This window comes from Paenibacillus sp. Y916, from assembly GCF_056786435.1.
This window is the reverse complement of sequence record NZ_JBXCJA010000008.1, coordinates 57,672-115,342: the sequence shown is the minus strand read 5'-3', so window position 1 is coordinate 115,342 and position 57,671 is coordinate 57,672. Positions and strand designations below refer to the sequence as shown.

Sequence of the window (57,671 nt, the reverse complement as noted above, 5' to 3'; positions counted from 1 at the left end):
CTTTCTTATTCTCATAAACATTTCCTTCAACAATATGCTGGATTCTAGCAAATGCAGATGCATATCTATTCAATTCAACAATGGCTACGTTATTAAAATTTCTAGCTAAGTAATGAACGATGCTGATCGCTGTATGCGTAGTCCCTGCACCGCCACTCGCTCCCATTACAGCGATAACATAAGTTCCTTTATGTTCAGATTCAAGTCTCTGCTCTTGAACTCGTGATGCTCCTCCTACCATCAAAGCCTTTCTAACCTCACTTACCGATGGATAACGATCTTCAGGATATGTTTGCAACAATTTACGTAATACCGGGATCTTATCTCTAGGAAAGTCAGAGCGTATACAAGACTCTACCCCCTCACTCCATTCACTTCGGACCCCTTCTGTGGCGAGGTATAGGAGCAATGCCCCTAACCCATATAGATCAGATCTAGCATCACTTTGACCACTACCATACTGTTCAGGAGCTGCAAAACCAACAGTTCCAAGCTTCACAGTATCCTGGTCTTGTTCTTGTTTATAATTTCTAGCAATTCCAAAGTCAATAAGACGTAACTCCAATTGCGATGTCAGCATAATATTGGACGGTTTGAGATCACGGAATACAATAGGTGGTTTATGGTTATGTAGATATTCAAGTACATCAAGAGTTTGATCAGCTAATTGTAGAATGAAGTCACTCTTCAATTTTCTATTAAGACTATTGAAATACTTCTCTAATGTCACTCCATGAATATAATCCATAACCAAATAGGAATTTCCTTGCTCATTAGGTGGAAAAAAATCTACAATCCGCGGGAGTCGAGGATGACCCAAAGTCGTTAGTAACTCTGCTTCATCCCCAATATTGCTATACTGTTGTGGTGATGAGAAACACTCTTTCACCGCCCATTGCTTACCTGATAATTTCAGATCATCAGCTAAGTAAACATGACTCATCCCTCCCGATCCAATTATTTGCTGAATTAAATACCTTCCACCAACGATATGACCCTGACGCAGTAAAGATCGTTCGTTCATCATTTCACCTCCATTTCGCAACAAAAAAAGGAAAGCATCTAGAAAAGGAAAGATACGGTGATAACCGATTATCTTTGAACTCTTCGGGATACTTTCCCTATTCATATTGCTTGGTTAAATTTGGAACTAGCATAATACAAACATGTAGACTTGTAAAGTGATATTTTCACAATCTATAATTAATAACGTTTTACAACATTAATATTTAATCATGTGAAGTGTTATTTCGTCCCGATTATGGAACAGTTGCTTAGCATATTGTAATTGCATCTGGTTTTCTTCAAGCGAAGCTATCACTTCCTTGATTAAGGCCATCGGCTTTTTATGCATTAGCTTTACCGTCACTATGGCCGTCCCACCTGGGGATAGACAATACAGCAGGTCTTTCACAAGCTTAACCATTTGTTTAGGGCTCCAGCTCATATCACATACTAGTAGGTCGAATTGGTTATCACGAAAACGTACTTCTGAAGCATTCTTACGCATGATCTTAAGTTGCGGATGACCGACTAATGATTCGTGCATCTTGGCAGGATCTACAGCCGTCACATGAATGCCACGCTCAAGTAAGAACGAGGTCCAACCTCCAGGTGCAGCCCCGATGTCAAGTGCATGGCGAAAAGCAGTGAAATCAATTCCGAAGGACTTCTCTGCCTCCAACAATTTAAATTTAGCACGTGAAATCTGCCCTTCTTCCCGCTGAAAGCGAACCGCTCCACCGTTCCAATCGGAAAGATTATCCTGCGGAAGAGACACTCCTGCATAGATATGATCTGACGATACGAATACCGAAAGAATCCAATCTGCATCCTGAACAATGAACTCCGCATGAAGGTCTTGTAAATCCTCTAAGATTTGTTCTCGTAGCGCACCTGCACTTACTTCACTTAGGCTATGTTCAGATTTACGAACTTGCAGTGAAACCGTTGCACCCTGGAGCTCTTTCTTGTCCAATACATAGACCTTCAACTCTTTCAGTCCACTACCCAATTCTTCAGCAGATATCTCAATATCTACTGGCTGTATATGACGCACGAAGATTGGAGCTTGTTTGGCAATCATCGCTGCAACTTCATTCCATGTATAAGCCACGCTAACTAGAAATACCTCACCCGATACGAGGACGGTACTCTTAACACTGCCGAATAAACGCCGTAATTCTTCCTGAGCAAATGGAGCAAATCCATGATTGGCCGTACAAATAAACCGTGTTTGTTGTTCTTGTATTTCCTCTTCACTTACATTTACATTAAATTCATCCAAGTTGGATTAACCTCCAGAAGTTACCTTGATCCAGGGACGTCCACCGTCCCATTCCAGTTCAACTGGAATTTCATAGGTACGCATAATCATTTCTTTATTTAGAACTTGTTCTTTAGGTCCTGCTCCAACCAACTTACCATCTTTTATGAGCGCAACATGGGTGAACAGTGGGACAATCTCTTCCACATGATGAGTGACGTACACAACCGTAATATCACGTTTCCGTAATCGGTCTACTTCCACTAGCATCTTTTCCCGCTCATATAGATCTAGACCTGCACATGGCTCGTCCATAATGAGTAGCTTTGGATCTCCCATTAAACAACGGGCCAGCAACACCTTTTTACGTTCACCTTGAGACAAGGTTCCCAGTGTATGCTCTGCTAATCGAGCAATATTCATCTCTTCTAATAGACGATACGACTGCTCTTTTACCGCTTGAGGTATCGCTTCATAGAAGCGCAAGTAAGCATAGGCACCCGTTGCCACAATCTCCCACACCGGATCTGTCAGAGACATTCTTTCCAACAATGACGGACTTATGTAGCCAATACTTTTGCGTATTTCACGAATGTCACACTGTCCGTATACATTTCCCATCACTTCGACTCGACCTTGGCTAGGAAAGAGATAACCCGTCATCATCTCAAGTAATGTAGTCTTTCCAGAGCCGTTGCGACCTAAGATGACCCAGTTCTCACCACTTTTTATATCGAGAGATACATCATTCAGTATGGTATCATTCTCTCTTCGTAGCGAAATATGTTGCATAGATATCATTCCATCACACTCCTTATAGCTACTAACAATTCTTCTACTGAACCCATACGGTAAAGAAGATTGGGTGGATCATTCCGATCTTCATCCATCAGTAGCATTGCAGGTACACTCCTAATTTTATATTCCTGAGCCAATAAGGGCATCATATTCACATTCGCCGCTGATATCGTACCCTCAGGAAGTAAATGTTCAGCAACCGTAAGCATTCTTTTGACTGCATTACAGGTTCCGCATAAAGGTGTGTATAGGAATACAACGACAGGCTTACCTCTACTGTCCATTTGTGAGCGTACTTCTAGTTCATTAAGTTCTCTCATATTCGGTCAGCACCCATTGCTATATCATGTAATGTCTCTTCACTCATAGGTCCATTATGAAGGATCATTTCAGCCGGTTTATGTTCATATAATAACTGATACATCTCACGTTTCCCAATGAAACTGGATGTATGTAAATAAACTTCCCGCGGGAACAATCCTTCACGAATGATAGCCATAACCACATCTTTACCGCACATTTCACTATGGAATCCCAGTTCATAATCAAGTGATAGAATATTCACTTTGCATTCACGAAGCATCACCAAACAATCTTCACCCGTACGAGCCAATGAGAATCCTTTGGGACAACGACGAATATCATCTAAGAACAAGTGAATTTCAACATCATTGTTCATGCTGACAAGTCGGACAAAAGAAAGTTTTTCGCCCATTCAACTCCACTTTATCTATGACTCCATCACATTGACTGCATCGTTCACCCTCACGGTTATATACTTGCAGTTTGTAACTTCCCGTGTGTACATCTTCATTCGCAAATGGTTTATTAATAGAACCACCAGACTCCACAGCATGATTCAATATTAATTTCATACTATGGTACAATCTCTCGATTGCCGATGTCTCAAGATCTTGAACTTTAGTTGATGGTAATAATTTGGCTTCAAAAGAAATTTCATCGGCATAACGATTGCCGATTCCTGCAATCACACTTTGATTTACCAATAATGTTTTCAATGCTCCACGGCGAACTTTCACCATGTTAACAAAGCGATCCATTCCCATCCTACGATCACTTAGTTCTGGACCAAGTTGACTCAATACTTCACCAACTTCCTTCGCAGATAACAAATGAATATAACCTGAACGAGGCAACATGAAATACAGTGTAAATTCGCCAAATCCAATTTCTACCTCCGCATTGCGATCTGACGATTCCCCTTGCTTACCATATTGTATATACCCACCTACCATAAGATTCACTAACAATCTCCGACCATTATCTAAATGAAAGTTCAGAAATTTCCCACGTCGTTCTACAAAAATAACCTTGGTACTTTCCAGTTCCGAAACAAGAGTATCTACATCCAAATTAACAGTATTCTTCTTATTCACTGTTACGTTAATAATAGGAGCATCCAATATTTTCTCGGAAATCAACTTCCGATAATTTTCTAATTCAGGCATTTCAGGCATCTGTCATTCGCCTCTTTCTAATGAGAGTTGTGTAAACCACATAATTGATGAAGAAGTTCATGAAGATCATTACAAATCATATTAGGTTCAATTCCGGCCATACGAATATCCGCCTGTAGACTCGCTTCTGTTGTAATCCCCGTTAGAACAAGTATCGTTTCACAACCAGCCGCTGCTCCAGCGGAAATATCAGTCCGCATATTGTCACCAATCACGGTAACTTCAGAAGGTTCCATACCTAGTACATCCATCGCATAGTTCATCAAATGGCTAGCTGGCTTACCAATAACGAGTGGCTTCACACCCGTTCCCGCTTCAATAGCTGCGGCAATTGTTCCCGCACCTGGAATAACTCCTACATCGGAAGGTAGACGTAGATCGGGGTTCGTAACAATAAACTGGGCTCCCTCACTAATCCATTGAACTGCCGATGTTAACGTGTCATATGAGAATGTTCTATCAAGTCCTTGCACGACATATTCTGGATTCTGATCAACTTCTAGTAATCCCGCCCGCATGATTGCCTGACGTAATCCATTTTCACCTATTATGGCAACGCGGGCACCTGGAGATCGTTCAGCTATATACTTAGCGGTAGCTTGTGATGACGTACACACTTCGTTAGGTTCAGCTTGAATACCCATGCCATTTAATAAGACCGCTACATCCTCTGGTGTACGTGTCGAATTATTCGTTACAAACAAATAGGGAATATGATTAGCTTTTAATTGACTGATTAGAACGTCAGCACCCGAGATCATATGTTGTCCATGATACAACGTCCCATCTAAATCTATTAATAGACCTTTGCAGATTGTCATTGCCCATGCACTTCCTTTCAAAATAGAGAGTACAATCACTTTATATCATATAATAGTTTGTCAAGCTCTGTCGTTCTTCACTTGAAAAACCGTCATTTGTAATCATTTCCGCTCGTCATTCGTCACATTTAATCGAAGAGACGATCGATATTGTACCGTTATTATAGAATCCTATGTCATTTCCTGCGCTTTCCCGGAAAATAATTCATTTCTAATCGTTGATTTCCCACCACAATTATTGATTATGCTGAATAGGAATAATGGTAAATTCCTCTGCCAATAACGTATTTGGAAAAATAGACTGGGCCTCTTTTAGCAACTGACCCAACTGCTCCATGTCTTTATAACGGGAGCTGAAATGGGTTAGGACCATCTGCTTCGCTACCGCTTGCTGTGCAGCTTCAGCAGCTTGAACTGCAGTGCTATGGTAATAATCATGAGCAGTATCTGCCATCTCATGAAGGTATGTGGATTCATGGACCAACATATCCGCATCCTTAGCAAGTGTAACAACAGCAGGACAAGGTCTCGTGTCCCCTAGTATAGTTACAATCTTGCCCTTTTTAGGAAGTCCCAACACATCTTCTGATCTTATAACTTGACCGTTCTCAAGTTCAATACTCTCTCCACGTTTAATCTTACCATATATAGGCCCTGGTTTGACTCCGTATGATTTCAATAAGGCCAGATTAAGTGTACCTGTTCGGTCCTTCTCAATCACTCTGTACCCATAGCTATCGATCCGATGCTCTAGTAGTTCAGAATGAACAGCGAATGTCTTATCTTCAAAGATCAACCCACCGTCATGCTCCACGACTTCTAATATATAATCCATCCGAGATTGACTCAGCTTCATCGAGGTTTCTATAAACTCCTTTATTCCATGAGGTCCATACACCGTTAATGGGGATACTCCACCTTGATTACTTCGGCTTGCGAGCAGTCCAAGCAGACCGAATATATGATCACCATGTAAATGAGTAATAAAAATTTTCTCAAGCTTACTGAGCTTTAACGATGACCTGAGAATCTGATGCTGGGTAGCCTCACCACAATCAAATAGCCAGAAGCAACCTCTCTCCTCGAATAGACGTAGAGCAATCGAAGTCACATTCCGTTGTAGCGTTGGTACACCCGCATTCGTACCTAGAAATAATAATTCCATCTTGCCCACGTTCTCCTTCCAATAACTCAGCATAAGATCCCTCGTATTATCGAAGGATCTTATGACTAGTATGAGCTAGCGTAACTAATCCAACTCTAAGAGGTTGTTCAAAAAGCTCACTTTTTGAATTCACACTCTAAGCTTTTTCAACATTGAAGTATTGGGCTTGAGGATGACTAAATACCATCGCTGATACAGATGCTTCTGGTTCCATCATAAATCCTTCAGTTAACTCAATTCCAACATCCCCAGGTTGTAATAGTTCAAATAATGGTCCTTGTAACTCTAGATCAGGACAAGCTGGATAACCAAAGGATACTCTAATCCCTTGATACCGGGCACCATGTCGCTTCTTCATTGTCATATCTTCTGGATCAGGGAACCCCCATGAATCACGCATCATATGGTGAATACGTTCAGCCAATCCTTCAGCTGTCTCAAGGGCAACCGACTGCAACACGTGAGATCTTAGATAGTCCCCATTATCCTTCCATTGTCCAGATAACTCCGACACGCCATGCCCCGCAGTTACAATCAAGAATCCTACATAATCCATAACCCCGCTATCCACTGATTTCAGGAAATCCGAAAGACATAGATATGGCTCCACTCTCTGACGAGGGAATGAAAATCTTTGTAGCACCTTTGTGTGATCCTCTGGATCATAGACCAAAATATCATTTCCTTGAGATTGTGCTGGGAAGAAACGATATATTGCATGTGCCTGAATAATAGCGTCTTGCACCGCTTCATTCATAATTGCGTCTACTGTTTCTTTTAACGCAACTGCCTTCTCATTGCCCTCCGCAAGCAATTGCTCCACTGATCCGCGTAATCCTAGATGGTGGCCCATCAACATCTGCATATTCACATAAGGCATGATATGGGAGATTGGATAGTTACGTAGAACGTGGCGATCGGTATCAGGCGGAATTAACACTGGGTTATCGGTCGCAATGTTCGACTTCATAGCTCGTGTCAACACCGGTAGTGCTTTCTCTTCAAGTTTTGATTCGAGAAAAGCCTCAAGCTCTTCTTGCATCTTCACTCGCATTTCTTCACGTTGTATTGGATCCATGAGCCTATTCGCTATATCAAGTCCATCCATCGCATCCTTAGCATACACAACCATACCGTCATACTCTGGTTTGATTCGGGTCTTCGTAAACTTACGAGTTAGTGCTGCTCCTCCAACCATGATTGGAACATCAATTCCTGATGTTCTCAAATCCTGAGCAGTGATGACCATTTGCTGTGCGGATTTCACGAGAAGTCCTGATAATCCAATGATGTCTGCTTTCTCTTCACGATATACTTCAATTATTTTTTCCGGCGGTACTTTTATACCTAGGTTAATAATATGGTACCCGTTATTAGACAGTATAATCTCGACTAAGTTCTTACCGATGTCATGTACATCACCTTTTACGGTTGCTAACATGATTTTCCCTTTTATACTACTCTCGTTCTTCTCCATGAAACCTTCAAGATAGGTGACTGAGGCTTTCATAACTTCAGCGCTCTGCAATACTTCAGCTACGATGAGCTCATTATTATTAAAGAGTCTACCGACCTCAGCCATACCTACCATTAGCGGACCATTGATGACCTCAAGCGCAGAATATTTTTTCAACGCCTCAACCAAATCAGGAATTAGTCCTTCTTTCGTACCTTCAACTACATAAGAAGAGAGACGTTCTTCTAGCGATAGACTAGATATCTTCTCTTTCTTCTCCACTTTCTTCTCACGAAACGCCGCTACAAATTCAGCCAACGTCTCATCATTCGTATTAAATATAAGGGCTTCCGCGAGACGACGCTCTTCCGCTGGGATCGAAGCATATCTCTCTAGCTTTTCCGTATTCACGATGGCGTAATCAAGTCCTGCTTTCGTACATTCGTACAAATACACAGAATTAAGCACTTCTCGACCTGACTCTGGCAATCCGAAGGATATATTACTTAGTCCCAGAATCGTTTTCACCTTAGGGAACTTTTCCTTAATCAATCTGATCCCTTCAATCGTCTCCACAGCTGAACCAATATACTGAGGGTCACCTGAACCAACTGGGAACATGTTAGGATCGAATATAATATCTTCTGGATTCAACCCATATTTATTTACAAGAAGATCATACGAACGGCTAGCCACTCCAAGCTTGGCTTCACGAGTGACCGCTTGTCCAGTCTCATCAATTAGGATACACACCACAGCGGCACCATAACGATGTATAAGTGGCACAACGTTCTCGAATTTTGATTCACCATCTTCAAGGTTAATGGAGTTAATTATCGCTTTACCTTGGGAATACTGAAGTCCTAACTCAATAATATGATCATACGTTGAGTCAATCATTAGAGGGACTTTTACTTTCTTAGCAACCAAAGGCAAGAAGTTATGCACCGCATACTCTTCATCGATATCCGTATCTTGGAGGTTAATGTCAATAATCTGAGCTGCTCCTTTAACTTGAGAACGAGCAATTTCAGATGCTTCATCAAACTTTCCTTCTTTAATCAAACGTTTAAATTTACGCGATCCTGAAATATTCGTACGCTCTCCAATCATAATCGGACGATTATCTGGTTCTACAAATACAGCATCTACCCCAGATATTGCAGGTGGGTGATCTCCATATTCACGACGAGGCTCATATTTCGAAAGTGCCTCGGCCATAGCACGAATGTGATCTGGTGTCGTACCACAGCATCCGCCCGCGATATTTAACCATCCTTGTTCAGCGAAAGCGACCATTTTCTTAGAAAGTGATTCTGGTGATTCATGGTAATTCCCATCTTCATCTGGTAACCCAGCATTTGGATAACAGCTAACAGCTGACTTGGAGATTGCAGCTAATGAGCGAATATGATCTCTCATAAATTCTGGTCCAGTCGCGCAGTTGAGTCCAACTGATATCGGATTTAAATGCTCAAGTGATATGTAGAATGACTCAATATTCTGTCCAGCTAATGTCGTTCCCATCGGTTCAATCGTACCCGAAATCATGATCGGAAGCGTCACACCACTTTGTTCAAAAGCTTGACGAATACCAATACTACCTGCCTTCACATTCAATGTGTCTTGACTCGTCTCCAATAGAAGCAAGTCAACGCCACCTTCGATCAAAGCAAGTGCTTGTTCCTCATACGTTGCTACCAATTCCTTAAATGTAACTCCACCTGTGACAGACAACGTCTTCGTTGTAGGGCCCATAGCCCCGATGACATAGCGTGGTTTAAGATCTGTACTATATTTATCAGCTGCTACACGAGCTAGCTCAGCTGCCTTTAAATTGATTTCACGGGACTTCTCAGGTATATCATAATCAGCAAGTACAACGGATGTTGCACCAAATGTATTGGTCGAGATCATATCTGCACCAGCATCTAAATATGATTCATGGATTTCTTGAATCGCATCCGGTCTTGTAAGAACTAGCATCTCGTTACAACCATCTAACTCTTCTCCACCGAAATCCTCTGGTGAAAGATCAAGCTGCTGAATCATGGTCCCCATTGCACCATCCATAATGAATATCCGTTCTTTTAATGATTCTTCTAAGTTCTTTATACTCAACTCGAATCCCTCCCACTGAAACATTAATTATTAGTTTAACAGAATAGCTCTCATTATAAAAGGAAAACACGGAGTTTTGTTAACATCCATATGCAACATCATCATTTATCTAAACACGAATGAATACATCATAATTACGAGAATCGTCCGTGTTTCCATATAGTTTCAATCTACTTTAGCTTAACCATAATAATCATTATAATTTGCGCAAAACCCCATTCTCCAATAATGGAAAACAGGGTTATTCAATCTCAGTTAAAATATTTCGACCTTATTCAGTAACCACTAATTCTTTCTTAGGCATCGAATGCATAGCCCCAACCGTGACATGAGAGATGACGTTATATGTATCTGCTTGATCCAAGCTTGTCTCCAATACATATTTGCCTTCACCTGCATGTGTAGCTTCAAGTTCAGTATGTATACCACCTTCAGTTGAAGGAACGAATTCTATTAATACTTTATCTGCATCCGTTACATTTTTATCATTTTGCGTCACTAGAACCTCAATCATAACCTTGTCATTCACTTTAACCTGTTCAGCTTGAATGCTTAATTCAACTAGAATAGGCATAAATGAATCATCGTTCCCCATATTCATTCCCTTGCGATTACTTCCTTCACTATTGCAGCCTATGATGACTATGAAAGACATAATAATAACTACCAAGCTGATTCGATTGCTTAATCTCACATGCTCCCAACCTTTCAAAATATAATTAAATAAGCTCATTTCACTACATTTCAAGATGTTGTGACATTAATCATATTAACATAAAAAAGCCTCTTCGTCTGCTGTTGAAGCAGGGAAAAGGCTTTTTGTGTCGATTTATGAGAGTCTCTCAATAATCTTATGCAACTCTGACAAATGCTCTATCTCAAAGTCTGGTGTAATCTCAGGATCTGTCGGTCGGTCTGTACGATTGATCCATACTGTTTGGATGCCAGCTGCAAGGCCGCCACGGATATCTGTCGTTAATTTATCGCCTACCATGAGCGCTTCGTCATTGTTCACTTCAAGTATAGATAACGCGTGATTAAATATAGACACATCGGGCTTACCTATACCAAAGCTTCCAGAAATCACAATTCCATCAAAATAAGGAGCCAACTCCGGAACCCCATCCAGCTTCTCTTGTTGCAATGCCGGACAACCATTCGTTAGTAGAAGCAATTTCACTTGTCCGCGCAATTCCTTAAGCACATGAAATGTTTCGTCATACACATGCGGACGAGAACGTCTTTCTGCAGCGAATTGGTCAGAAAGTTCAAGAGCTAAATTGTCATCATCTATACCCATTTTCAAAAGACCACGTTGCCATGCATCTTTACGGTACACCTTAACTATTTGTTCTAACTGTCGAAATTCAGATTGTTCCCCTGCAGTAAAATTCGCCCACAGCCCTTCAAAAGGATTGATACCGATCTTAGTAGTGAAAGGAAATGTATCATACGATTCATATAATGCCCTCGCTTCACTTCGAACGGCTTCTTCAAGCGCAACATGATCGATGCCTGAAACCTCAGCAGCCCTCTTACATGTAGCTTCAAAAGACTCCAACACACTGCGTTCATCCCACAACAGAGTATCATCCAAGTCAAAAATAACAGCTTTTATCGACATATCTCTAACTCTCTCCCTCACCCATTACTTTTCAATAGGAATATTGTTATCCTTCGCAAATCGTTCCAAACCTTCACCCATCGCCTTAGTATCGTACCGATTAATTAGACGAGTGAACACCCAATTAGCTCCCTTAGCTTTCGGCTCAATGACAACCGATCCCCTATTAACTTTAATTTTAGCTATACTGGATGCAGTTAATGTACGAACTCGACTTAGCTTTGTCGTTTGTAAATTATCTTTATTTACTTGTAAGTAAGGACGTCTCAAGTAAAGTATGACCGCCAATGCGATATAAGCGATCGTGACAACCCATGTCATTACAGGACTAGTAGTTGCTGTTTGTTCTTGTTCGGGCAATGTACTCGATGCCCATCCAAGAAGTGCATATAATATAGCTAACATGATCAGAACAATAGGAAACACATATTTACGCCCTTTATATGTATCGCCGTTCACGATGACACCATGCTTAATCATACCTGATTGACCTTGTTTCTTGCGTTGCTTATTAAGCTCTGTTCGATTTTTTTGAACCATTCTCTCCCAAGAACGTGACATACTTTAGCCTCCTAATGATGTGGATTATTGTAATCTATCCTTTACCGATTCCGTGTCTTCCTCTACGAATTCAATGGAATCCAATTGATCTCGAACATTTCTACGAATGTTCTGAAGGTACATCTCACGAAGAGCAACCCGTTCTTGCAATTCATCCTCCGTTAGACCCTCAGTTTTCTTCTTACGGGCAAGTTCGTTAATCCGTTCTATCACGTTGTCAATATCCATAAAACTGTCCTCCATTCATAAATATCAGTATTAACTTTGACATGATAAAAAGAGCTTGTCAAGGAGTTCACCCCACCAAGCTCTATAGATGTAATAATATTTAATATACGGGCAGCTTCAGTACCTCTCCAGCCATGATATTACCACTCGTTAATCCATTTAATTGTTTCAGTTTTTTAATATAAACCCGTGTATCCATATTCGTTGGTTTCTCTTGAACAGCAACACTCCAAAGTGTATCTCCATACAGTACGATAACATTCTTCTCGACTCGCTCTTCCTCAGCAGAATTAGCAAAGGCCTGAATCATTCCAGAGGAACCTACAGCTACTATTAGTAACAGCCAAATTGATATCTTAACAAATGAACGTGGTACTATCGATTTCACCCGATCTCTCCATAAATATGTATGTGTGTTTCTTTCATTCGTAGTTTTGTAAATACTCTCATAAGTACTGTATCTCAACATAATAAACTCATCTCCCAAACGTTTGTTCTTGTTATTAAAATTACTATAACACGAACACTTGTTTTGTTCAACACTTTTTAGAACAAATGTTCTGAAAAGTTTAGAACCTACGTTTGTGCGAACGGTAGTTCTATGTTATAATTTCACAAAGTAACTTTAATGAGGTGGAACAATATGTCTAAGGTATCTAGCCGACAACAAGCAATAATAGAATTCATACGTAGCGAAGTACGCACTAAGGGATATCCACCATCTGTGCGGGAGATCGGAGAAGCGGTTGGATTAGCTTCTAGTTCAACTGTTCATGGACACTTGGACCGTCTAGAGAAGAAAGGTCTTATTCGGAGGGATCCAACTAAACCGCGCGCAATTGAAATATTAGGTCAGGATGATTCCGAGAACCAACATCAGTTTAGTCATACTGTAGCTCGTGTTCCCGTTGTTGGGAAGGTGACTGCGGGTGTTCCCATTACGGCAACAGAGAATATAGAAGATTATTTCCCTCTACCACAACATTTTGTAGGTGATGAGAAGGTATTCATGCTCAACGTAATGGGTGATAGTATGATTGAAGTCGGAATACATGATGGGGATATGGTCATTGTTCGCCAACAGCAAACGGCTAATAATGGTGATATCGTCGTTGCCATGACTGAAGAAGATGAAGCCACGGTCAAGACTTTTTACAAAGAGAAAGACCATATTAGGCTTCAACCGGAGAATCCAACATATCCACCTTTACGTTTGAATCATGTTACGATCCTTGGTAAAGTTGTTGGTCTCTTCCGTGACATTCACTGAACTCGTACATTGCCATTATTAATCATGATAACTATTAGAAAAGGATACGGTTGCTTATCATGCGCTGTATCCTTTTCTTTGTATAAGGAGAATTTAACATATGAGTAAGAAGAAAACTTTAAAAATTGAATTACCTAAAATATCTCAAGCAATGACGGACCTCCCCTCTCTATCATTAGATATACAATCCGAGGATTGTATCGAACGAGGTGTGTTCCAGGATTGCTCTTTAGATAGTAAAACGCTTCAGCGAGTGACATTCGATGAGGTTATTTTTAGAAATGTAGACTTTTCTCAATCATCATTCATGTACCTCGAACTGACCGACGTCATCTTTGATAACTGTGATCTTTCTAATACAGATTTCAGCAATGCAAGCATACACAGAACAGAATTCAGAAATTGTAAACTCATTGGATTAGATTTATCAGAAACTACACTTCGAAACGTTCTATTTCAACACTGCTTAGGGGATTTTGCAAATTTCCGTTTTTCCAATATGAAATCGGTTAACATGGAAGACTGCTCCCTTTCTAGCTCAGATTATTGTTATTCTACTTTAGAACATGTGAATTTTCACAGATCTAATCTTGATCAATCTCAATTCTCTGGCTCAAAGCATAAAGGAATAGACTTCAGCACCTGTGAGTTTTCTTCCTTAAGTATCAACCTAGAGGATTTAAAGAATTGCATTATTTCTAAAGAACAAGCTTATGTATTTGCAGGCTTATTAGGTCTGGTGATTAACGAGTAGGATTAGGCGGGTTAGATCAGATATGCACCTTTTCTTTTTCCTTAATAAGTCTCCTTCAGTCAAATTCGCAAATTGCTCACACCCACACTGTTCCTTTATTAACTTTATAAGCATGAGCTAGCAAATACCCTAGCTGATGGGGATCACTTATTTCAGGAGATACACAATGAGCGATCAAATATTAAGTCAAGTATTAGAAGAACTGAAACAAATGAATTCTCGGATAGGTAGTTCAACATAATATTAATCACGTTCAAATATAATCTCGCCCTTATGGGCTTTTCTTTTTACCAGAAAACAGAACATACGTTTCATCTCCAGAGTTTCTACATAGAAAATGGCTCAACACTACAATCATCACTTGACTACTTACTATCGCGCTATAGAACAACACTAACTGACGTGTGGTATAAAGCCTGCGCTTTCGCAGGAATATGACAACCACCTCAACAAGTAGGTAGGAAGAATGTCTCCTGCTGATTCCGCGGTCTTAAGTTCCTAATAAGTGGGATTGGGTCGGGTGAAGTGGAGAAGTACGAAGCAGCAAAGATGACGGAATTGTCCTGAAGAAGCGATAGCGTTCGCCAACAAGCTTTCCGTTGGAAAGCTACTTCGGAAGCCTATGCTTTGCCCTCTGATTTCAACCGCTATAGCGGTATATAATCAAGAAATCAGAGGGCAACAGCGATCGTAAGGACAATCCCCACCATATGCCCCCAAAATAAAAACCCCCGAAGCTTAGAGCCTCAAGGGTTTCACGGATTAGTACATCGTCATATATTGATCAAGTTCCCATTGATGAACTCGTGTGCGGTACATATCCCACTCAATTTCTTTCAACTCATAGAAGTAAGCAAGGGCGTGATCTCCGAGCGCCGAGGTAATCACTTCACTGCGGATCATCTCATTCAAAGCTTCCTTCAAATCTGCTGGTAGGCTTGGAATACCCTCTTCAATCCGCTCTTCTTCTGACATGACATATATATTACGGTCAACTGGAGCAGGCAATTCAAGCTCATTCTTGATTCCGTCCAGTCCAGCTTTCAACATAACAGCAAGAGCTAGATATGGATTAGCTGCTGGATCCGGGTTACGTACTTCCACACGTGTACTAAGACCACGTGAAGCAGGAATACGAATCATTGGGCTACGGTTGCTACCAGACCAAGCTACATAACACGGAGCTTCGTATCCAGGTACAAGACGTTTATATGAATTCACAGTTGAGTTGGTGATGGCTGCAAAAGCACGTGCATGCTTTAGAATACCTGCCATATAATAACGTGCTGTACTGCTCAACCCTAATTCATCTGTCTCATCGTAGAATGCATTCTCTTTGCCATTGAATAGAGATTGGTGACAGTGCATACCCGATCCACTCACTCCATAAAGCGGCTTAGGCATAAAGGTTGCATGAAGCCCATGTTCGCGCGCGATCGTCTTGACGACCAGTTTAAACGTCTGAATCTGATCAGCGGCTTTAACAGCATCTTCGTATTTGAAGTCAATCTCATGTTGTCCAGGCGCAACTTCATGATGTGATGCTTCAACTTCGAAGCCCATTTCTTCAAGAGTTAGAACGATCTCACGTCGACAGTTCTCACCAAGATCCAAAGGTGCAAGATCGAAATATCCAGCTTTATCATTTAGCTCCATCGTTGGATTACCTTGTGCATCTGTTTTGAATAAGAAAAATTCAGGTTCTGGACCCACTTTCATGGACGAATAACCCATTTCTTCCGCTTCTCTCAAACAACGTTTCAAGATACCACGTGGGTCCCCAGCAAATGGAGTTCCGTCAGGCATATAGATGTCACAAATTAAACGAGCAACACGCTCTTCCGCTACCCATGGGAATACCACCCAAGTATCAAGATCGGGATATAAATACATATCTGATTCTTCAATCCGCGCGTAACCTTCAATCGAGGATCCGTCGAACATCATTAAGTTATCTACAGCTTTCTTGAGCTGACTTACAGGAATCTCCACATTCTTGATTGATCCTAGCAAATCAGTAAATTGTAAACGAATAAATCTTACGTTCTGTTCCTTAGCCATTTTAAGGATTGCTTCTTTGGTATAACCCACAGTACCCTCGCCCTTCGCAAATAGAATATTATACATTATTTATCAAAAAATCGGGATAATTCTCCTTTAATTAAGGAGCCTCGACCCGGTCTCCTATTTTCTGAAAGTTCTTGCTTAAGATCACGATGAAGTTGTGAATCATATAATCCTCCACGTTTAATTCCAGTATCGAGTGTAATGACTGTAGCCTCATCAGATTCCTTCGTAAAGGGCTTCATGACTTGCTTCATGCCCGCGATATTAACACCTTTCTCAATAAGCGCCTTAATCTCAAGCAATCTTCCCACGTCATTAAAAGAAAACAACCGTTGATTACCAGCTGTGCGAGCTGGAACGATCAATTCATGTTCTTCATAGTAACGAATCTGTCGTGCAGATAAATCAGTCAGTTTCATTACGATACCAATTGGGAATAATGCCATATTCCTACGAATATCATCACCCATGATTCATCAACCTTCCAGTGATCTAATATCTATCATTCTACATACCGCATTTTCTAGTGTCAATAGAATGTCAGGTAAGCTCACACAAGTTTTTTATCGATCATCATTTGTAGTGCCTTAAGCACCCCGTACTTCACATGAGCGTAGGTCAATCCACCCTGCATATAAGCAATATAAGGTTCTCTAATAGGTGCATCTGCTGATAATTCCAAGCTTCCACCTTGAATAAATGTACCGGCAGCCATAATAACAGGATGTTCATACCCAGGCATCTCCCATGGCTCAGGAACGACATAACTATCTACCGCTGCAGCACGCTGAATACCTTGAACAAATGCGATTAAATGCTCTGGTCCTGTAAAAGAAATCGCCTGAATGAGATCCGTTCGCTTCTCGTTCCAAGCTGGTTTCGTAACAAACCCAAATTTCTCAAACATAGCCGCAGCAAATACACTACCTTTAATAGCCTGTCCTACAATAGTAGGGGCCAAGAATAGGCCTTGATAAATCCCTCGTGTCGTTCCCATCATCGCTCCTACCTCACTACCAATTCCCGGTGCGGTCAGACGATAAGATGCTTGATCTACATATTCTCTCTTGCCACAAATATATCCACCCGTCTCCGCTATGCCACCACCAGGGTTCTTGATTAAAGATCCTGCTATTAGGTCGGCACCCACATCTGTTGGTTCATATTCTTCTGTAAATTCTCCATAGCAGTTATCAACAAATACAATGAGTTCTGGATTAATCGCCTTGACACGTCGAACCATTTCCCCAATTTGCTCCACCGAGAATGAGGCACGCCAATCATATCCCCTAGAACGTTGGATTCCAATCACTTTGGTTGATGCTGTTATCCCTTTCTCAACAGCATCCCAATCCACACTCTCATCCTCTAACAATGCGGCTTCTCTATATGTAATCCCGAAATCTAATAAGGAACCCAAACCATCGCCCGCTGCACCTATAACCTTATGAAGCGTATCATAAGGCCGTCCTGTAATATAAAATAATTCATCACCTGGGCGCAACACACCAAATAAAGCTGTCGAAATAGTATGAGTACCCGATGCAAAATGAGGCCGAACAAGTGCTGCTTCAGCCCCAAATACATCTGCATATACTAAATCTAAAACTTCGCGACCACGATCATTATAGGCATAACCTGTAGAGCCAGCGAAATGATAATCGCTGACTTTATGGGTTTGGAATGCATCAATCACTTTCCACTGATTCAAATCCACTATGCGATCAACTGCTTGCACCTGATCTTTAATCTGTTCTTCCACCGAAATCATATACTGTTCCAATTCTTCCGTAAATCTTGCCATTTCTTTTCAATTCTCCCTTGCTGTCTTCATTCTCTTCTAGTTACTTCACTTTAATGTCTCAATATATTCTTGTAGCAAATAGCCTTCTCTCTCATAATCGGCCTTATGAAGCAGAACCGTATAGAGTGAATCACTACCATCGAACTCCTGATCAGTGACCTCACCAACACGATACAAGAGTGACACTATATCTCCACGATTTGCAGGAATACGAAAAGTTAAAGTATCCCCCTTCAGAGTCGTCTGAATCGCATCACGTATCGCTAATAAATCCGTTTCATCGAACGCACTAATCTTTAAATACCCTTCACCCGAATTCAGCATTTGCAGTTGTTCCGGTGTACAAGCATCCTTCTTATTATAGAGAACGATTTGTGGTTTGTTCGATGCCCCTAAATCTTCAAGGATAGATTGAACGACAGCCATCTGATCTTCTCTCATATCGGATGACGCATCCACCACATGAAGGATCAATGTTGCCTCATTCACTTCCTCCAACGTAGAACGAAACGCTGCAATCAGGTCATGGGGTAAATTCTGAATGAATCCTACAGTATCCGTAAGTACGACTTCCTTACCAGTAGGTAATTCTAACACACGTGAGGTAGGATCTAAAGTAGCGAACAATTGATCTTGAATATATACGTCAGCATCCGTTAATTGTTTGAGCAAGGTAGATTTACCCGCATTCGTATAACCAACAAGTGCGACTTGAACCACTTCACTTTTCTTTCTACGTTCGCGATACAGCTTGCGATGACGGGTAATCTCATCTAATTGATGCTTCAAATCATCTACACGACCTCGTATATGGCGTCTGTCCGTTTCTAGTTTACTTTCTCCCGGCCCTCTAGTCCCAATACCGCCACCTAGACGTGAAAGATTCTGACCCTGCCCGGATAGACGTGGCAGTAGATAAGTTAACTGTGCCAGTTCAACCTGAATAATACCCTCACGCGTATTCGCTCTTTGGGCAAAAATATCAAGGATCAACTGCGTCCTGTCGATAATTTTAGCATCTAACATTTCTTCTAAATGCCGAACCTGTGCTCCGGATAGCTCATGGTCAAATATAGCTGTATTGGCGTCATTCTCCTCCATAATCATCCGAAGTTCATCTACTTTACCTTTACCAATGAAAAATTTAGGATCCTTTTTGGCAAGATTCTGACTTAGGGAATCCACCACTTCTACACCTGCTGTTTCGGCTAATTGAATTAATTCATGTAAAGAATGCTCTGGGTCGATTCCTTTTCTTTTTACCTCATCTGTCACTAGACTTACTAGGACTGCACGTGCTTGTATTTCCGCTTCTGTATCAAACGTGATGGTGTTTGCCATAAATTTAATTGCCCCTTTATCTGCTAAATCATAGATTGAACCTGAAATCTTCCGTACGTAAAGTCATCAACTCTTGCTTGCCTGGGTTACTGTTCTCATATTGATTCAAAAGCCTTACAGCATGATTGCGAATCGACTTCTCAATCATATTACGAACATATCTTGCATTACTAAACGCATGTAAACCTTCCGTCTTCTCTAGTACAATATGTTGCCTTAATTTTAGTATCGCCTGTGGCATTAGAATATAATCTCTATCTTTTGCCATAAGTTCTGAGATTTGAATGAGTTGATCCACCGTATAATCAGAGAAATCGACCTGTATTGGGAATCTCGAAGGAAGCCCAGGATTGGTCTGCAAAAAGGTATCCATCTCATCGCAATATCCAGCAAGGATAAGAATAAATTGGTTCTTTTGGTCTTCCATTGATTTTACTAATGTATCGATCGCCTCTTTACCGAAGTCCTTTTCCCCGCCACGAGCCAAGCTATACGCCTCATCAATAAAAAGAATGCCACCTAAAGCCTTTTTCACGAGATCTCTCGTCTTCTGAGCCGTATGACCAATGTATTCACCAACTAAATCCGCACGCTCAACTTCAATTAAATGCCCTTTAGTTAGCACACCCATCTTCTGAAATAGTTTAGCTATAATTCTCGCAACGGTTGTCTTTCCTGTTCCGGGGTTCCCTTTAAAAATCATATGATAGACTTGAGAACCACTTGCCAATCCCGCATCTGCACGCATAACCGCCACCTGAAGCAACGCAAAAATTTCAAAAACCAACTCTTTGATGTTATCCAAACCCACAAGTTGTTCCAGATCTCGCTGAATTTCTTGGTATAACCCTTGTTCAGGGGTTACTTTTGGAACCTTGGGGTTCTCGCGATCAGACACCACTTTAGTCAGCACAGGTGCATCCTGGCTACGTAAAACAACATTGATTTGTCTAGATGGTCTGCCATCAGCCTTGCCGTTTGATGCGACGACACGCCCGCTCATGCATCCATCACCTCATTATCTACTGGGATGATATCTCTATTCAATGTATTCTACTTTACTTGGGGTTATTAACAGATTTCAACGATTTAAACCCAAGCTTTAACAAACATTCATCTAGCTTCCACTTTGAATATGCCAGAATCTCTCTGCTCTTATGATAAGACATCGAAAGAACCTTCGAATCCGTCGTTGACAGTAAAGGATGAGCGTAATCCAAATGTTCTGCTATTTCGAATGCACGCATCCCATGGTATGTATGTGTAATAATGATTGCTGAGGACCATCCATGCTGATTCATAATTAGTTGGCTAAATTTCAAATTCTCCAATGTACTCGTTGCCTCATTCTCCATCATAATGACTTCATCGGATACACCATGATCTAGTAAATATTGGCGCATACCTTCAGCTTCAGTGAAATTGAATTCAGGCTGGTCCAGTCCCCCACTTACGATAAACCAATCAAACTTACCTTCATTATACTGCTTTAGTCCATGATCCAGTCTTTCCTTAAGACTAGGGCTCGGCACATCGCCCCACATAGAAGAACCAAGGATGATACCAACTTCCGCAGATTGACTCGCATCAGATGATTGCACAGAATTAATCTTCCATAATGCATAGCCTGACCACATTAGAATCAAGAAGAAGATTACGGCAATCGTGATAACAATCCTCTTGAACCCATTCATATTTCTACTATGATTCCGAATCATGAATTCCTCCTGAACTCATCGTTCTCAAACAATTGTTTACGATGTTCTAATGACATCAAGAAGTAAGGGAATTTCTGATTATCAATCTCATCCAATAGGTTCTTTGCTGTTGATACAGCTAATCGATAATCCTCTTCTGTAATATCTTTTCGTCGCAATGCATCATCCAACTCGTCTTCATCTAGAAGGAATACTTCACCATTTCGAAGCACGACAACATCTAAATACAAATCATCAAACCAAGGTACGCCTTGATCGGTAACTCCTTGTATTTTGCATGTATCAATATACCATTGAATAATTTCTTCTCGCTCATCAAACATAGCAGTGACAATATAATGACTGTTCTTTGGATAATATTGTAGCCAAGAATATCCCTTATCAGCAATCCGACACGTGTGTTTGCCATACGTTTTCCATAGCGGTTCCTTCAGATTATAAATGGTATACAACGTAATATAGCCTGTAAACCTGTCGGATTCTACATACCGGCAGGTAAAGCGGCGGCGTGAGATTCTTCGCCAGTTCGCACGATCTCCAAATTTACGTTTCATGGAAATTTCCCTCTCCAACTATGTTAGCTACAGCTTATCACATATGTGATTCACACTCAAAAAAGAGCCATACTATTCAAACCGCCTCTTTTAGAGGTTGTTCAAAAAGTCATCTTTTATAGCTTAATTATACAGCATACCACCATATGTCCTACTCTGAAAAGAAAAAATCCTGACGGAAATCTTACCGTCAGGATCATGTGTCACTATTTGCATATCATATTACTGATAGTGCGAGTTAAAAAGATAACTTATTAAACTTCCTCTTATGGAGATGTCGTCTCTGGAATTACGTAATCACCTATAGTAGTATCACGGCCTCGATCTTGAGATGTCGTTTCCCCAACACCTCCTCCTTCCGGATCAACAGGAGTTACCTCCTCAGCGGGTGGAATGATTTCACCCTCATTCACAGGTGGCGTTTCGACGCCAGGACCACCATTCCCATTGCCGTGTCCATTGCCGTGTCCATTGCCGTGTCCATTACCGTTGCCGTTGCCGTTGCCGTTCCCGTTTCCATTACCATTACCGTTGCCGTTCTCATTTCCATTACCGTGTCCGTTCCCATTGCCATTCTCGTTTCCGTTACCGTTATCTGGTTGTTGATCAAAGTCTGGGAGCTCGGGAAGCTCCTCGATAGGTTCTTCAGGCGCGGTCACGATCTGAACAATATTAGATTTCTCTGATTCCACGTTATCATCTGCGAGAAATGCTGTAACGTAATATTCGTAAGAAAGTCCTTCGATCGTGTCGAAATCCTCTACACCACTTGATGATGTAGCTTCCACAACTATTCTAAAATCTGCCTCGGAAGATTCTTTACGGTACAGACGATACTGAACATTACTATCTTCTATACCATTCCAATTCAGCGACACAATTTGTGTATTCGGATCATATGAGCCATTTAATCCTGTAACTACCGGAGCCATCTCTGGTTCTGGTTCGGGTATTGGCTCTTTCGCCTTTTCAGGAGCCGGGAAACTTAACGGATCGAACCCTTGCACCGCCTGTTCCATCACTTTTCCCCAAAAGGTTGAAGCTACAGAACTGCCCTTCTTGAGCATGTGTGTTGCATCAGGTTGGTCATATCCCATCCACACTGCTGCAGTGAGTTCAGGTGTGTAACCTACAAACCACACATCACGGTTACCACTATTCCCCTTAATACCACTCTGAGTTGTGCCTGTTTTCCCTGCAACCGGTCTACTTATTGCTGCTCTTTTACCCGTACCACTAACTACAACATTCTGCAACATTTCTGTCATTTGAGAAGAAGTGTCCTTACTCATCACTTCTTTACCATTCTGCTTACGCTCATATTTAACTTTATCTTTACTATCCTTAATGATTTTGATTGAATAAGCTTCATTCAAAATGCCATCATTCGCGAATGCGCTAAAAGCCTGAGCCATCTCTAACGTATTGGTACCTGAATTAAGACCACCCAGCGCTAAAGACAAGTTCTTATCCTCTGGCTCTAACGTTATTCCTAATTTCTGTGCAAACTTAAAGCCGGTATTCACACCTATTTCATTCAATAACCATACAACCGGTATATTCTCGGAGGTCTTTATCGCATCAGACATACTGATCGTTTCCGAATATCCACTCAAGTTACGTGGACAGTAATTACCGAAACATTGCTTCATGTTACTAAGTAGTGAAGTACTACTATATTCTCCAGATTCTAGTGCTGGCGCATAAGAAACTATTGGTTTAATTACCGATCCCGGTTGTCTTCGACTGCCCGTAACGCGACTAAATCCCTTCCGTTCATAATCTCTGCCACCCATGAGAGCCACGATAGCCCCACTCTGATTATTCATAATAACCATAGAAGCCTGCACCTGAATATTATCCGGGCTCTTCTCGAAATTATCGCTATCGGCGAACTCTTTTTCAATAACCTTCTGCGCATTCGTGTCCATTGTCGTATAAATCTTATATCCACCGACGTTCAGGTCATCTTGCGTTAATCCGGTCATTTCTTCAGCCTCACTCATCACATAATCAATGAAGGCTAAATACTGTTGCTTCTTCGCAGGCGGAGTGTAGTCATACACTACATTCTTTGCTTCTTCTCGCTCTGCACTCGTAATATATCCTTGCTCCTCCATCAACAGTAACACTACAGAGCGACGCTCCATAGACAACTCTGGATTTCGTAAAGGATTATATTTCGTTGGCCCTTTTGGCATTGCCGCCAAAGTTGCCATTTGCCAGATCTCCAAATCATTCAAATTCTTCTTGCCAAAATAATACTCTGATGCTGCCTTGATCCCATATCTTTGACCACCGAAATTGATCCGATTAAGATACATCGTAATAATCTCATCTTTAGACATCTTACGTTCTAACGTCATCGCAATCGACATTTCGGTTGCTTTACGGAAGAATGTCTTCTCACGTGTCAGAAATATATTTTTGGCGAGCTGCTGAGTAATCGTACTACCACCCTCAACCATAGACCTTGCCATAATATCTTTCACGGCTGCACGGCCAATGGACCAAATGTCCACTCCACTATGCTCCAAGAAACGTTTATCCTCCGTTGCGATAAAGGCATCCTTTAATAGCTGAGGGATTTGATCACTCTCAACAGGGTCGCTTTGCTGAATAGATAATTCGTACATCAAGCTCCCATTACGATCATACAATTTCGAGCTTTCATTCGGGATAAGCTTATCCTTATTTTCCATATATAACTTCTCACCACTTAAGGTGATATATAGAAATCCTGCTAATGCGCAAAACACGGCAATCGCTATTGTAAAAAACAAGCTCCAAAAAATCTTCTTCTTGGATATCTTTCTCTTGTTTTTCTTCTTGGGCTGATCTGTATTTGTATTCGCCCTAGTAGGTCGTTTATGAACCATTGTAATTCCCCCCTTGACTCCTTCATTCTAGTACTGGAATGAAAAGAACAACCCTTAGTAGGTTGCTCAGTCTATTTCCTATTCATTTAAACGTAATAACACTCCAAAAGGTTTCACAATGACTTATCCCACAGTGGGAGGTTCTTGCATCAATGAAACATTACGTTGCGGTGTAATCGTTGATATCGCATGTTTGAACAGCATTTGTTGACGACCTTCACTATCCACAACAACCGTGAAATTATCGAATGCTTTGATCGTACCTCTGATTTGAAAACCGTTAACCAAAAATATGGTAACAGAAATGCTCTCTTTACGTAGTTGATTTAGAAAAGTATCTTGGATGTTGATGGATTTGTTCATAAAACGTTCCCCCAATGTTTCATTTATTTTTCTTTGTTAACTATTCCCTATTTGAAAGAAGCTTTCCTGCTATTATATCATGAATCTGGGCGAAGTTCTCGGAAAAGTTTTCTTTGTCCGTTACATCCACCCATGAAATATCTTTCATATGGCGGAACCAAGACAACTGCCTCTTTGCAAATCTCCGCGTATCCCGCTTCAATAACGTGATCGTATCTTCCCATGTCAACTCACCCTCTAGGAAGGAAATAACTTCTTTATAACCCAATCCTTGCATAGAGATCAGACTCTTGTCAAAACCTTTATTCATTAAATTCGTTACTTCAGCTACTAAACCTTGTTGTATCATCTCATCGATACGCGCTTCAATTCGTTTATATAGTATTTGCCTATCCATTGTCAAACCAATGATGCTTAGATCATAGGGAGACTCTTTCGTTTGGGCGGCCATTTGCGCAGATAGTGTCGTATTCGTTAAATGGTGAATTTCCAAAGCACGAATCACTCTACGTTGATCATTCATATGCAATCTCTCTGCACTGATGGGATCTACAAGCTTTAATACATCATGTAATGCCTCCGCACCGTAGCTTTCTGCATATTGAACCTGCTCACTACGGAATACTTCGTCAGCACCAACTTCAGTAAACTGAAACCCATAACAGACAGACTCAATATACAGCCCCGTTCCTCCAACAATAAAAGGGATACGCCCCCGACCATGAATTTCTCCAATGAGACGATGGCACTGTTCTTGGAACTCTGCGACTGAATAAGCCTCATCTGGATCGTGAATATCTATTAAATGATGTGGAATGCCTTCCATTTCATCGACGGAGATTTTGGCAGTACCTATATCCATCTGGCGATACACTTGCATCGAATCACCCGATATAATTTCGCATCCGAATAATTTAGCTAGTTCAATACTCATCTTTGTCTTGCCGACGGCGGTTGGACCCAGGAGTACCAATAAAGATGGTTTAGTTTCAGTTGTCAAGGAATATCACTCCATACGTGATTTTTGATTGGTTACGTTCTAACATTCGGAAGCCGAGTCGAGCAAATTCTGGACTGCCCCATTTCTCTTTAAGCATGACAGTCTTTCTAGCAACTCGGACAGCTTCTTGTATACTATCTAAACTCAGTGCGTCCCCATTTGCAAATTCACGTAAAGGATTAATCGCTGCCGAATCCATCAAAGGTTCACGAAACATAGGATCGAAGTATACGATATCTACACTATCATCTGCCATTTCTCGCAAAATATCTAGATGATGTCCATGTTTCACTTTTATTCTGCGCATCGCCTGATTGACCGTCTCCATACCTGTTACATAATGACCGAATCCTTCTTTCAACAATACAGCCATATCGATCGAGCTTTCTAAAGCTGTCACTTGACCCTCGGATCCAGCCTTCACTGCAAATACGAGTGAATCACTTCCTAACCCGGCTGTACAATCAAGGACCGAATCACCTGGCTGCATACCTGCCGCATCTAACATCGGATCAGGGTCACCCTTTATTACCCGCTTCGCCCGTACATACCCCATACTCGGATGATACTCTATCAAAGAACCATCTGGTCTAACTAATCTCGCGCCACCCTCTAAGACTACAAGGGCTACTGTTTCACCTGATCTTTCCATCAGTTTCGTTAACGAGGTTGACTCACGCGGCACATATGTAAACCCTGTATCCACCGCTATAGTCTCAGCACGCTTGACCAATTGTTGTCCAGCCGCGTTTCCTGTCGTAATAATCATTATGTTCTCCTATCCTCTGTAAGAATAATCCTTCAACCCCTATTAAGAGGTTGTTCAAAAAGTCATCTTTTGATCACGAAGGTTACCAAGAAGCGTATTCGACATCGAAGATTGAATTCAGCCGGTCCTAGTGTATGCTTTCGAAGTATGTTTCCTCCGGAAACATTTCAGGTGCTCACGTAGGTACTGCAAGCGTAGGCTTCCGAAGTCATTATCTACGAAAACGTGTAGCTCCGCTCCTCACTCCCTATCTTCATTCAATCTTCTACGGCGTTTCGAAGAAACGCAGCATCGTAAGCATACACTTTAGTGCTGAAAACCTGACTTTTTGAACTCTCATTATAATTAACTACATGACACGTTTAAATAATTTCTCTAGATCATAAGCCGAGAACGAAATAACAATAGGTCGTCCATGAGGGCAAGTGTAAGGTTGCTTGCAAGCAGCCAACCGTTCTAAGAGAGTATCCGACTCTAACGGAGTCAACCTTTGATTCGCTTTAATTGAGGCCTTACATGAGCATAGAACAGATGACTTCTCTCTTAACTTGGCTAAATCAATCATGCGTTCACTAAGGACCCACTCTGCCATCTCTTCAATAATTTCCTGCTCTTCTCCCTTAGGGAACCAGTAGGGATGTGATCTCACCCGAAAGGTCTGCCCACCGAAATGTTCTAAATAAACCCCTACCTGTTCGAACCAATTCAGCTTTTGTTTCAGTTGCTCAGACTCCGAGGGCGTAAATTCTAACGTTATCGGTAGTAAAAGCTCTTGCGAAGCATCGTCAGGACGACCAAATTGTTCATAATAAAATTCATAATTGATTCGTTCATGTGCTGCATGTTGATCGATCAAATAAAGCCCCTCTTCGTTCTGTGCGATTAAATAGGTTCCATGATGCTGACCGATAAGCGTTAATTCAGGAAATGGAGGAAGTTCAGGCGAACCACTTGCTGGTGCAGCATAGACTTCCGGGTTGAAGGATACATTCTTCGCCTCTGTAGGTCGGTAACCCATTTCCTTATTTGCTCCATAATTCTGATCTTTACGTTCTCTCATGGGAGAACTTACATCTGTGCGAACAGGCCATTCGGATCCAGAATTCATAGATGAAATAGGCTTAACAGGCAATCGTTCCTCTTGACCACTTAAACCTTGCCCCACGCTCGCATTAGACTGATCCTTCGTGAACCGGAACTGTTCTTGAATAAAGGATGACCCACTTTGACCAATGTGATGTTTCACAGGTTGTGGAATGAGGACTTGTTGACGTAACACAGCATAAATGGCTTGTTCAACGAAAGGATACAATTCATTTTCTTTACTGAAACGCACCTCAAGCTTGGCCGGGTGTACGTTCACATCCACAATCGAAGGATGCATCGTTAGAGAAAGAATAGCTAGTGGAAAGCGATTGATCGGTAATAACGTATGATAAGCTCTCGTAATTGCTTGGTTCAAGCCATAACTACGAATATATCGACCATTTACAATCGTTGAAATTCCGTTCCGATTCGATCGCGTCCATTCCGGGCGACTAACATATCCTTGCAAACTGAAATCCTTGTCTTCTACTTGCAATGGAAGCATCGCCTTCGCGGCTTGTGTTCCGTATATTGCGGCAATTACCTGCAACAGATCCCCATTACCTACGGTTTGTAGTAATGTATTCTCATTATGTCTCAATATAATACCGATCTCAGGATGAGATAAGGCAATGCGGTACATATAATCTGAAATATGACCAAGTTCTGTCTGAATGGTTTTCATATATTTAAGCCTTGCCGGTGTATTATAGAATAATTCCTTCACGACAAAAGAAGTCCCCCGAGATGAGGCTGTATCTTCGTTTTCAATTAGCTTTCCGCCCTCAATAACTAGCTTGCGGCCCAGTCCATCCTCATTGCTCGAAGTGGTTAACGTCAACTTAGATACCGCTGCGATACTCGCTAACGCTTCACCTCTGAATCCTAAACTAGTAATGTTAAAAAGATCGCGTCCATTCGTTATTTTACTTGTCGCATGGCGATAAAAGGCCGCTTCACAATCATCCGGTTCAATACCTGACCCGTTGTCCATGACGCGAATGCTTTGCAGTCCACCTTCTTCTATAATGACTTCAATCTTGGTGCTCCCGGCATCAATAGCATTCTCCACTAGCTCTTTAACAACAGAAGCAGGCCGCTCCACAACTTCACCTGCGGCAATCTGGTTAGCAATGTGCTCGTCCAATACATGAATTTTGGCCATGGCTATTCCCTCTCTCGTACAAAAATATAGTTTTTGAAAAACAGTAGTGTAGAATGACCGCTGCACTGACGGATTGTCCTTTCGATCGCTGTTGCCCTCCGATTTCTTGATTATATACCGCATAGCGGTAGAAATCAGAGGGCAAAGCATATGCTTCCGAAGTAGCTTTCCTACGGAAAGCTTGTGGGCGAACGCTTCCGCTTCTTCAGGACAATTCCGTCACCTACGCTGCTTCGTACTTCTCCACTTCATCCAACCCAATTCCTCTTATTAGGAACTTAAGACCGCAGAATCAGAATAAGAGATTCCTCGTACCTACTTATTCAGATGATTGTCATATTCCTGCGAAAGTGCAGGCATTTCTTTCGAAACCAATGATATCACGAAGATACCTGCGATCATGCAGGTATTTAATCATAAGTAGGAGGGTTTGTCCCTTTAATAGGCTAAAAGATGTATTATCGCAGGTATCTGCAGTGAATCGATAGATCAAGCAGAAAAAGGATGTACCGTTGCAGGCTTATACCATACGGCGGTTGGTGTTGGCTCTATAGAACGGTAGTAAGGTGGTTCTTAAGTTACTTCACAGCGGATCAAGACGGGTATAAGGTTTAGTTGAGTACAACTGCAACTGCAACTGCAACTGCAACTGCAACTGCAACTGCAACTGCAACTGCAACTGCAACTGCAACTGCAATCTGATCTTATCGAAATAGTCAACCGCTGATTTTAGTGTTGAGCCTCTAATTCATATCCCTTTCGCCTTCACACTAAGCTCAAGTAACAATTGCATCGCTTGTAACGGTGTCATATTCATGAGGTCCACATTCTTAACCGATTCAATAATATGAGTGACAGAAGGGTTCATTGGCGCTGGTGTTTCCTTCTTCTTGTGTTGTATATCCTCTTCACCAAATATAGATAGCTGCACAACAGCGCTAGCTTCCTTTATCTCGTCTGTGTGATCAAAGCAATCGCCCTTAACTTGCTCAACACTAACTGCCACTTGCGAAGGCGCATGTTCCAAACCTTCCAGAAGCGTATTGGCTCGGTCAATAATGGAATCTGGCAAGCCTGCTAAGCGAGCACAATAAACGCCATAACTACTTCCGGCAGCGCCTGGAATCAGTTTACGTAGGAAGTGGACCTTATCGCCACTCTCCTGCACGGACATAGAGTAATTGCGTAAGCCAATCAAACTTTCTTCCATATGTGATAATTCGTGGAAGTGCGTTGAGACTAGTGCTTTACAGCCAATTTGATCATGTACAAATTCAATAACCGCTTGAGCAATGGCCATCCCTTCACTCGTTGAAGTCCCACGTCCAAGTTCATCAATAATGATCAGACTCCGCGAGGTTGCTTTCTCTGTCATCACTTGAATGTCAGCCATTTCAACCATGAAAGTACTCTGGCCCCCAATTAAGTCATCCGCTGCACCAATTCGAGTAAATATACGATCTACCATAGGAATTTCCGCTCGATTTGCAGGTACATAGCAGCCCATTTGAGCCAGTATAGATATAAGAGCCACTTGACGCATATACGTACTTTTCCCTGCCATATTAGGACCCGTAATGAGTAAAATATTGGCCGATTCCTTAGATAATTCCGTTGAGTTAGCAATGAAATCAGCATCTTTCATCACAGCCTCGACGACAGGATGACGTCCACCTTCAATGATCAGATCGTAATTGTCCGTCAGCACCGGCTTCACGAAACCATGTTCTACACTAATCGCAGCGAGAGATTGGTATACGTCCAATTCAGCGACCTTCTCCGCAAGGGATTGTAGTCGTTGGATTTGATTACTCAATTTCTCTCTTAGCTCTGTGAAGAGTTCATATTCTAAGTCCACCATCTTCTCCTGAGCCTCGAGAATCAATCCCTCTTTCTCTTTCAGTTCAGGCGTGACATATCGTTCCGCATTCGCCAGCGTCTGTTTCCGTTCATATCTTCCTTCTGGTAATGCCCCGATATTAGCCTTGGTTAATTCGATATAATATCCAAACACTTTATTGAATCCAATCTTCAATGACTTAATTCCCGTTACCACGCGCTCTTGCGCCTCTAGCTCCGCAATCCACTTTTTCCCGTTAGTGCTGGCCTCTCTAAGCTCGTCCAAATGATGATGGTATCCAGCCTTAATTAATCCACCCTCTCGAACTGAAATAGGCGGTTCATCGACGATTGCCTGCTCAATCGCGTCATGCAGATCACCACAGGGATCCAGCTCGCTTGCAATCTTCCCTAATGTCACCGATGAGGAAGCAGCACATAGCTCTTTAAGCGCTGGAATCTGTCTTAGTGATAACTTGAGCGCTATCAGATCTCGACCCGTAGCATTGCCAAAGGCGATTCTGCCTACAAGCCGCTCCAAATCATATATATCACTGAGTGAATGCCGTAAATCTTCACGTAATATAAGCTGGTTGTACAGCAATTCTACGGCTTCAAGCCTTTCCTCAATTCGACTACGATGTAACAACGGTTTATCGATTCTACGTCGTAATAGGCGTGCTCCCATGGATGTCTCTGTTTTATCTAGAAGCCATAATAGTGAGCCTTTCTTAGATCTGTCACGGACGGTCTCTACTAACTCTAGATTACGGCGGGTAAAAGGATCCAGAATCATATAATGTCCAGGTTCATACGATGAGATCTGTGTTAATTGACCTAGCGAACGTCTCTGTGTCTCATTAAGATAGGAGATCAGTACAGAGATACAAGTTCCACGCTCTTGGTCTAGTCGAGCCCATGCGGCTTCGCCGAATTGACTTCTGACCATCTTCTCTTCCTTCTTCTCCCATGGCGTATAAAGGACAGGTCTATTCCCTTGAAGCTGTAATGACCGAATGCTCGCAAGCATCCCTTCATCTCCAATAATCTCAGATGGTTCATATATGTTAATCTCATCACGTAACCATTCCAGTGAGGATGGGACAGATGTCACGTATAATTCTCCCGTAGACAAATCACAAGCAGATAAGCTCATCATCCCACCTGAAGTTGTCACACAGACTAAATAATTATTTGATTTATCAGCTATATTCTTGCCGTCCATATTCGTTCCTGGTGTCACAACGCGAACGATACCTCGGCGTACCATTCCTTTCGTCGTTGCAGCATCCTCAAGTTGCTCACAGATGGCAACCTTAAATCCCTTTTCAATGAGACGCTGGATATAGCCCTCCGCGGCATGGTAAGGAACACCACACATCGGTATTTTGCCATCTCCTCCACCACCACGACTCGTAAGCGTAATCTCAAGCTCACGAGATGCACGGATAGCATCTTCAAAGAACATTTCATAGAAATCCCCTAGTCGAAAAAATAAAAATGCATCTTGTGCTTGTTTCTTCACATTCAAATATTGTTCAATCATTGGCGTATATTGGGACATGAGTTACCTCCATAAATCTAATTATGCTAATCCTGATTATAACACAGGAACCTTCCAGAGCGGACGGATATCCCGTGATTCATCCCATGATCTTCCGCTAGACATACGATCCAACAGAGGATCGATATATTTTGAATAGTTTGAATAGTCGCTAAGTGATCTCATATCTCGGAATAAGGGCTCGATACAATCTCGAATCGGCTGCTTCAACCCCTCATAGAAAGCGCTATGAATTTTCTCTTGCTCTAATGGTCGCAACATTAACTTTTTATAATTACGAACCACGATATATGCAAGACAAACGACACCCTTTGTAACCATTGGAGATACTAAGAAACTAGGTAGAGTTCGATATTCAAAGCCCCCATGAGGCTGTCTTCTGAAATCCCCAAGATACCCATAACGGGGTCTCCTTGCCAAACTTGATTGATCCTCAAGTAACATTACGGGGAGAGTGAGATAATTATCCAACACTTGCAAAAGAGCCGAAGTCAGAACGATACCACTGAAGTGCAAGTGCCCACCCAAAGGTAATCCAGGCACTGGCATTCCCCCAGCTTTCCACATTAAGGATCTATCTTTGATCATGTGAGAAGCAGAACTCATGGCGTGCATAAGTTCCACAAGTAATCCACGCGGTTGTAGACTCGGTTCGGGGCGCAATTCAGCAACAGGGAAGCTAGTAATCCCCCCCATATGAACAGCATCGCATCCTACCTCCCCTGTACGTTCTAGGAAATCTGATGCCGGGACGACTTCCATTGAAGAAGAATCAATAAGTAGAAATTCAGGATCCATGCCCATCATAAGCTGAATCCCTTTCCTTTTTTCCATACGTAATGCGTTATGTAGATTGACTTGATGCTGATGATATAACCCTAACAACTTCGGGTCTTGTAATCTCGACAACGGCGTGATCTTCTCCAACACATAGCGACGTTCACCATAGGTTGAGACTATAGCTTCGCCTGATTCTAATCCTAATGTATAAAAACTTCGAACGGCCACCTTCGCCAATCTATTCATTAAAGAACTTTGTTCCTCATCCACTCCAGACGTCATCGTTAATCCCGTCCTTATTCCTCCATTCGCTAGCTTGGAGACATTGAATCCACGTAAATCACACACTTGTACAGCATATCTACTGCGATATGTAGATTCCTGACGGCGATCTCTCCTACCTTCCGCTAATTCAGACGATACTCCCGAACGAATGAGCCGAGCTTGACGGACAGACAATGACATTGATTCAAAGAACCGCAACCCTAGATCCACTTAAATACGCCCCCTGCTATACTTCGTGATCAAAAGCTGACTTTTTGAACATCCTCTAAAATAAAAACAAAAAAGGAGGGCATCCGCCCTCTACACAGACGCCCTCGCAACATATACTACCTTAATACTTCACAAATTAACCGCATGCGTTACAGATCATCATCCAATAAGTCGGGATCCAAATCTTCGTAGTCAACATTATCCTCGGCAAACTCAAATTCCTTGTCATCAAAAATCTCGTTACCGACGAGAACAAATACTTTCGTCTCCGCAATGAGTTCCACTGTGAATTCCCGTTCGACACGGATGATGACACTTCCACCTCCCGAGGACACACTTGCTTCCACACAACTAGGTTCCTGCGTTGCATCCGCAGAGACTTCAACTGTGGATGCCCGATGTCTCGGGTCTACATACGATAGCGAGACAAAATCTACATAAGGTACAGTTTCTTTCGCTACATCGGTTTGAGAGTTCTTGTCATAGGAATACCAAATGTTGATATCGTAAGTACCAATAACTTCAATTCCGTCCCCCGCCGCAACAGCCTCATACTGATGATTAATGATCCAGGCACCTAAAATACTGGTTGGATTATGCGGCGGAGTTACGGTATGTGTTACGGTAGAGAACTTACGACCTTTGCCACAGATCGCTTTCGTTATGATCTCTCTACTTTGTTGTTTACGACTTAATGACATCTTCGAACCTCCTCCATACAATCATTCACTACTAAGTGTATGCAGGGACTAGGCAAAAGTTGATTAGCCTAGTACAAATAAATAAAATTTTCTATTAAAGCAACGATGTTTGAGTAAAAATCTACTAGTGCAAGTTCAAAATGTTAGCTTTTCAGGAATAGGAGCCTTACTCTTCTTAGCAATTTTCAGATATAAGGATAACTCGCGACATAGCTGTAAAATAGAAGATCTAATCTCGAATTCCTCCCTAGTGGTTGGAAGATCCATTTCTTTGAAATCTTGTTCCAACTTTTCCAACAGCATCTCAGTACGACCTGTATATACCGATTCCGTTACATCATGACTAAGTTGTTCCATCAATTCGGCTACCAATTCACCCTGAGGAAGTTTCTGATATACTTCAGCAATTCGTTGCACCATGACTAGAATTAAATCCAGCTGTTCCCTACGCATATAGAAATAAATATTCCATGCTGCATCTGGATGAACCACTTGATTCTCCATCCCCCGGTTTGCTGCTTGAGATCCTTCTGCAATGGCTTTTCCCGCTTCGATTAGTTCGCTTCCATCCCAAACATAATTGGGATTATGTAAAGTATGGCTAATATGTTGAAATATTATAGCGAATAGCCCGTCCACCTTGTGACGAATCTCAATCATCTGTGTACTCACCTTAGGCATATACACCATATTAACGACCATCGCTGAACCTAGTCCAATGATTAGCAATTCAATTTGTGTTAATAGCACGGGCAACGATAGATCCTCGCCACCAAATATACGAAACACAACGACGGAGCTTGTAACAATTCCTTCCTTAAAACTCGTTTTAACGATTAATGGAAAGCCGAACAATACAAATAACCCGAGGACCCAGTAGTGGAAACCGAAGACGGCAAATAGCATACATGCAAAAAGAAGCCCCACGATAGAGGCGAAAAAACGAGCTGAAATCGTGCGCAAACTCCTTTTACGAGTAACCTCGACACCTAAAATGGCTAATAAACCCGCACCCTGAGGATTTGGTATACCGACCATATCAGCGATCAGAATAGACATAAGTGTAGCTATCGCTGTTTTTATAACTCGAATACCCATGAGAACACATCTCTTTTCTGTCATTATGATTGTAGTCTCATGGTACTTTATTTAATAAGTCAACACAATGTGAGTTATCATACGCTTTGAGTATGAGGGTTCTCAACTTCTTATATTTCCGCTGAAACGGGCATCGTCCTTGATAAAGGACGGCGAAGTCGTTTCTACTTGTGGATTAACAGCTTGCGCTCCATATACACAACCGCCTGGTACATCACCGTTGCTACAACTGCAATAATAAACAGACTCGACATCACTAACGTAAAGTTAAACACTTGAAAACCATAAATAATTAAATACCCTAGACCCATCCTCGCCACTAGAAACTCACCCACAATGACACCGACCCAAGCCAAACCAACATTCACTTTCAAGGTGGAAATAATGGCAGGAAATGATGCTGGTAAGATCACTTTACGAAATACATCCGAACGTGAACCACCAAATGTCCTCACCACTTTGACTAGGTTCGCATCTACCTCTGAGAAACTATTGTACACGACTAATGTCGTAATAATGACGATGACCGACAACGTAGTTACAACGATAGCTGTAAAACCAGCACCAAATACAACGATAAAGAGGGGGCCCAATGCCACCTTAGGCATACTGTTGAATACGACCATGTAAGGATCTAGCACCTTCGATACGAAGGGGGACCACCAGAGCAGAACGGCAATCCCAGTCCCAAGCAACGTACCAAGTACAAATCCTACAACAGTCTCACCAACGGTCGTTCCGATGTGCCTCCAAATCTCTCCACTGACGATGTCTTCCCAAATATGATTAAATATCTTTGTAGGATAACTAAACAGTAATACATCAATCCACTTGAGTTTCCCCGCGGTTTCCCACAAAATTAGAATAAACAACAACAAACCCAGTTGGACCGTTAATACATTTCTGCGTAGTTTATTTTTATGCGCGAGATATTGCTGATATCGTTCTGTAAGCAAGTTCCCTCTCGCTATAGAAGTTTCATCCTCTGTTGGATTCGACCTGTTCATACTGATCACACCTCCTCATTTACAGATCACTCGTCATTTCCATCGCGCTCCAGATCTCATGAAAGAGAATTTGAAAGCCCTCCTGATCACGAGCATGAAAAGGCAATACGTCACGGATATTTCTCGGCACCTCAAATATTCTTCTTATTCTACCCGGATTGCTGCCAAGTAGAATAATTCGATCACTCATGGCGATCGCTTCTGATAGATCATGAGTGACCAACACGGCCGTTTTGTTACGTTCACGTAAAGTACGAGAGATAAGATCTTCTAATTGTAATTTCGTCTGATAATCCAATGCAGAGAAAGGTTCATCCAACAACAATAGACCCGGATCTGTCGCTAATGTTCGTACGAGCGCCACGCGTTGGCGCATCCCACCTGAAAGATGTTGCGGATAAATATTCTCTTTCCCTTGTAGCCCCATTTCTTCAAGCAATGCCAAGGTCATCGCTTTATTCTCTAATGTGACCCCCTCTGTTAACTCTAAACCGAGAAGCGCATTATTTAGAATGGTCCGCCATGGAAACAGATAATCTTGCTGCAACATATATCCTACTTCGGATGATGGACCCATAAGCTTCCGTCCATACACAAGAACCTCACCTTGGCTTGGTGTAATCAGACCTGCAATGATCGAAAGAATCGTTGTTTTCCCACAGCCACTTGGCCCAACAAGACTTACAAATTCTCCAGGATGTACAGTCAGTTGAAGGCGATCCACAGCCAGAGAGGCTTCACGATCGGTGATATAAATATGAGCAACATTATTCAACTCTACAACAGGTACCATATGCACTCTCCTTTTGGCTGGGGTAAGTTACTTCACTGTAGATTTGGCCTTCTCAGCAAATGTATTATCCACAATATCTTCTCGTGCCACCCGTTCTTTCAATTCACCAGCGTTCTCCATCACGTCTAACAGGTTATTCCATTCCGCATCGTCTAATTGAGGATCTGTTGCGTACGTCCCTTGTTCTTGATAACGTTTCACTGCAGAAATAATAATCTCACGGTCTGTGTCTTTGAAATAAGGAATGATCGCATCTGCAATTTCCTCAGGACTATGATCGGCTACCCAAGTTTGAGCCTTTTGTACCGCGTTCGTAAATTTCTGAACGGTATCCGCATTATTCTTGATATAACTTTGTTTACTCATGAACACAGTATAAGGTAGGAGTCCGCTTTCCACGCCGAATGAAGCAACTACATGACCTTTACCCTCTTTTTCAAAAATGGAGGCTTGTGGTTCGAACAACTGTACATATTGTCCAGTTCCCGAAGCAAAGGCAGAGGCTATATTAGCGAAATCAATATTCTGAATCAATTCTAGATCTGTATGTGGATCAATTCCCTGCTTATGAAACGTGAACTCTCCAGCCATTTGCGGCATACCGCCTTTACGTTGCCCTAAAAATACTTCTCCCCTCAACTGATCCCAGTTAAATGTGCCACTGTCTTCTCTAGCAACAAGAAACGTTCCATCTGTCTGAGTCAACTGTGCGAAATTGATTACGGGATCTTCAGATCCTTGCTGATACACATAAATGGACGTCTCCGAACCAACTAATGCCACATCTATAGCGTTCGACAATAAAGCAGTCATCGTCTTATCTCCGCCAGGAATCGTCTGTAACTCGACATCCAATCCCTCTTCTTTAAAAAAGCCTTTTTCCAGGGCCACATATTCTGGTGCATAAAATACTGAACGGGTCACTTCCCCAATCTTCACCTTCGTTATAGTATCTTTCCCTCCGCAACCGGCAGCAACTGTACTACAGATGAGAAGAACAGCTATAGCTGCCACAATCGTTCTTTTTGCTTTCCACATAGGTATCCCTCCATTCTTCCAAGTAAACATATTGCATCATATGCTACAGCCTACAAAAGGTTATTCTTGATGGCATATTTCAGATATCTTCAGCGCAAAAAGCCATGATTCCCTACAACATGCAGAGGTTCATGGCATTAAATATTAACCTTATAAATATAAATATATTAAATTGCATTTTCAATCTTACAACTTGTATATTTCTTTATATTTCGCTTCCAAGTAATCTGCCAAGTAATTCGGGTTCAACTCTTCACCTGTCACTTGAACTATAATTTCTGATGGTGTCAGACTTTTTCCATATTGATAAATCTTATCCGTAAGCCATTCCTTAATAGGTAGTAAATTCCCCTCAGCGATCCATTCATCATATTGTGGCAGCTCTTTACGTATCGTATTTAAAAATTGTGCCGCATACATGTTCCCAAGTGAATACGATGCGAAATATCCGAAATCTCCACCAGACCAATGCACATCTTGAAGGACACCGAGTCCATCATTTGGAGGTTGAATGCCAAGATACTCCTGGTACTTCGTATTCCATACTTTCGGCAGATCTTTCACTGATAAGTTGTCATTAAACAGCATCTTCTCGATCTCATAACGAATAATGATATGAAGATTATATGTTAATTCATCTGCATCAATTCGAATAAGAGAGTTCTCTACGCGGTTAATTGCACGGTAGAAGTCCTCGACCGCCACATCTTGAAGCTGTGGAGCGAAATGCTGTTGTAGATCACCGTAATATCTTTCCCAGAATGCTACACTGCGTCCAATCATATTCTCCCATAAGCGAGACTGTGATTCATGAATACCCATTGAGGTGCCTTCAGCGAGTGGAGTCCCGGCAAATTTCACATCAACATTTTGCTCGTAGAGCGCATGTCCGCCTTCATGTAATGAGCTGAATAACGCATTCGTCACATCCCCTTCCACATAATGCGTCGTAATCCGTACATCACCAACGTTAAGACTCGTAGCAAATGGATGCACACTTTCATCTTGACGTCCTGCCTCAAAATCATATCCCATTTGTTCAAGAATAAAGAGTCCAAATTTCTCTTGTTGCTCTTTTTTAAATATTTGTTGGAGAAAGCCTTTTTCCGGTTGATGTGGAGAGGCTTGAATCGCTTCGACTAATGGTACTAGACGGCTACGAAGTTGGCTGAAAATCTGATCCAGTTTCTCCACTGTCATATCAGGTTCATACATATCGATCAGTGTATCGTATCGAGTTCCCTTAACACCCCAATAATCGATGAACTTTTTCTTCATAGCAACGATTTTACTTAAATACGGCTCGAACCCTGCAAAGTCACTCTTTTCCTTCGCTTCTTCCCACAATGTCTGAGCATGTGCCGTTAAGGCAGAATATTCTTGAAATTGATCTGCTGGAATGAGCTTGTTCAGTTCATACTCCTTTTTACAATCCAGAATGATCTTTCGATCTACATCATCAAGTTGCGCAATAACATTCTCATTTGAAAAATACTCCAAGTATTTCGCCATATCATCTGAAATTTGTAATTTGAACATTTCAGTATCTAATATACCAATTGTTTCTGATCGGAATTCAGCACCTTTGCGGGGAGCACCTGTCCTTAGATCCCAGTGCAATAAAGATACAGCCTCATAATAACCTCTTATTTTACGAACTAATTCGCGAAATTGATCTAACTTCATTTTTACTTCATTTTCCATTTTATTATTCACCTCGTGATATTTTTCTACTTTCCTCTTGATGATACTTATTACAAAAAGTATAATCAACTGTTAAGAACGAATTTATCCTAACAGAGGAGGGATCTTCCCTATGACCCACATTTCTGAAGTATTGGAGTATAACCAACATTTTGTTGAGAACAAAGAATACGAGGCTTACCGCACTAGTAAATTCCCTGACAAGAAAATTGTTGTACTCAGTTGTATGGATACCCGACTTACAGAACTACTTCCCAAAGCTATGAATTTCAAAAATGGCGACGTTAAACTTATAAAAAATGCCGGCGCCATTATATCCCAGCCTTTTGGTAGCGTAATGCGTAGTATATTAGTTGCCATTTATGAACTACAAGCAGATGAAGTCTTCATCGTAGCTCACTTAGATTGTGGCATGGCTTCATTGAACTCAGATCATATGATCGAAATGATCAAAGATCGTGGTATCTCAGAAACCGTGTTATCCACTCTCGAGAACTCAGGAATTCGATTATCTAAATGGCTTAGAGGATTCAATGATGTACATGAAGGCGTCATTCATACGGTTAATGTTATCAATAAACATCCACTGCTCCCGGCAAATATACCTGTACACGGAATGATTATCGACCCGGACAATGGCGCATTAGAACTTGTTATCGATGGGTACAAAAATTTGTAACATACACTATGATACGTACGAACACGAATCTATCGGATTCGTGTTTTTTGCGTAACTCATGTCTGTTTATTTGCCAAACCATACAGTTTCAGTGTACACTTCTCTCTGTTGAAACTTTAATAAGTATCAACGTACATCACTAGATACACAACACTATTATACTTCAGGAGGATTCAATTTCGTATGAAAAAATGGATTATGGTTGTTATGGCTTTCACTCTTATCTTTGTTACAATTTCCCCAACTAGTGTCGATGCAAGACGTGGTGGTGGATTTAAATCCGGAACGAAGTCTTTCACGAACACACCTAAGAAATCTACAACAAATAGTAATGTAAGCAAATCTACAACGAATAACAAATCCACAGCAGGAACGGCTGCAGGATCAACTGGGAAACGTGGGTTTTTCAGTGGCGGTAGCTTAATGAAAAGCTTGATGATTGGTGGATTAGCTGGAATGTTATTCGGAGGCATGTTTGGTAATATGGGCTTCATGGGCGATCTTATCGGATTAGCAATCAACGTGCTAGCAATTTATGTACTAATCTCCTTAGCACTTGCTGGATATCGCGCTTACAAGAACCGTCGTAAACCAGATCCACGTGACGGAAGGTACTAATAGATATGGAACTTTCCATGGATGAGATTATTAATGCTATTTGCCTACACATGGCCGAACGCAAAGGCATACGTCCTACAGATGTTCAAGTAGAATTGAGTTGGGATGAAGAACAGGGGTATTCTGCCGAAGTGTGGACACAAGGCCGGAGTCAATATCTCGTTGAATCGAATATGATCGAAGCAATCCTTCGCTACTTGCAGAGTGAATACGATATTCGTGCCTTCCGTGAACAGGTAACATTAGATATCGATGAAGAGATTACAGCGAATGTTGTGACGACTTAAACATAAGAGGATGTCCTAGTGAGTCAATGAACATGACTTAAGGACATCCTCTTTCGTCTGACAACTAGTTACTCTATATTGTTATTCCAAGGTATAATCGTATCGCAGAAGCGTTTAATCAAATGCCAATCATGGCTAATGACGAGTAGTCCTAATTGACGAGCCTTCGCTATTTCAAGCACGGTATGCCATATCTGTGCCTGAGTAATCGCATCTAACATCGTTGTCATCTCATCTGCAATCAAAAAGCGAGTATCTGGTCCTAACGCACGAGCGATGCAGATTCTCTGCAGTTCACCGCCTGATAGTTCATTTGGCCATCGTTCTAGCCATTCTTCCTCAATCCCCATCTCTTGAATAAAAGAAGCTTCTGGAGCCCATCCCTCGGTTAGCGTTCGTCTCATTCTCCAACGTGGATTAACGGCTCGATCTGGATGCTGAAGAACCATTTGGACAGGATGGTGACCACTTCGAGGTATCGCTGACTTATTGAAGGTGACCTCTCCCCCTTCCGGCTTCGTATACCCAGCTAATATACGTCCTAATGTCGTTTTGCCACAACCACTAGGTCCAACTATTCCGACAACTTCACCAGACTGAACAGCTATATTGATATCGCGAAAAAGATACGGTCCTTGTCCATATCGAAAACTTAAATGCTTACCTTCAAGTTGCACGAATACACCTCACACTTCCGCCACGAACCTCTCTAATGCTTGGTCGCTCACGACTACATTCTGGTATAACCCAAGGACAACGAGGTGCGAATAAACATCCCGTTGGCAAATGGTTGGGACTTGGCTGCGTACCTGCTAGCGGGATGAAATCATTATGCGGTAAAGCTTGCCATAGAGCACGACTGTATGGATGTCGAAGCTGCTCTCCTCGATCTGTGAAGTCTTGAGCAGAAGCAATTTCAACCGTAGTTCCAGCATAGAAAACGACAACCCGATCAGCAATCTGAAGAGCCGATTCAATATCATGTGTAATGAACAATACGGCACATCCGTCATCTGCCAATTCTTTAAAGCGCTGTAGCGCTTCCTTCACATCGTCTGGGTGCATGCCCGGTGTTGGCTCATCTGCTACAATCAGACTTGCGCCACTGACCGTTGCTGTAGAGACCAGCACCTTCCGCGCCATACCTCCAGATAATTGAAATGGAAATAATCGCTCAACATGTTCCGCCAGTCTATATCGCTTGAATATTTTCCGCTGCTCTGTCACGGGATCCTTATCCCTTACCGACGTGCGTACTTGCGCGCCCACTCTGATCAAGGGATCTAGATAGTTAACGGATTGAGGCACAAGTGCAATCTCACGACCTCGAAGAGCAGCTTTTCTTGTCGCATCCAATATCTCGCCCTGGTAACGAATCGTTCCAGATAATACAGCATGATCCGGGAGTATGCCTAATATGGCGTGGGCAAGCAGGCTTTTACCAGAGCCACTAGAACCGACAACCGCCACGATTTCCCCTTCTTCAACTGACAGATTAACGCCATCTAATACCTTCGTAGTCTGATGACGCATTCTCGCTGTGTACTCCTTAAAAGAGGTAGATAAATCATGTACTTCCAGAATAGCCATATCTAATATGAACCTCCTTATGCATTAATATATTTTCTTTCATTCACAATCGAGAATATTCGTGATAAACTGACAATTATCAATTCACATAAGTGAAAACAGTCACAATGCAGCGAAACAGCTATACTCTATTTTGTTATGCTTCTATTATAATATCGGAGGGTTATGAATGAGTAATTTAATTAACAAGTGGAATCAAGTCAGCCTAGTAAAACGAATACTTCTGGGCATGATGATTGGTATTATCTTGGCTTTAACAATTCCTGATGCCGCACAATGGGTATCTATCTTCGGTTCATTGTTTGTAGGTGCATTAAAGGCTGTTGCCCCCATCTTAGTCTTGTTCTTAGTTATGAGTGCCATCTCTAAACATCGAAGTGGACATCAAACAAATATGAAATCGATTATTGTCCTGTATGGTTTAGGTACATTCCTAGCCGGATTAGTGGCCGTTGTAGCTAGTTTTCTATTTCCGATTACATTAAAACTTACAACAGGCAACCTAGATCTGATACCTCCAGGTGGCATTCTAGAAGTTCTTGAGTCGATACTATTTAACATCGTTGCTAACCCGATCGATGCTCTTATTAATGCCAATTATATTGGCATACTTGCTTGGGCTTTACTTCTTGGCATTACGTTAAGAAATGCTACTGATTCTACCAAAAACATGCTTTCTAATTTCTCAGATGCTATATCTCAATTAGTGAAATGGGTCATTAATTTGGCGCCTATTGGAATTATGGGATTAGTCTTTGATGCAATCGCAACAAGTGGGCTTGCAACCTTGCTCGACTACGGGAAATTACTTTTAGTGCTACTGGGCTGTATGATTTTTGTAGCTATTGTCGTTAATCCATTGATCGTATTCTTATATATTCGTAAAAATCCATATCCTCTTGTCTTTAAATGCTTGAGGGAAAGTGGTATTACAGCATTCTTTACTCGTAGCTCAGCTGCAAACATCCCGGTAAATATGAGTTTATGTGAAAAGTTAGGTTTAGATGAGGATACGTATTCTGTTTCGATCCCATTAGGTGCTACCATTAATATGGCAGGTGCAGCTGTTACGATTTCTGTCTTAACCCTTGCTGCAGTGAACACTCTCGGCATTCAAGTCGATATTGGTACTGCGCTTATTCTTAGTGTCTTAGCAGCTGTATCGGCTGCAGGCGCTTCAGGTGTTGCCGGAGGATCACTCTTGCTCATTCCTCTAGCATGTAGCTTATTCGGAATTCCGAATGATATTGCTATGCAGGTCGTTGGTGTTGGTTTCATCATAGGTGTGTTACAGGACTCTTGTGAAACGGCACTGAATTCATCCTCCGATGTCCTTTTTACAGCAACAGCTGAGTATGCCAAAACACGTAAAGAAGGTAAGGAAATTATTATCAACGCTTAGAAACTAATTTTTATAGATTCCACTTATTTAAAATGTAGACAATCCTATTCACAAATCCAGGATTTGTGAATGGGGTTGAATTTTTTACAGCCTCAGAATGTATCACTCACGCGACCCATGGGGATCGACCCTCAAACGTAAATATTCACCAAGCCATTCGAAAGAACGTACGACAATAAGAAGACCTAATCCAGGAAAGATAGCAAGCCACCACATCCCCGTTGACAAATATCGCATGGATTCAGACAGAATAATACCAATTGCCGGTTGATGTGGGGACAAACCTAAGCCAAGAAATGTAATCGATGATTCATGTAAAATAGCATGTGGGAACATGAGCAGTAATCCAACAAGCAATTGCGGTACGAGATGTGGCCACAAATGTCTTGAAGCAATCCACCACCTAGATTTCCCTAGACTCCGAGATACAAGTACAAAGTCAGCCGATTTCAATTGCATCGCTTCAGCGCGAATGACACGTGCAAGGCTGGGCCAATGCGTTAATGAGACGCCGATAATAACCCCTTTCATTCCCCCACCAAACACAAAAGAAATCAGAATGAGCAACACTAAATGCGGAACACTTAGAAACAAGTCGATGAGCCAAGAAATGATTCGATCGACGACTTTGCCCATCGTTGCAGACATCAATCCTAATATAGCCGCTATAATCACACTGCTGATTGAACCTAGTAAGCCCACTCGAATGCTAAGCGAAAGTCCTTGTACAGTTCGAGTAAACATATCTCGGCCTAACCAATCTGTACCGAACAAATGACTTAGCCCTGGGGAAAGATTACGAGCATCTAATTGTGTTGCGGATGATTCTGAACCGAGCAGCATACTGCCAAACCCGATTGAACATAACAACAATACAGCCCCTATAGCAACTATGAATGTACGTTGTCGCCTATTGATGATCCTCATGCTGTCTTACCTTCTTCCCGGATTCGCGGATCTACCCAGTGATAGAGGACATCTGCAATGCCATTCCCAGTAAAGACAAATAAAGCACTACATAGAACGAGTCCTAACAACAGTGGGACGTCTCCCCTTAGTCCCGCCTCTACCGTTGCTTGTCCAAGACCTGGATATGAGAAAACCTGCTCCGCTAGAACCGCCCCACCGAACAATTCACTGAAAGAAGCGAACTGTAATGTAATCGCTGGTAGAGCAATATTCCTCAGACCATGTCGCCGAAATAAGGTGAAACCCTTTTCCCCTCTAGCTCTAGCAAACAATACATAGTCACTTTCTAGCACATCTATTAATTTCTGCCTCGTATGAAGAGCAATAGACGATACACCTACAATACTGAGTGTTAGTGCAGGCAGAATCATATGCATGATTCGATCCCCCAACGTCACTTGATCCGCAAGCACTCCTACGGGTACAGCTAATCCAACGGGGAACCAACCTAACCATACCGCGAACACTATCAAGTGCAGTAAGCCCATCCAGTATGTAGGTGTAGATGCTAAAGTATAGCAATACCATTTGATCCAACGATCCAACCATGTATTCTTCTTAAGCGCTGCAATGACACCTATCGTAAACCCGATGACACCCGATAATATCCAGGCGGATGCCATAAGGACCACAGAATTTATAAATCGATCACCGATGACATCTGTTACAGGTTTGCGATATATCATCGAAGTACCGAAATCGCCATGAAGCAATGCAGATGCCCAGCGTGTGAATTGCTCTATTGGGGATTGATCTAGCCCCCAATAGGTCGCTATTTCCTGTCTTTGCTCTGCACTTACCTTCATCATATCTGCACCAATATAAGCTTGTACGGGGTCAACAGGTGATAAATGAACTAAGGTAAATGAGACGATACTGACCATAATCAAGAGGGTGACTAACCGAAAAGCCTTCCGCCCTATAAAGAAAACACCATCCCGGACCATCATCATTCCCCTCTCTATTTATTCTTTCCATTTCCAATCCTCAATATTGTCAGTGATCAACCATCCATGCGTATGAGGCTGAATGCGTTGAACACCGATATCAAGCTTATCATTCACAAGATACAAGTGATCAATATTGACGAGCCAGGCCCATGGCGTATCTCCAAGCCCACTGAATCCTGTCTGTCCATCCCATTGCGCATTCTTCCAATATTGTAATGCCTCTTCTTCAGTTAACGCTCTCAAAGCTTGTTGCATCCAATCATCCACAACTGAATTGCTATAATAACCGGGATTAAAGTATTCTACACCTTGAAAGTCAGTGCTATAAATATTGTACATCTCCAATGGATCATGACTACCAAACCCCATCAGAACAGCACTCGAATGCATCATCTTCTCAATCTCATCCCAACTCTTACCTTCAACATTCATTCGAATTCCGATAGACTTCACCATGTCAGCAGTCGCCAAAGCTAAAGATTGGCGAACCATATCGCCCGAAGGATATACTAAAGTGAACTCAGCTCTGCGTTCTCCCTTCTCAACAATACCGTCACCATTATTGTCACTCCAACCCGCATCTGTTAGAAGCTGCTTAGCCTTGTCGATATTTCCATCTTCAATCACGGTGTCAGGATTCCACCAAGGAAGATGATCACTCGTTGAATAGGCTGGAGTTCCATACCCATTCAGCAACCCATCTACTAGCTTCTGACGATCGATAGCGATATTAATGGCTTGACGAATGGCGATATCTGACGTCACATCATTTCCGATCGGATATCCCTCAGTAGTCGTTCCACCCGAAGGGATATAAGGAAACATAATTCCACGATTATCAACGGTCTTCACATCCTCAATCCGCATTCCATCAACCATCTGATTACTTAAGGATGACACAATATAGGCAACATCCAATTGGCCACTCTTCGCACTAGCAAAGGCAGCGTCTTCATTTAAGAACACATATGTCAGTTTCTTGAAAAAAGGAACCTTACCGTAATATTCTGGATTCAATTCGACGATAACCTGTTGCCCTTTATCCCACTGGACCATCTTATAAGGACCAGACCCGATTGGATTCTCTGCATATCCCTCGCCATAAGCGTGTTCAGGTACGATCCCCATTGATACTAACATCGATATGAAAGTTGACTGTGGCTCTTGTAATGTAAACATCACCGTGTCGTCACCCTGAAATTCTACACTCGCCATATTCGTTAAATCTACTGTGGAAACATTTTGTGCTGCCTTCTCGAAAGTAAAGACAACATCTGCCGCAGTCAAAGCCTGCCCATCAGAGAAATTCACATCGTTACGAATCTTCAGTGTCCATACTTTCCCGTTATCACTAACTTCATAACTTTCTGCTAGATCGTTTACAATCTTTAAGTTTTCATCTCTCTTGAGCAAAGTACTCTGAAATAATGGTGAGCCATAACGTCCCCAACCAGTCGTTGGATCGAACCCATCCTCTGGCTCGGCACCGACAGCCAAAATTAATTCATCCTTATTCGGTTGCACAGTATTGCCCTGATCTTCAACTTTCGGCGAGGCAGACTTAGAACACCCCGCTAACAGTATACATAACACGATTACCGATACTAGCGAACATTTTAAAGACCCCTGTAACATAAAACTTATTCCCCCCACTAATGTCTGTAACACGTTTTAGCATTATTGTAACACTAACAGATAGGAAATCCATTATTTTTCAACATAGATTGAAAGTATACGTTCTTTGGAGGGCTTACTGCTCTACCCTTTATGATTTGTAAAAGTCTATAGAAGGTGAGACGAGAATAGATGCATAGAGTACACTTAATTAGTAGGAAAAGTAGCGATAGAGAGAATTAGTTGTACAAAGTACAGTTAAAAATGGCGATAACGCTGAAATGTGGAATTTCCAGTAATTTAGATGTACTCCATGCAACTAAAGTTAGCTTCAGAGGAAAGGGATTGAATTTAGATGTACTTATGGCACTTAATAGTGAATGGTGGAGGGGCATCAGTCTCTTTATGTATGCTTTAAAGCATTTGATATACGAAAGAAGAGGTTAAGATCATTGAAGGGGATTATTCCCTATTAGCGAGACTATACTATTAAAAAGGAACAAAAAAGGAAGGAAGGTGATTGATTTGAATATATTAAAAAAGTTGTTCAAAAATGAAAAGAAGATGGTCGAAGTGAAGCCAAGTCTCGTGGCATCTCAATTAGAAGAAAGGCATAACTCCATATACTTAAATGAGAATCCACTTATTGTTATCAAAGGAGATAACGCAGACGCCCGTAACTTACTGTCTAAGAGAATGAAAGAGTTATGTAAGAAGAGCGGGTATACGTACCAGGAGAATATGTTAAAAGAAGAAATAACTATCCTTACAAAAGACAACTCATACCGGTTAATAGTCGATTATTATTATGAGGTTTATGAAGAGAAAGTTAATCTTCATATGGATGAAATGGTGATATTGTTCCCTACAGAAGATAATGAAGTAAACTTTTCAAATGCTTACTACTTTCTAATGACTACCTTTTTTCGTCAATTATAACGTGATGAAGAACATGTACAGAACATGTTCTTTTTGTTTTAGGTACTATGTATGACCATGGCCAAGCTCAGATGAACCTTGATCATCAGCATAAGTTACCGAAAGTTCTGCGTAGAACACACCATTCTGTACTTGAATTTGCTGATGAAGCGATCTAAGATTGGCTACATTTCCCCGAACAACGATAACTTCTAAACACTGTGCATGGTTTAAATGTACATGCATCGTAGAGATAATGTCGTGGTGGAACTGATGTTGCAATTCCATGAGTACCATAGGAAGCTCACTTATGTGATGGTCATATACCATAACAATCGTACCTGCTACTAATTCATCAGAACGCAGCCGAGTAGGCTCCAATAAAGAGCGTCGCACCAAATCTCGAATCGCTGCTGAGCGGTTAGTATATCCCTGATCTTCAATATATTGATCGAACTGTTCAATTAACGGTGCTGGAAATGACACACCGAATCGGGTTAACTCTTCTTTTTCTGCCATGTTACCACCCTGCCTTATTATTTACCCCAATAATAACATGTTTCCGTTCCTTGGTCATGATCGTATTCTATTTGTATCATAATATCGTAAAACGTAACAAAACATAAGATTTTACGTTTAATGAGTAAAAGATCATTTTTATAAGAGGAGGAGGAGGTTGTAGAATGCGAATGGGATTAATCATTTCAATTGTAATCATTACTGCTCTATCAACTAGGTGCAACAGTATTGAAGATTCAGGCTTTACATTGATGATTCACAATAAATTAAACGTAGATTCAGAATATCAACCTTATCATATAATATTAGATCCCGAATCAGTATCGAACGCCCATCTAATCCTCAATGGTGATGAATGGAATCCAATGCAATCGAACGAGTCCAGCCCCGCTGATTATCGCATTTACTTTCAGCCAACAAATGATCCTCAAACGGTTGAAGTGTTTTACGATGTTTGGTTAACGAAGGGCTATGTAGAACGACATATTCAAGGGCTCCAATCGTACACGGAGCTATCCGCAACGCATGTTGAAGATCTGAGAACAATCATTATCCAAAAGCATTCTTCAGCAAAGGAATATACAACATTTCTGGCGATGATTCTCCCTTCGCTCGCTACTGCTGCAGAGGCTGATATGGAAATAATGGAATTGGAGGAGTTTTACCGTATAGACCTGCGTAACACTTCTACTATCTTTCTGAGTGAGCGCAATATATCTGCATACCGTAATCTTATGAACCCCATATCTTTGGAAGACGTAATGAAAATTACCGATGATCACGCTAAAAAGTTGGCCATTGATGCAATCGAAGGTAAGTACAAGCTCATTGAGGGAGAAGGTGTCGTATTACCTATTGTCGACTATCGTAGTCTACTCGATTATTCCACTTACCTAAGCCCTGCTATGGTTGCCTACTTAGAACTTAAAGCAATTGAATCAGACAATCCTATGATCGCTGATGGAAGTATTGTCATTGAATGGAGCCAGATCGCCAACAGGGCATTATCAATTGAAGCTTATTTAAAAGAATATCCTGAATCGCCACGATATGATCAGCTCAGCCTTGATTTACGTAGTTACTTATTTTCTTTTTTCATCGGATCAAGTAATACCGACATTCTCGAATCCGATAGAACTATTAAACCCATTGTAAGAACGGCATACGATCATATTATCGCTTCTCACAGCGATACTAAGACAGGTATATTAACACAAGAGTATACTGCGTTATTGGAGCGCCTTATCAAAGAGTATCCAACTGTAACAGACGTATTTAACGACCCTATGCATCAAGAAATCCATACATTTATCGAAGCATTGGATGAGAGATTGAACTACTCACCACTTAACCGACCTTACGGTCTGTTTGAAGTGGGAGATTCCTAAGAACACCAACCTAACGGTTCGTTTTTGATTAGGCGATCCCCGTCATTCCAACGGTTTGAAGTCTTATGGCTTCATTTTTAAGATTGATTCCTGCGTTAATATCTCTTTGATGATGGGTATCGCACTCTGGGCAGTCCCATTCACGTAGTCTGAGATTTTTAACATCTATGTTTTTGTAGCCACAACTTGAGCAGAGCTGGCTGGAAGGAAAGTTTCTAGCAACGGTAACGACTTGTTTTCCCGACCATTTCGCTTTGTATTCAATCATACTCTTGAATTGTGACCATGATACGTCGCTGATGGCTTTAGCCAGTTTGTGATTTTTAAGCATATTCGATACCGACAAATCTTCCATCCCAATCATGTCGTGGTTTTTGACAATTTCGGTTGAAATCTTGTCTAAGTAATCTTTTCGTGCATTGGTAATCTTCTCGTGAATACGTGCTACTTTTATTTTGGCTTTATGCCAATTTGAACCACCTATGTTTCGTCTACTCATGATTCTTTGCGCTCTAGCTAATTCCTTTTCAAACATGTAGAAAAACTTAGGGTTACAATGGATCGTTTCATCCGAGAAAATAGCAAGATCTTGTAAGCCTAGATCGATTCCAATGATCGATTTTGTTTTAGGTAATTTCATGACTTCGATTTCAGTCGTTAAAGAAACAAAGTATTTACCAGATGGATTACATCTGATGGTGGCACTCAATATGCGACCTTCGACTTCACGACTTTTGGCAAAGCGAACACATCCAAGTTTAGGCAACTTCATGCGATTTTCTATGACAGCTATATTTCCATTCGTATACTTGGTTGTATAAGATTGAATAGGATTCTTTTTTGATTTAAAACGTGGTTGTTTGTTTTGCTTTTTGTAATAGCGTTGGAATGAATCTGCTAAGTTCTCGACCGATTTTTGAAGGGAAATACTATCTACTTCTTTAAGATAAGAATAGTATTTTTTTAATTCACGCACAGCTTTGACAGACTCATATTTATTGAAAAAGGCACCTTTCCAGTTGTTTGATGGTAATTGGCCATTCTGTCTCATTTCTTCAACGTTGTACCAATAGGCATCTTTTTCTTTCTGTTTGGCAAGGAAAAAATTGAAGACGAACCTTGAACAACCGATGGTCTTATGTATGAGTTCTGCTTGTTTTCTGTTTGGATAGATACGAAATTTGTATGCTTTATGTACTAACATGAGTCATACCTCCATCATATCAGGAACGTTTGTTCTATTATATCATATGGAGGAAGTATTTGGCTATCGCCAACCGAAATTCATCTCCCACCTACTCATTGGCCTTCGCCCTTGACATTCATTGAGGTGGGAGTCTTCTTTCGGAAAATGATAAACTTAATTGAAGTTAATTGAAGTTTATTCTGATTTAATATTTAGCGAAACCTCCTACCAGGCGGCTTTTTAATGGATATTTCGTTTAATTTCCCACGATTGTATGAGAAGTTAAACGAAATAATCTTCAGCATTACTTTGTCCTTCATTGTTACGAGCCAACAAATTCAACTCCTCTTCCATCCACGTCCGACTCATTTCCAATTGGTTAAGGTCAGTGACCAGTGACCTCACCTGTTCACGTAGCACTCCTGGTTTATCCGTTCCCTCAAAGAAGCGGCTCAAAAAATGAAGGAACACATCTATTTTGCGCAGACGCATAAGTACAGGAATCGCAGCAATTTCTTCTGGGGATAGACAAACCCTGCTGCCAAATCCAGTACAAAATTGCCGAACGGATTCGATTTCTTCTGTATGACCTAGAAGCCCCGAGATGACGACAGCTGGCTCCATCGCCCTGACATCGAGCGTACAAAACTCAAAATCAAGCAATGCAATGACCTGATTAGTACTATCCCAATGGACCAGCAGATTAGATTCATTAAGATCACCGTGTACAAGCTGCTGCGGCAGCTTCTCCAGACCTGCAAGCGAATCACAGATTTCCTTGTAAGCAACTCCAAGTATATGCAGATCCTGACGCAGATCATCAAATGCTTCCGGTGGATTTTCGCAAAAGTCATTGACGACCTCTCTAGTACACACGGGATAAGAATTCTGCAACTCATAATACGGTCGATAAACAGGTGATATCCCCGGAGTGACCGTCGCAAGTGAAGCTGATAGTTCTCCCGCTACTTCACCGAATGAATAAGCTATAATCGCACTACTCTCCTTCGGAGACACGCCTTCAATATATTCGAAGAGACATGCGAACCGTTCACTCCCATCCTCCACCTTTACAATCGTCTCACCCGCTAACGTTTTGATAGGAATAGGAACCTTGAAGCTCAGCGATTCATGTTGAAGCAACTCTAACACAGCATGCTCAAATTCAATCTTATCAGTATCCCTATGCGTATCATAACAACGCAGCACACAGCTCCGGTCTTTATTTTCAATAAAATAAGTGGTGTTATTCCACCCCCCTACTCCCTCTCGGATGGAGCCACTCCACATAGGCCAATATTTCCTCATCAAGGCGTCAATCATTCCTTCAACCCTTTCACTCTATGTTATTAAGAGATTATGAATATATATAATTTTCAAGCGCCTTAGGTAATATGGTAAGAAAAAGACACCAACCATTAGTGGTCGCTGTCCCATCACCCAATTTAAGTTTACTTTATTCAATCATTGCATATTGATACTTATGAATTTTCCGTACAAAACCTAAAATCACTATATATATTGGACTGCTGTTCCACAATAATCACAATTTGTTACTTGAGTTAGATATACAGTCGTCTTAGATCCGCAGCCTGGGCAGTCTATGAAAACCTGATTTTTAGCGACAGTACCTACCGTTTGAGAAATCGATCCGTTCAATGTCTGTTCTATTCTCGACTCCTCATCTGTAAGTGGTTCCTGTACATAACTATTACTCGAGTTAGCGTCGAATGGATCGAATGAGGGACCTGTAGCTGAATGGATAGACTGCTCATTTATATTCTGAGCTGGATGATACACTGTAGGTTTATTGAGTTCTTTTAACATTTTGGTACTACCAAAAAGTAATAACAAACCGGGAATTAAGATGATTATCATGACAAAGATAAATGTAGCAATATGAAAGTCAGTCAACATAACTACTGACAGTATTAGAAACATGAGTAGTAATAGATAAGAGCCAATCAACATCAAAATGGCAAGCGTTTTTTTCAATTAAAGAGCCTCCTTCGTAAGCAATCAGATGACATAACCTATGTACTTGAATATCACCTTTCTTTATATTTTACGATTGTTCCACAATACTCGCATTCCGATAACTGGTTCGGATTTACAGTTGTCTTAGATCCGCAACCTGAGCAGTCTACAGAAACCGGCTCATTAGAGACCGCAGTTCCCTTCACATTAACGCCTGGATTGTCAAAGTCCAATGTATAAATCACTTCATTCGACTTTGATGAATTAGACTGTTCAGATCTAGCCTGCGCTCGATATGGGTTCGACGTTTTATTAGGTCTTCTTAACATTCTGATGCCATAAACAAGTAATAGCGCACCCGGAATTAGGAATACAATGGATGCCATTAAAGTTAAACCTACTCCATTTCCTTCCGGCGGGCTTTCTGTAATGACTGCAACATATATGAGTAACAAGAGTGGCGACAAACACAGCATAAAAGTGGCAAGCACTTTTTTCATTAAATAAACCTCCTAAGCCTAAATTTCCAGTTCTACTATTTCAATATCTTCAGCTGTTCGTTACGCTGAATCAGTTGATGTTTAAGTTCGTCTAACCGATGAATGATCGTCTCGAATGCCACTTCTTGATCGCCAGCACCAGCAATGATCCCCGATACTTCTTCATCCAATAAATAGATATTGTATTGTAGCTGATGATCAATATATACGATGGACTTCGGTGTAACCGGATCACTATATTGGACTTTCTCAATGAGCATCTTCATGATGGATTCCATTTCTTTCGTTTGTGGGACATTCAAAGATACCATTTTTCTATACAACTCTTGTAATGCCGATACGATCTCATGCCAATGTACAATTTGTGACTCTGTCTCTTGTTCATGCACCTTAACAGATTTAAGGAATAACAGAATCAGTCCGCCAACGATTAGTGTGCAAACAAAGGTTATAATATGAATTAGTGTGTACCACCGCAAGGCAAGATCTGCAATCCCATTAAAGAATGCGTACACGAACGCTGCCCCCAAATAGGCTACGATTACAACACCTAAAGCTACATACCCGGGAATGATACGCTTAACATCATTTAGATTGCGGATCAAATAATGAACATAACACCACAGTGCCGTTTCGGCTAAAAGTACCGCTGCAAATGAAATAAAGAATGATGCTGAAAGAGCGTTGCTATCAAGTAATGTAATAAAAGTGACCCATGTAGAAACCACACCGAAGAGGTATAAGACAAATGAAATCCATGTCCCGTACCTATTTAATGTCACTCCGCGTTACCCCCTTCCAGAAGATTACACCCACATTCAAGACAAAACTTCTGATTTGGTTTCACTTCATGTTGACAATTCCTACATTTTAAAATGAGGTCTTCACCACAGTTCATGCAAAATTTAGTTTTACTAGACACTAGCTGGCTACAACTCGGACATCGCCGGGGCATAGCTTCATGGCAATTGACACATTCTTGGCTATCCTCAGTATTATCTGCACCGCATTTCGGACATGGGTAAAATTTATCACCACAATTCGCACAGAACTTCGAGCCTTCTTTCATTGTCATTCCACAAACGTTGCACTTAGCGACAGTTTCCATCGCAGCCTGCTTAATTACATCCGCTAGAGGTTTGCCACAACTGCTGCAAAATGTGGACTCTTCCATATTTTCATGTTGACAATTGATACACATACGTAATGGAGTCTTGTCCCCTGTATTCATCACTTTTGATATTTGCGACATTTCATTACCTAAAGGACCTCCGATGCCATACCCCATACCTAAGCCAAGACCCGCTCCCATGAGACCAGACTGCATGCTACCTTCATTCTTCGCAGCCCCTTCCAACGTATCAAAGGTCCGCTCTTGTTGATATGTATAACCAATAATATCCATCTCTGCCTTGCGTGCTAGAGCTTCTCTTAGCCGTACGACGGAAGTGTCATCTTCCGGAAGGTTGACATTGTGAATATACAGATTGAGAATTTCGATGCCATACTCCTCAAGAGTCGGAGCGATAATCGATTCAAAATGACTGGACATTTCGCCGATGAAGGCGTTGATCTCTAACACACTTATTTTCTTGTGTACCAGGTATGATGTGAGCATAGAATTAATATTCATAATAATTAAACCACGGAAATAATTAATTAATGTCGCTTGGTTGAATTCATGAAGTGTTCCTACCAACTTAATCAGAAACTTGCGCGAGTCTTCAATTCGAATACCAAATTGACCAAAAGCTCGAACAGGTACAATAATATTATATTTGGGATCTTGTACTTGTATCGGGTTAGCCGTCCCCCATTTCACATCCAAAGAACTCACTTTGTTGATATACCATACTTCAGCTGCAAATGGAGAATCTCCTCCAAACGGTAAATTGATAATATTGTTCAATATTGGTATATTTGCCGTACTTAATGTATGGCGTCCAGCACCATATAGATCAAGCGCTTTTCCATCTTTGAATAGGATCGCCTCTTGGGATTGATTCACGATCAGTTGCGTCCAAGTCCCCAATTCCGTATTTGGATGTTTCCATGCGTATACATCTGGAGAGCCATCATATTTAATTACATCAATAAGAGCCATTTCTAATTCCTCACTTTATAAGGTTTTGTCTGAAAATGTCGTAATTCAGTTCATCCTAACGAATCTTATAAGTATGTATTCTACATTTATTACTCATAACCCTTTAGTCACTGTTCAAATTCCGCAAACTCTTAAATCGAAATTTAGAAGAGTTTTTCACTCTATTATACTAGATTAGCTCATTCAGTATAAGCCTCTTATAGGGATAATACTTACTATTAGTTGTATAGTACTTACTTGATTTGGAAAGAGACTAACAAAAATTTGGATTTTTCACTTTGTAGACTTCTTCTATGTAGTTCATGAATTGTTTTCAGGCCTAGCTTTTCGTGAAATCACGAAACATAGTAATTTCAGTGGAGACACGGTATTGTTTGCATTTCTGGTGCCAGGGCTACTCGCGATATGCTACAAATAAACGGTGACGATATCAGTTGCTTGTCACATATTGCAGGGCTTGGACATTCGATTCTAGGTGTAGATATCATTTGGCTGCTTATTCTATTAAATAAATGTCGAAAGAGCTGCTCGGTCTGTTTGTAATAGGCTTCATTCTTGTGAAATAAACCCCCAATCAGAATAGATAGGATGATAGGTTTGTTTTCCTGTTCGGCTTTGTTAAAAGCAACTTCCGACCAAGGGAATCAGTTCACCGGATTATGC

At 41.4% G+C, this 57,671-nt stretch carries 55 protein-coding genes (1 of these 55 only partly in view); 9 read left to right on the top strand and 46 right to left on the bottom strand.

Features of this window, described 5'->3' with window-relative positions; translation table 11 throughout:
• From AC1TO9_RS17060 to AC1TO9_RS16995, 14 genes are all read right to left on the bottom strand, one after another.
• Positions 1 to 1,027, bottom strand: the 5' portion of a protein-coding gene (locus tag AC1TO9_RS17060) for a serine/threonine protein kinase (RefSeq protein WP_482059943.1). Its footprint begins 452 nt before the window's first position; only the first 1,027 of its 1,479 coding nucleotides appear in the window; it begins with the start codon at positions 1,025 to 1,027; its stop codon lies beyond the left edge, outside the window.
• A gap of 195 nt (positions 1,028 to 1,222) precedes the next feature.
• The gene (locus AC1TO9_RS17055) at positions 1,223 to 2,287 is read right to left on the bottom strand and encodes a 23S rRNA (cytidine(2498)-2'-O)-methyltransferase RlmM (RefSeq protein WP_482059942.1); all 1,065 of its coding nucleotides are present in this window, start codon (positions 2,285 to 2,287) and stop codon (positions 1,223 to 1,225) included.
• Between the two features lie 6 nt (positions 2,288 to 2,293).
• Positions 2,294 to 3,067: an ABC transporter ATP-binding protein gene (locus AC1TO9_RS17050; protein WP_482057156.1), complete on the bottom strand. Its 774-nt coding sequence runs from the start codon at positions 3,065 to 3,067 to the stop codon at positions 2,294 to 2,296.
• Entirely contained in the window at positions 3,064 to 3,384 is a 321-nt protein-coding gene (locus tag AC1TO9_RS17045) for a thioredoxin family protein (RefSeq protein WP_482059941.1), read from the bottom strand. Before AC1TO9_RS17045 ends, AC1TO9_RS17050 begins: the two co-directional genes overlap by 4 nt.
• The gene (locus AC1TO9_RS17040; protein ID WP_482059940.1) at positions 3,381 to 3,743 is read right to left on the bottom strand and encodes a cyclic-phosphate processing receiver domain-containing protein; all 363 of its coding nucleotides are present in this window, start codon (positions 3,741 to 3,743) and stop codon (positions 3,381 to 3,383) included. The genes AC1TO9_RS17045 and AC1TO9_RS17040 overlap by 4 nt, the downstream gene beginning before the upstream one ends.
• Entirely contained in the window at positions 3,733 to 4,542 is an 810-nt protein-coding gene (locus tag AC1TO9_RS17035) for an Fpg/Nei family DNA glycosylase (protein WP_482059939.1), read from the bottom strand. Before AC1TO9_RS17035 ends, AC1TO9_RS17040 begins: the two co-directional genes overlap by 11 nt.
• A gap of 17 nt (positions 4,543 to 4,559) precedes the next feature.
• Positions 4,560 to 5,363 (bottom strand): TIGR01457 family HAD-type hydrolase, encoded by an 804-nt coding sequence (locus tag AC1TO9_RS17030; protein WP_482059938.1) that lies wholly within the window; start codon positions 5,361 to 5,363, stop codon positions 4,560 to 4,562.
• Between the two features lie 235 nt (positions 5,364 to 5,598).
• Positions 5,599 to 6,528, bottom strand: coding sequence for a ribonuclease Z (gene rnz / locus AC1TO9_RS17025; protein WP_482059937.1), 930 nt, complete (start codon positions 6,526 to 6,528; stop codon positions 5,599 to 5,601).
• A 136-nt stretch (positions 6,529 to 6,664) separates the two neighbouring features.
• Positions 6,665 to 10,129: a methionine synthase gene (metH, locus tag AC1TO9_RS17020; protein ID WP_482059936.1), complete on the bottom strand. Its 3,465-nt coding sequence runs from the start codon at positions 10,127 to 10,129 to the stop codon at positions 6,665 to 6,667.
• A gap of 247 nt (positions 10,130 to 10,376) precedes the next feature.
• Entirely contained in the window at positions 10,377 to 10,817 is a 441-nt protein-coding gene (locus AC1TO9_RS17015; protein WP_482059935.1) for a FixH family protein, read from the bottom strand.
• 117 nt (positions 10,818 to 10,934) lie between these two features.
• Entirely contained in the window at positions 10,935 to 11,729 is a 795-nt protein-coding gene (locus tag AC1TO9_RS17010; RefSeq protein WP_482057163.1) for an HAD family hydrolase, read from the bottom strand.
• Positions 11,730 to 11,753: 24 nt separating this feature from the next.
• Positions 11,754 to 12,290: a hypothetical protein gene (locus tag AC1TO9_RS17005; protein ID WP_482057164.1), complete on the bottom strand. Its 537-nt coding sequence runs from the start codon at positions 12,288 to 12,290 to the stop codon at positions 11,754 to 11,756.
• 24 nt (positions 12,291 to 12,314) lie between these two features.
• A complete protein-coding gene (locus AC1TO9_RS17000; RefSeq protein WP_482057165.1) occupies positions 12,315 to 12,518 on the bottom strand; it encodes a DUF896 domain-containing protein in 204 nt (67 codons plus the stop codon).
• A gap of 100 nt (positions 12,519 to 12,618) precedes the next feature.
• Positions 12,619 to 12,906, bottom strand: coding sequence for a LysM peptidoglycan-binding domain-containing protein (locus AC1TO9_RS16995; RefSeq protein ID WP_482059934.1), 288 nt, complete (start codon positions 12,904 to 12,906; stop codon positions 12,619 to 12,621).
• A 255-nt stretch (positions 12,907 to 13,161) separates the two neighbouring features.
• Here AC1TO9_RS16995 and lexA point away from each other — a divergent pair, with 255 nt between their 5' ends.
• Together lexA and AC1TO9_RS16985 are read left to right on the top strand one after the other, a co-directional pair.
• Positions 13,162 to 13,788, top strand: coding sequence for a transcriptional repressor LexA (gene lexA / locus AC1TO9_RS16990; RefSeq protein ID WP_482057167.1), 627 nt, complete (start codon positions 13,162 to 13,164; stop codon positions 13,786 to 13,788).
• A 100-nt stretch (positions 13,789 to 13,888) separates the two neighbouring features.
• A complete protein-coding gene (locus tag AC1TO9_RS16985) occupies positions 13,889 to 14,542 on the top strand; it encodes a pentapeptide repeat-containing protein (RefSeq protein ID WP_482059933.1) in 654 nt (217 codons plus the stop codon).
• Between the two features lie 762 nt (positions 14,543 to 15,304).
• Here AC1TO9_RS16985 and glnA read toward each other — a convergent pair.
• The 20 genes from glnA to AC1TO9_RS16885 form a co-directional block, all read right to left on the bottom strand.
• Positions 15,305 to 16,633, bottom strand: a complete 1,329-nt coding sequence (glnA, locus tag AC1TO9_RS16980; RefSeq protein WP_482057202.1) for a type I glutamate--ammonia ligase — start codon at positions 16,631 to 16,633, stop codon at positions 15,305 to 15,307.
• A 35-nt stretch (positions 16,634 to 16,668) separates the two neighbouring features.
• Positions 16,669 to 17,079 (bottom strand): MerR family transcriptional regulator, encoded by a 411-nt coding sequence (locus AC1TO9_RS16975; RefSeq protein ID WP_482057169.1) that lies wholly within the window; start codon positions 17,077 to 17,079, stop codon positions 16,669 to 16,671.
• A gap of 80 nt (positions 17,080 to 17,159) precedes the next feature.
• Positions 17,160 to 18,413 (bottom strand): methionine gamma-lyase family protein, encoded by a 1,254-nt coding sequence (locus tag AC1TO9_RS16970; protein ID WP_482057170.1) that lies wholly within the window; start codon positions 18,411 to 18,413, stop codon positions 17,160 to 17,162.
• Between the two features lie 45 nt (positions 18,414 to 18,458).
• Complete coding sequence (gene hflX, locus AC1TO9_RS16965; RefSeq protein WP_482057171.1) at positions 18,459 to 19,754, bottom strand: GTPase HflX; 1,296 nt, start codon at positions 19,752 to 19,754, stop codon at positions 18,459 to 18,461.
• Between the two features lie 28 nt (positions 19,755 to 19,782).
• The gene (locus AC1TO9_RS16960; RefSeq protein WP_482057172.1) at positions 19,783 to 20,757 is read right to left on the bottom strand and encodes an AAA family ATPase; all 975 of its coding nucleotides are present in this window, start codon (positions 20,755 to 20,757) and stop codon (positions 19,783 to 19,785) included.
• 55 nt (positions 20,758 to 20,812) lie between these two features.
• On the bottom strand, positions 20,813 to 21,472 hold the full coding sequence (locus tag AC1TO9_RS16955; protein WP_482057173.1) for a YdcF family protein: 660 nt from the start codon (positions 21,470 to 21,472) through the stop codon (positions 20,813 to 20,815).
• The gene (locus AC1TO9_RS16950) at positions 21,469 to 22,026 is read right to left on the bottom strand and encodes a ribonuclease FAU-1 family protein (RefSeq protein WP_482057174.1); all 558 of its coding nucleotides are present in this window, start codon (positions 22,024 to 22,026) and stop codon (positions 21,469 to 21,471) included. Before AC1TO9_RS16950 ends, AC1TO9_RS16955 begins: the two co-directional genes overlap by 4 nt.
• Positions 22,027 to 22,292: 266 nt before the next feature.
• Positions 22,293 to 24,905, bottom strand: a complete 2,613-nt coding sequence (locus AC1TO9_RS16945; RefSeq protein WP_482059932.1) for a transglycosylase domain-containing protein — start codon at positions 24,903 to 24,905, stop codon at positions 22,293 to 22,295.
• 123 nt (positions 24,906 to 25,028) lie between these two features.
• Entirely contained in the window at positions 25,029 to 25,268 is a 240-nt protein-coding gene (hfq, locus tag AC1TO9_RS16940) for an RNA chaperone Hfq (RefSeq protein WP_438350972.1), read from the bottom strand.
• Positions 25,269 to 25,308: 40 nt separating this feature from the next.
• On the bottom strand, positions 25,309 to 26,268 hold the full coding sequence (gene miaA / locus AC1TO9_RS16935) for a tRNA (adenosine(37)-N6)-dimethylallyltransferase MiaA (protein WP_482057176.1): 960 nt from the start codon (positions 26,266 to 26,268) through the stop codon (positions 25,309 to 25,311).
• Positions 26,258 to 27,037 (bottom strand): class I SAM-dependent methyltransferase, encoded by a 780-nt coding sequence (locus AC1TO9_RS16930; RefSeq protein ID WP_482057177.1) that lies wholly within the window; start codon positions 27,035 to 27,037, stop codon positions 26,258 to 26,260. Before AC1TO9_RS16930 ends, miaA begins: the two co-directional genes overlap by 11 nt.
• Before the next feature lie 349 nt (positions 27,038 to 27,386).
• Positions 27,387 to 29,288: a DNA mismatch repair endonuclease MutL gene (gene mutL, locus AC1TO9_RS16925; protein ID WP_482059931.1), complete on the bottom strand. Its 1,902-nt coding sequence runs from the start codon at positions 29,286 to 29,288 to the stop codon at positions 27,387 to 27,389.
• 748 nt (positions 29,289 to 30,036) lie between these two features.
• Positions 30,037 to 32,691, bottom strand: coding sequence for a DNA mismatch repair protein MutS (gene mutS, locus AC1TO9_RS16920; RefSeq protein ID WP_482059930.1), 2,655 nt, complete (start codon positions 32,689 to 32,691; stop codon positions 30,037 to 30,039).
• Positions 32,692 to 32,727: 36 nt separating this feature from the next.
• A complete protein-coding gene (locus tag AC1TO9_RS16915; RefSeq protein WP_482059929.1) occupies positions 32,728 to 33,966 on the bottom strand; it encodes a putative amidoligase domain-containing protein in 1,239 nt (412 codons plus the stop codon).
• Positions 33,967 to 34,115: 149 nt separating this feature from the next.
• Positions 34,116 to 34,667, bottom strand: a complete 552-nt coding sequence (gene cotE, locus AC1TO9_RS16910; protein WP_482057181.1) for an outer spore coat protein CotE — start codon at positions 34,665 to 34,667, stop codon at positions 34,116 to 34,118.
• 135 nt (positions 34,668 to 34,802) lie between these two features.
• Positions 34,803 to 35,765 carry an aromatic acid exporter family protein gene (locus tag AC1TO9_RS16905; protein WP_482057182.1) on the bottom strand — a complete coding sequence of 321 codons (963 nt, stop codon included), beginning with the start codon at positions 35,763 to 35,765 and terminating at the stop codon, positions 34,803 to 34,805.
• A 164-nt stretch (positions 35,766 to 35,929) separates the two neighbouring features.
• Entirely contained in the window at positions 35,930 to 36,772 is an 843-nt protein-coding gene (locus tag AC1TO9_RS16900) for an ABC transporter permease (RefSeq protein ID WP_482059928.1), read from the bottom strand.
• Between the two features lie 19 nt (positions 36,773 to 36,791).
• The gene (locus tag AC1TO9_RS16895) at positions 36,792 to 37,565 is read right to left on the bottom strand and encodes an ABC transporter ATP-binding protein (RefSeq protein ID WP_482057184.1); all 774 of its coding nucleotides are present in this window, start codon (positions 37,563 to 37,565) and stop codon (positions 36,792 to 36,794) included.
• A 27-nt stretch (positions 37,566 to 37,592) separates the two neighbouring features.
• Positions 37,593 to 38,603 carry an ABC transporter substrate-binding protein gene (locus AC1TO9_RS16890; protein ID WP_482057185.1) on the bottom strand — a complete coding sequence of 337 codons (1,011 nt, stop codon included), beginning with the start codon at positions 38,601 to 38,603 and terminating at the stop codon, positions 37,593 to 37,595.
• 186 nt (positions 38,604 to 38,789) lie between these two features.
• A complete protein-coding gene (locus AC1TO9_RS16885) occupies positions 38,790 to 40,307 on the bottom strand; it encodes a carboxypeptidase M32 (protein ID WP_482059927.1) in 1,518 nt (505 codons plus the stop codon).
• A 112-nt stretch (positions 40,308 to 40,419) separates the two neighbouring features.
• Here AC1TO9_RS16885 and AC1TO9_RS16880 point away from each other — a divergent pair, with 112 nt between their 5' ends.
• From AC1TO9_RS16880 to AC1TO9_RS16870, 3 genes are all read left to right on the top strand, one after another.
• Positions 40,420 to 40,986: a beta-class carbonic anhydrase gene (locus AC1TO9_RS16880; protein WP_482057187.1), complete on the top strand. Its 567-nt coding sequence runs from the start codon at positions 40,420 to 40,422 to the stop codon at positions 40,984 to 40,986.
• A 183-nt stretch (positions 40,987 to 41,169) separates the two neighbouring features.
• Positions 41,170 to 41,604, top strand: coding sequence for a hypothetical protein (locus AC1TO9_RS16875; RefSeq protein WP_482057188.1), 435 nt, complete (start codon positions 41,170 to 41,172; stop codon positions 41,602 to 41,604).
• Positions 41,605 to 41,609: 5 nt separating this feature from the next.
• A complete protein-coding gene (locus AC1TO9_RS16870; protein ID WP_482057189.1) occupies positions 41,610 to 41,891 on the top strand; it encodes a YxcD family protein in 282 nt (93 codons plus the stop codon).
• 68 nt (positions 41,892 to 41,959) lie between these two features.
• On the opposite strand, the gene AC1TO9_RS16865 is transcribed toward AC1TO9_RS16870, so the two are convergent.
• Together AC1TO9_RS16865 and AC1TO9_RS16860 are read right to left on the bottom strand one after the other, a co-directional pair.
• On the bottom strand, positions 41,960 to 42,568 hold the full coding sequence (locus AC1TO9_RS16865) for an ABC transporter ATP-binding protein (protein ID WP_482059926.1): 609 nt from the start codon (positions 42,566 to 42,568) through the stop codon (positions 41,960 to 41,962).
• Positions 42,558 to 43,481, bottom strand: a complete 924-nt coding sequence (locus AC1TO9_RS16860) for an ABC transporter ATP-binding protein (RefSeq protein WP_482059925.1) — start codon at positions 43,479 to 43,481, stop codon at positions 42,558 to 42,560. Before AC1TO9_RS16860 ends, AC1TO9_RS16865 begins: the two co-directional genes overlap by 11 nt.
• Positions 43,482 to 43,650: 169 nt before the next feature.
• Here AC1TO9_RS16860 and sstT point away from each other — a divergent pair, with 169 nt between their 5' ends.
• Positions 43,651 to 44,883 (top strand): serine/threonine transporter SstT, encoded by a 1,233-nt coding sequence (gene sstT, locus AC1TO9_RS16855; RefSeq protein ID WP_482059924.1) that lies wholly within the window; start codon positions 43,651 to 43,653, stop codon positions 44,881 to 44,883.
• A 102-nt stretch (positions 44,884 to 44,985) separates the two neighbouring features.
• On the opposite strand, the gene AC1TO9_RS16850 is transcribed toward sstT, so the two are convergent.
• From AC1TO9_RS16850 to AC1TO9_RS16840, 3 genes are read right to left on the bottom strand one after another with little or no spacing between them, the layout of a single operon-like run.
• Positions 44,986 to 45,810 carry an ABC transporter permease gene (locus AC1TO9_RS16850; RefSeq protein WP_482059923.1) on the bottom strand — a complete coding sequence of 275 codons (825 nt, stop codon included), beginning with the start codon at positions 45,808 to 45,810 and terminating at the stop codon, positions 44,986 to 44,988.
• Positions 45,807 to 46,802: an ABC transporter permease gene (locus AC1TO9_RS16845; RefSeq protein WP_482059994.1), complete on the bottom strand. Its 996-nt coding sequence runs from the start codon at positions 46,800 to 46,802 to the stop codon at positions 45,807 to 45,809. Before AC1TO9_RS16845 ends, AC1TO9_RS16850 begins: the two co-directional genes overlap by 4 nt.
• A 15-nt stretch (positions 46,803 to 46,817) precedes the next feature.
• Entirely contained in the window at positions 46,818 to 48,437 is a 1,620-nt protein-coding gene (locus tag AC1TO9_RS16840; protein ID WP_482059922.1) for an ABC transporter substrate-binding protein, read from the bottom strand.
• 243 nt (positions 48,438 to 48,680) lie between these two features.
• Here AC1TO9_RS16840 and AC1TO9_RS16835 point away from each other — a divergent pair, with 243 nt between their 5' ends.
• A complete protein-coding gene (locus AC1TO9_RS16835) occupies positions 48,681 to 48,863 on the top strand; it encodes a hypothetical protein (protein ID WP_482057195.1) in 183 nt (60 codons plus the stop codon).
• A gap of 96 nt (positions 48,864 to 48,959) precedes the next feature.
• On the top strand, positions 48,960 to 49,355 hold the full coding sequence (locus AC1TO9_RS16830) for a hypothetical protein (protein ID WP_482059921.1): 396 nt from the start codon (positions 48,960 to 48,962) through the stop codon (positions 49,353 to 49,355).
• Positions 49,356 to 49,400: 45 nt separating this feature from the next.
• Here AC1TO9_RS16830 and nikR read toward each other — a convergent pair whose 3' ends face one another.
• Positions 49,401 to 49,853 carry a nickel-responsive transcriptional regulator NikR gene (gene nikR, locus AC1TO9_RS16825; protein ID WP_482059920.1) on the bottom strand — a complete coding sequence of 151 codons (453 nt, stop codon included), beginning with the start codon at positions 49,851 to 49,853 and terminating at the stop codon, positions 49,401 to 49,403.
• A gap of 164 nt (positions 49,854 to 50,017) precedes the next feature.
• On the opposite strand from nikR, the gene AC1TO9_RS16820 reads away from it, so the two are divergent.
• On the top strand, positions 50,018 to 51,241 hold the full coding sequence (locus AC1TO9_RS16820; protein WP_482059919.1) for a hypothetical protein: 1,224 nt from the start codon (positions 50,018 to 50,020) through the stop codon (positions 51,239 to 51,241).
• A 28-nt stretch (positions 51,242 to 51,269) separates the two neighbouring features.
• On the opposite strand, the gene tnpB is transcribed toward AC1TO9_RS16820, so the two are convergent.
• The 6 genes from tnpB to AC1TO9_RS16790 all read right to left on the bottom strand — a co-directional run bounded on the left by tnpB (position 51,270) and on the right by AC1TO9_RS16790 (position 57,008).
• On the bottom strand, positions 51,270 to 52,445 hold the full coding sequence (gene tnpB / locus AC1TO9_RS16815; protein WP_482059918.1) for an IS200/IS605 family element RNA-guided endonuclease TnpB: 1,176 nt from the start codon (positions 52,443 to 52,445) through the stop codon (positions 51,270 to 51,272).
• A gap of 264 nt (positions 52,446 to 52,709) precedes the next feature.
• Positions 52,710 to 53,735: a phosphotransferase enzyme family protein gene (locus tag AC1TO9_RS16810; protein ID WP_482057966.1), complete on the bottom strand. Its 1,026-nt coding sequence runs from the start codon at positions 53,733 to 53,735 to the stop codon at positions 52,710 to 52,712.
• A 204-nt stretch (positions 53,736 to 53,939) separates the two neighbouring features.
• Positions 53,940 to 54,422, bottom strand: a complete 483-nt coding sequence (locus AC1TO9_RS16805) for a hypothetical protein (RefSeq protein ID WP_482057967.1) — start codon at positions 54,420 to 54,422, stop codon at positions 53,940 to 53,942.
• A gap of 53 nt (positions 54,423 to 54,475) precedes the next feature.
• The gene (locus AC1TO9_RS16800) at positions 54,476 to 54,904 is read right to left on the bottom strand and encodes a hypothetical protein (RefSeq protein ID WP_482057968.1); all 429 of its coding nucleotides are present in this window, start codon (positions 54,902 to 54,904) and stop codon (positions 54,476 to 54,478) included.
• Positions 54,905 to 54,939: 35 nt separating this feature from the next.
• Positions 54,940 to 55,686, bottom strand: coding sequence for a hypothetical protein (locus tag AC1TO9_RS16795; RefSeq protein WP_482059917.1), 747 nt, complete (start codon positions 55,684 to 55,686; stop codon positions 54,940 to 54,942).
• The gene (locus AC1TO9_RS16790) at positions 55,683 to 57,008 is read right to left on the bottom strand and encodes an SPFH domain-containing protein (RefSeq protein WP_482059916.1); all 1,326 of its coding nucleotides are present in this window, start codon (positions 57,006 to 57,008) and stop codon (positions 55,683 to 55,685) included. The genes AC1TO9_RS16795 and AC1TO9_RS16790 overlap by 4 nt, the downstream gene beginning before the upstream one ends.
• Between the last annotated feature and the right edge of the window lie 663 nt (positions 57,009 to 57,671).

What these genes read in the sequence shown, in the direction of transcription:
- AC1TO9_RS17000 (WP_482057165.1), bottom strand. Translation starts at nt 12,518, where the DNA reads ATGGATATTGACAACGTGATAGAACGGATTAACGAACTTGCCCGTAAG.
- AC1TO9_RS16880 (WP_482057187.1), top strand. Translation starts at nt 40,420, where the DNA reads ATGACCCACATTTCTGAAGTATTGGAGTATAACCAACATTTTGTTGAG.
- AC1TO9_RS16860 (WP_482059925.1), bottom strand. Translation starts at nt 43,481, where the DNA reads ATGGCTATTCTGGAAGTACATGATTTATCTACCTCTTTTAAGGAGTAC.
- AC1TO9_RS16955 (WP_482057173.1), bottom strand. Translation starts at nt 21,472, where the DNA reads ATGATTCGGAATCATAGTAGAAATATGAATGGGTTCAAGAGGATTGTT.
- AC1TO9_RS16840 (WP_482059922.1), bottom strand. Translation starts at nt 48,437, where the DNA reads ATGTTACAGGGGTCTTTAAAATGTTCGCTAGTATCGGTAATCGTGTTA.
- AC1TO9_RS16870 (WP_482057189.1), top strand. Translation starts at nt 41,610, where the DNA reads ATGGAACTTTCCATGGATGAGATTATTAATGCTATTTGCCTACACATG.
- AC1TO9_RS16835 (WP_482057195.1), top strand. Translation starts at nt 48,681, where the DNA reads ATGGCGATAACGCTGAAATGTGGAATTTCCAGTAATTTAGATGTACTC.
- cotE (WP_482057181.1), bottom strand. Translation starts at nt 34,667, where the DNA reads ATGTCATTAAGTCGTAAACAACAAAGTAGAGAGATCATAACGAAAGCG.
- AC1TO9_RS16945 (WP_482059932.1), bottom strand. Translation starts at nt 24,905, where the DNA reads ATGGTTCATAAACGACCTACTAGGGCGAATACAAATACAGATCAGCCC.
- AC1TO9_RS16875 (WP_482057188.1), top strand. Translation starts at nt 41,170, where the DNA reads ATGAAAAAATGGATTATGGTTGTTATGGCTTTCACTCTTATCTTTGTT.
- AC1TO9_RS16930 (WP_482057177.1), bottom strand. Translation starts at nt 27,037, where the DNA reads ATGATTATTACGACAGGAAACGCGGCTGGACAACAATTGGTCAAGCGT.
- mutL (WP_482059931.1), bottom strand. Translation starts at nt 29,288, where the DNA reads ATGGCCAAAATTCATGTATTGGACGAGCACATTGCTAACCAGATTGCC.
- AC1TO9_RS16885 (WP_482059927.1), bottom strand. Translation starts at nt 40,307, where the DNA reads ATGGAAAATGAAGTAAAAATGAAGTTAGATCAATTTCGCGAATTAGTT.
- AC1TO9_RS17040 (WP_482059940.1), bottom strand. Translation starts at nt 3,743, where the DNA reads ATGAACAATGATGTTGAAATTCACTTGTTCTTAGATGATATTCGTCGT.
- AC1TO9_RS16970 (WP_482057170.1), bottom strand. Translation starts at nt 18,413, where the DNA reads ATGGCAAGATTTACGGAAGAATTGGAACAGTATATGATTTCGGTGGAA.
- AC1TO9_RS16985 (WP_482059933.1), top strand. Translation starts at nt 13,889, where the DNA reads ATGAGTAAGAAGAAAACTTTAAAAATTGAATTACCTAAAATATCTCAA.
- AC1TO9_RS16800 (WP_482057968.1), bottom strand. Translation starts at nt 54,904, where the DNA reads ATGAAAAAAGTGCTTGCCACTTTTATGCTGTGTTTGTCGCCACTCTTG.
- AC1TO9_RS16820 (WP_482059919.1), top strand. Translation starts at nt 50,018, where the DNA reads ATGCGAATGGGATTAATCATTTCAATTGTAATCATTACTGCTCTATCA.
- AC1TO9_RS17030 (WP_482059938.1), bottom strand. Translation starts at nt 5,363, where the DNA reads ATGACAATCTGCAAAGGTCTATTAATAGATTTAGATGGGACGTTGTAT.
- AC1TO9_RS16850 (WP_482059923.1), bottom strand. Translation starts at nt 45,810, where the DNA reads ATGAGGATCATCAATAGGCGACAACGTACATTCATAGTTGCTATAGGG.
- rnz (WP_482059937.1), bottom strand. Translation starts at nt 6,528, where the DNA reads ATGGAATTATTATTTCTAGGTACGAATGCGGGTGTACCAACGCTACAA.
- AC1TO9_RS16890 (WP_482057185.1), bottom strand. Translation starts at nt 38,603, where the DNA reads ATGTGGAAAGCAAAAAGAACGATTGTGGCAGCTATAGCTGTTCTTCTC.
- AC1TO9_RS16905 (WP_482057182.1), bottom strand. Translation starts at nt 35,765, where the DNA reads ATGGGTATTCGAGTTATAAAAACAGCGATAGCTACACTTATGTCTATT.
- AC1TO9_RS16975 (WP_482057169.1), bottom strand. Translation starts at nt 17,079, where the DNA reads ATGGGTGATGATATTCGTAGGAATATGGCATTATTCCCAATTGGTATC.
- AC1TO9_RS17050 (WP_482057156.1), bottom strand. Translation starts at nt 3,067, where the DNA reads ATGATATCTATGCAACATATTTCGCTACGAAGAGAGAATGATACCATA.
- AC1TO9_RS16950 (WP_482057174.1), bottom strand. Translation starts at nt 22,026, where the DNA reads ATGAAACGTAAATTTGGAGATCGTGCGAACTGGCGAAGAATCTCACGC.
- mutS (WP_482059930.1), bottom strand. Translation starts at nt 32,691, where the DNA reads ATGTCCCAATATACGCCAATGATTGAACAATATTTGAATGTGAAGAAA.
- AC1TO9_RS16900 (WP_482059928.1), bottom strand. Translation starts at nt 36,772, where the DNA reads ATGAACAGGTCGAATCCAACAGAGGATGAAACTTCTATAGCGAGAGGG.
- AC1TO9_RS16895 (WP_482057184.1), bottom strand. Translation starts at nt 37,565, where the DNA reads ATGGTACCTGTTGTAGAGTTGAATAATGTTGCTCATATTTATATCACC.
- nikR (WP_482059920.1), bottom strand. Translation starts at nt 49,853, where the DNA reads ATGGCAGAAAAAGAAGAGTTAACCCGATTCGGTGTGTCATTTCCAGCA.
- tnpB (WP_482059918.1), bottom strand. Translation starts at nt 52,445, where the DNA reads ATGTTAGTACATAAAGCATACAAATTTCGTATCTATCCAAACAGAAAA.
- AC1TO9_RS16960 (WP_482057172.1), bottom strand. Translation starts at nt 20,757, where the DNA reads ATGAGCGGGCGTGTCGTCGCATCAAACGGCAAGGCTGATGGCAGACCA.
- AC1TO9_RS16790 (WP_482059916.1), bottom strand. Translation starts at nt 57,008, where the DNA reads ATGGCTCTTATTGATGTAATTAAATATGATGGCTCTCCAGATGTATAC.
- AC1TO9_RS17035 (WP_482059939.1), bottom strand. Translation starts at nt 4,542, where the DNA reads ATGCCTGAAATGCCTGAATTAGAAAATTATCGGAAGTTGATTTCCGAG.
- AC1TO9_RS16845 (WP_482059994.1), bottom strand. Translation starts at nt 46,802, where the DNA reads ATGATGGTCCGGGATGGTGTTTTCTTTATAGGGCGGAAGGCTTTTCGG.
- hfq (WP_438350972.1), bottom strand. Translation starts at nt 25,268, where the DNA reads ATGAACAAATCCATCAACATCCAAGATACTTTTCTAAATCAACTACGT.
- sstT (WP_482059924.1), top strand. Translation starts at nt 43,651, where the DNA reads ATGAGTAATTTAATTAACAAGTGGAATCAAGTCAGCCTAGTAAAACGA.
- hflX (WP_482057171.1), bottom strand. Translation starts at nt 19,754, where the DNA reads ATGGCAAACACCATCACGTTTGATACAGAAGCGGAAATACAAGCACGT.
- metH (WP_482059936.1), bottom strand. Translation starts at nt 10,129, where the DNA reads ATGTTTCAGTGGGAGGGATTCGAGTTGAGTATAAAGAACTTAGAAGAA.
- AC1TO9_RS16810 (WP_482057966.1), bottom strand. Translation starts at nt 53,735, where the DNA reads ATGAGGAAATATTGGCCTATGTGGAGTGGCTCCATCCGAGAGGGAGTA.
- lexA (WP_482057167.1), top strand. Translation starts at nt 13,162, where the DNA reads ATGTCTAAGGTATCTAGCCGACAACAAGCAATAATAGAATTCATACGT.
- AC1TO9_RS17005 (WP_482057164.1), bottom strand. Translation starts at nt 12,290, where the DNA reads ATGTCACGTTCTTGGGAGAGAATGGTTCAAAAAAATCGAACAGAGCTT.
- AC1TO9_RS17010 (WP_482057163.1), bottom strand. Translation starts at nt 11,729, where the DNA reads ATGTCGATAAAAGCTGTTATTTTTGACTTGGATGATACTCTGTTGTGG.
- AC1TO9_RS17045 (WP_482059941.1), bottom strand. Translation starts at nt 3,384, where the DNA reads ATGAGAGAACTTAATGAACTAGAAGTACGCTCACAAATGGACAGTAGA.